The sequence below is a fragment of the Paenibacillus sp. J31TS4 genome, from assembly GCF_018403265.1.
Taxonomy (GTDB): domain Bacteria; phylum Bacillota; class Bacilli; order Paenibacillales; family NBRC-103111; genus J31TS4.
The window spans coordinates 1-56,973 of record NZ_BOSI01000008.1; the positions used below are offsets into that span (position 1 = coordinate 1).

The 56,973-nt window shown below is 58.9% G+C and carries 57 protein-coding genes, 1 rRNA gene and 1 pseudogene (1 of these 59 only partly in view); 8 read left to right on the forward strand and 51 right to left on the reverse strand.

Annotation, left to right across the window (positions count from 1 at the left end; all coding sequences use genetic code 11):
* Both KJS47_RS21565 and KJS47_RS21570 read right to left on the reverse strand, forming a co-directional pair.
* Nucleotides 1–203: ribosomal RNA gene (locus KJS47_RS21565) — 16S ribosomal RNA — on the reverse strand; the annotation flags it as partial.
* A gap of 334 nt (nt 204–537) precedes the next feature.
* Entirely contained in the window at nt 538–1,110 is a 573-nt protein-coding gene (locus KJS47_RS21570; RefSeq protein ID WP_213527623.1) for a hypothetical protein, read from the reverse strand.
* A gap of 178 nt (nt 1,111–1,288) precedes the next feature.
* Here KJS47_RS21570 and KJS47_RS21575 point away from each other — a divergent pair, with 178 nt between their 5' ends.
* Nucleotides 1,289–1,639: a DUF2614 family zinc ribbon-containing protein gene (locus KJS47_RS21575; RefSeq protein ID WP_213527775.1), complete on the forward strand. Its 351-nt coding sequence runs from the start codon at nt 1,289–1,291 to the stop codon at nt 1,637–1,639.
* A gap of 122 nt (nt 1,640–1,761) precedes the next feature.
* On the opposite strand, the gene KJS47_RS21580 is transcribed toward KJS47_RS21575, so the two are convergent.
* The 9 genes from KJS47_RS21580 to KJS47_RS21620 all read right to left on the reverse strand — a co-directional run bounded on the left by KJS47_RS21580 (nt 1,762) and on the right by KJS47_RS21620 (nt 12,900).
* The gene (locus KJS47_RS21580) at nt 1,762–3,510 is read right to left on the reverse strand and encodes a glycosyl hydrolase family 18 protein (protein WP_249716634.1); all 1,749 of its coding nucleotides are present in this window, start codon (nt 3,508–3,510) and stop codon (nt 1,762–1,764) included.
* A gap of 196 nt (nt 3,511–3,706) precedes the next feature.
* Nucleotides 3,707–4,141, reverse strand: coding sequence for a Fur family transcriptional regulator (locus tag KJS47_RS21585; RefSeq protein ID WP_213527625.1), 435 nt, complete (start codon nt 4,139–4,141; stop codon nt 3,707–3,709).
* Nucleotides 4,142–4,333: 192 nt separating this feature from the next.
* Nucleotides 4,334–4,804, reverse strand: a complete 471-nt coding sequence (locus KJS47_RS21590) for a GNAT family N-acetyltransferase (RefSeq protein WP_213527627.1) — start codon at nt 4,802–4,804, stop codon at nt 4,334–4,336.
* 5 nt (nt 4,805–4,809) lie between these two features.
* Entirely contained in the window at nt 4,810–6,255 is a 1,446-nt protein-coding gene (gene gatB, locus KJS47_RS21595; RefSeq protein WP_213527629.1) for an Asp-tRNA(Asn)/Glu-tRNA(Gln) amidotransferase subunit GatB, read from the reverse strand.
* Between the two features lie 17 nt (nt 6,256–6,272).
* Nucleotides 6,273–7,730: an Asp-tRNA(Asn)/Glu-tRNA(Gln) amidotransferase subunit GatA gene (gene gatA / locus KJS47_RS21600; protein ID WP_213527631.1), complete on the reverse strand. Its 1,458-nt coding sequence runs from the start codon at nt 7,728–7,730 to the stop codon at nt 6,273–6,275.
* A 27-nt stretch (nt 7,731–7,757) separates the two neighbouring features.
* Nucleotides 7,758–8,045, reverse strand: coding sequence for an Asp-tRNA(Asn)/Glu-tRNA(Gln) amidotransferase subunit GatC (gene gatC / locus KJS47_RS21605; RefSeq protein ID WP_213527633.1), 288 nt, complete (start codon nt 8,043–8,045; stop codon nt 7,758–7,760).
* A 202-nt stretch (nt 8,046–8,247) separates the two neighbouring features.
* Nucleotides 8,248–11,760 (reverse strand): CheR family methyltransferase, encoded by a 3,513-nt coding sequence (locus tag KJS47_RS21610; protein WP_249716636.1) that lies wholly within the window; start codon nt 11,758–11,760, stop codon nt 8,248–8,250.
* A gap of 181 nt (nt 11,761–11,941) precedes the next feature.
* Nucleotides 11,942–12,349, reverse strand: a complete 408-nt coding sequence (locus KJS47_RS21615; RefSeq protein ID WP_213527635.1) for a hypothetical protein — start codon at nt 12,347–12,349, stop codon at nt 11,942–11,944.
* 170 nt (nt 12,350–12,519) lie between these two features.
* Nucleotides 12,520–12,900, reverse strand: coding sequence for an ATPase (locus tag KJS47_RS21620; protein WP_213527637.1), 381 nt, complete (start codon nt 12,898–12,900; stop codon nt 12,520–12,522).
* Between the two features lie 265 nt (nt 12,901–13,165).
* Between KJS47_RS21620 and KJS47_RS21625 the strand changes: the two genes are divergently transcribed.
* On the forward strand, nt 13,166–14,125 hold the full coding sequence (locus KJS47_RS21625; RefSeq protein ID WP_213527639.1) for a HupE/UreJ family protein: 960 nt from the start codon (nt 13,166–13,168) through the stop codon (nt 14,123–14,125).
* A 108-nt stretch (nt 14,126–14,233) separates the two neighbouring features.
* Here KJS47_RS21625 and KJS47_RS21630 read toward each other — a convergent pair whose 3' ends face one another.
* The 19 genes and pseudogenes from KJS47_RS21630 to KJS47_RS21715 form a co-directional block, all read right to left on the reverse strand.
* On the reverse strand, nt 14,234–14,755 hold the full coding sequence (locus KJS47_RS21630; protein ID WP_213527640.1) for an ankyrin repeat domain-containing protein: 522 nt from the start codon (nt 14,753–14,755) through the stop codon (nt 14,234–14,236).
* A gap of 75 nt (nt 14,756–14,830) precedes the next feature.
* Nucleotides 14,831–15,715 (reverse strand): helix-turn-helix domain-containing protein, encoded by an 885-nt coding sequence (locus KJS47_RS21635; protein ID WP_213527642.1) that lies wholly within the window; start codon nt 15,713–15,715, stop codon nt 14,831–14,833.
* Nucleotides 15,716–15,742: 27 nt separating this feature from the next.
* Nucleotides 15,743–16,930: a M24 family metallopeptidase gene (locus KJS47_RS21640; RefSeq protein WP_213527644.1), complete on the reverse strand. Its 1,188-nt coding sequence runs from the start codon at nt 16,928–16,930 to the stop codon at nt 15,743–15,745.
* Between the two features lie 55 nt (nt 16,931–16,985).
* Complete coding sequence (locus KJS47_RS21645) at nt 16,986–17,468, reverse strand: hypothetical protein (RefSeq protein ID WP_213527647.1); 483 nt, start codon at nt 17,466–17,468, stop codon at nt 16,986–16,988.
* A gap of 17 nt (nt 17,469–17,485) precedes the next feature.
* A complete protein-coding gene (locus KJS47_RS21650; protein ID WP_213527649.1) occupies nt 17,486–17,911 on the reverse strand; it encodes a hypothetical protein in 426 nt (141 codons plus the stop codon).
* A 39-nt stretch (nt 17,912–17,950) separates the two neighbouring features.
* Nucleotides 17,951–18,082, reverse strand: coding sequence for a hypothetical protein (locus KJS47_RS24305; protein ID WP_283772101.1), 132 nt, complete (start codon nt 18,080–18,082; stop codon nt 17,951–17,953).
* A gap of 11 nt (nt 18,083–18,093) precedes the next feature.
* Nucleotides 18,094–18,255 carry a hypothetical protein gene (locus tag KJS47_RS21655; protein ID WP_213527651.1) on the reverse strand — a complete coding sequence of 54 codons (162 nt, stop codon included), beginning with the start codon at nt 18,253–18,255 and terminating at the stop codon, nt 18,094–18,096.
* Between the two features lie 45 nt (nt 18,256–18,300).
* Nucleotides 18,301–19,080, reverse strand: coding sequence for a hypothetical protein (locus KJS47_RS21660; protein WP_213527653.1), 780 nt, complete (start codon nt 19,078–19,080; stop codon nt 18,301–18,303).
* A gap of 280 nt (nt 19,081–19,360) precedes the next feature.
* Entirely contained in the window at nt 19,361–20,299 is a 939-nt protein-coding gene (locus KJS47_RS21665) for a type II secretion system F family protein (RefSeq protein WP_213527655.1), read from the reverse strand.
* Entirely contained in the window at nt 20,293–21,693 is a 1,401-nt protein-coding gene (locus KJS47_RS21670; protein ID WP_249716638.1) for an ATPase, T2SS/T4P/T4SS family, read from the reverse strand. Before KJS47_RS21670 ends, KJS47_RS21665 begins: the two co-directional genes overlap by 7 nt.
* Before the next feature lie 33 nt (nt 21,694–21,726).
* Complete coding sequence (locus KJS47_RS21675; protein WP_213527657.1) at nt 21,727–22,623, reverse strand: CpaE/TadZ family protein; 897 nt, start codon at nt 22,621–22,623, stop codon at nt 21,727–21,729.
* Nucleotides 22,624–22,660: 37 nt separating this feature from the next.
* The gene (locus KJS47_RS21680; RefSeq protein ID WP_213527659.1) at nt 22,661–23,362 is read right to left on the reverse strand and encodes an SAF domain-containing protein; all 702 of its coding nucleotides are present in this window, start codon (nt 23,360–23,362) and stop codon (nt 22,661–22,663) included.
* A 154-nt stretch (nt 23,363–23,516) separates the two neighbouring features.
* Nucleotides 23,517–24,254, reverse strand: coding sequence for an oxygen-insensitive NADPH nitroreductase (nfsA, locus tag KJS47_RS21685; RefSeq protein WP_213527661.1), 738 nt, complete (start codon nt 24,252–24,254; stop codon nt 23,517–23,519).
* A complete protein-coding gene (locus KJS47_RS21690) occupies nt 24,251–24,862 on the reverse strand; it encodes a TetR/AcrR family transcriptional regulator (protein ID WP_213527663.1) in 612 nt (203 codons plus the stop codon). The genes nfsA and KJS47_RS21690 overlap by 4 nt, the downstream gene beginning before the upstream one ends.
* 50 nt (nt 24,863–24,912) lie before the next feature.
* The gene (locus KJS47_RS21695) at nt 24,913–26,082 is read right to left on the reverse strand and encodes a YhgE/Pip domain-containing protein (RefSeq protein WP_213527665.1); all 1,170 of its coding nucleotides are present in this window, start codon (nt 26,080–26,082) and stop codon (nt 24,913–24,915) included.
* Nucleotides 26,083–26,250: 168 nt separating this feature from the next.
* Nucleotides 26,251–26,910, reverse strand: a complete 660-nt coding sequence (locus KJS47_RS21700; protein WP_213527667.1) for an MBL fold metallo-hydrolase — start codon at nt 26,908–26,910, stop codon at nt 26,251–26,253.
* Between the two features lie 37 nt (nt 26,911–26,947).
* Entirely contained in the window at nt 26,948–27,514 is a 567-nt protein-coding gene (locus KJS47_RS21705) for a thioredoxin family protein (protein ID WP_213527669.1), read from the reverse strand.
* 556 nt (nt 27,515–28,070) lie between these two features.
* Nucleotides 28,071–28,679 (reverse strand): annotated as a pseudogene (gene uptA, locus KJS47_RS24170) (undecaprenyl phosphate transporter UptA); the annotation flags it as partial.
* A gap of 350 nt (nt 28,680–29,029) precedes the next feature.
* Nucleotides 29,030–29,989 carry an aldolase catalytic domain-containing protein gene (locus KJS47_RS21715; RefSeq protein ID WP_213527671.1) on the reverse strand — a complete coding sequence of 320 codons (960 nt, stop codon included), beginning with the start codon at nt 29,987–29,989 and terminating at the stop codon, nt 29,030–29,032.
* Between the two features lie 262 nt (nt 29,990–30,251).
* On the opposite strand from KJS47_RS21715, the gene KJS47_RS21720 reads away from it, so the two are divergent.
* A complete protein-coding gene (locus KJS47_RS21720; RefSeq protein WP_213527673.1) occupies nt 30,252–30,701 on the forward strand; it encodes a cupredoxin domain-containing protein in 450 nt (149 codons plus the stop codon).
* A gap of 69 nt (nt 30,702–30,770) precedes the next feature.
* The gene (locus KJS47_RS21725; RefSeq protein ID WP_213527674.1) at nt 30,771–31,085 is read left to right on the forward strand and encodes a dehydrogenase; all 315 of its coding nucleotides are present in this window, start codon (nt 30,771–30,773) and stop codon (nt 31,083–31,085) included.
* A 300-nt stretch (nt 31,086–31,385) separates the two neighbouring features.
* On the opposite strand, the gene KJS47_RS21730 is transcribed toward KJS47_RS21725, so the two are convergent.
* Nucleotides 31,386–31,769, reverse strand: a complete 384-nt coding sequence (locus KJS47_RS21730; RefSeq protein WP_213527676.1) for a VOC family protein — start codon at nt 31,767–31,769, stop codon at nt 31,386–31,388.
* A 163-nt stretch (nt 31,770–31,932) separates the two neighbouring features.
* Nucleotides 31,933–32,694, reverse strand: a complete 762-nt coding sequence (gene map / locus KJS47_RS21735; RefSeq protein ID WP_213527679.1) for a type I methionyl aminopeptidase — start codon at nt 32,692–32,694, stop codon at nt 31,933–31,935.
* A 365-nt stretch (nt 32,695–33,059) separates the two neighbouring features.
* On the opposite strand from map, the gene KJS47_RS21740 reads away from it, so the two are divergent.
* Nucleotides 33,060–34,601, forward strand: a complete 1,542-nt coding sequence (locus KJS47_RS21740; RefSeq protein WP_213527680.1) for an NAD(P)H-hydrate dehydratase — start codon at nt 33,060–33,062, stop codon at nt 34,599–34,601.
* A gap of 353 nt (nt 34,602–34,954) precedes the next feature.
* Here KJS47_RS21740 and KJS47_RS21745 read toward each other — a convergent pair whose 3' ends face one another.
* Nucleotides 34,955–35,254: a hypothetical protein gene (locus tag KJS47_RS21745; RefSeq protein ID WP_213527682.1), complete on the reverse strand. Its 300-nt coding sequence runs from the start codon at nt 35,252–35,254 to the stop codon at nt 34,955–34,957.
* Between the two features lie 181 nt (nt 35,255–35,435).
* Here KJS47_RS21745 and KJS47_RS21750 point away from each other — a divergent pair, with 181 nt between their 5' ends.
* A complete protein-coding gene (locus KJS47_RS21750; RefSeq protein WP_213527684.1) occupies nt 35,436–36,107 on the forward strand; it encodes an SOS response-associated peptidase in 672 nt (223 codons plus the stop codon).
* Between the two features lie 130 nt (nt 36,108–36,237).
* Here KJS47_RS21750 and yyaC read toward each other — a convergent pair whose 3' ends face one another.
* The 10 genes from yyaC to KJS47_RS24340 form a co-directional block, all read right to left on the reverse strand.
* Nucleotides 36,238–36,903 (reverse strand): spore protease YyaC, encoded by a 666-nt coding sequence (yyaC, locus tag KJS47_RS21755; RefSeq protein ID WP_249716641.1) that lies wholly within the window; start codon nt 36,901–36,903, stop codon nt 36,238–36,240.
* Between the two features lie 56 nt (nt 36,904–36,959).
* Nucleotides 36,960–38,024, reverse strand: a complete 1,065-nt coding sequence (locus tag KJS47_RS21760; RefSeq protein WP_213527686.1) for an acyltransferase — start codon at nt 38,022–38,024, stop codon at nt 36,960–36,962.
* A gap of 280 nt (nt 38,025–38,304) precedes the next feature.
* Nucleotides 38,305–38,523 (reverse strand): DUF1540 domain-containing protein, encoded by a 219-nt coding sequence (locus KJS47_RS21765; protein WP_213527687.1) that lies wholly within the window; start codon nt 38,521–38,523, stop codon nt 38,305–38,307.
* A gap of 40 nt (nt 38,524–38,563) precedes the next feature.
* The gene (locus KJS47_RS21770) at nt 38,564–39,232 is read right to left on the reverse strand and encodes an HAD family hydrolase (RefSeq protein ID WP_213527689.1); all 669 of its coding nucleotides are present in this window, start codon (nt 39,230–39,232) and stop codon (nt 38,564–38,566) included.
* A 360-nt stretch (nt 39,233–39,592) separates the two neighbouring features.
* The gene (locus KJS47_RS21775; RefSeq protein ID WP_213527691.1) at nt 39,593–39,817 is read right to left on the reverse strand and encodes a DUF2188 domain-containing protein; all 225 of its coding nucleotides are present in this window, start codon (nt 39,815–39,817) and stop codon (nt 39,593–39,595) included.
* Nucleotides 39,818–39,838: 21 nt separating this feature from the next.
* Entirely contained in the window at nt 39,839–41,158 is a 1,320-nt protein-coding gene (locus KJS47_RS21780; RefSeq protein WP_213527693.1) for an AGE family epimerase/isomerase, read from the reverse strand.
* A gap of 274 nt (nt 41,159–41,432) precedes the next feature.
* Entirely contained in the window at nt 41,433–42,437 is a 1,005-nt protein-coding gene (locus KJS47_RS24310; RefSeq protein WP_213527695.1) for a globin-coupled sensor protein, read from the reverse strand.
* Between the two features lie 258 nt (nt 42,438–42,695).
* Entirely contained in the window at nt 42,696–43,745 is a 1,050-nt protein-coding gene (gene fni / locus KJS47_RS21790; RefSeq protein WP_213527697.1) for a type 2 isopentenyl-diphosphate Delta-isomerase, read from the reverse strand.
* 58 nt (nt 43,746–43,803) lie between these two features.
* The gene (locus tag KJS47_RS21795) at nt 43,804–44,217 is read right to left on the reverse strand and encodes a hypothetical protein (protein WP_213527698.1); all 414 of its coding nucleotides are present in this window, start codon (nt 44,215–44,217) and stop codon (nt 43,804–43,806) included.
* 109 nt (nt 44,218–44,326) lie between these two features.
* Nucleotides 44,327–46,060: an acetate/propionate family kinase gene (locus tag KJS47_RS24340; protein ID WP_213527700.1), complete on the reverse strand. Its 1,734-nt coding sequence runs from the start codon at nt 46,058–46,060 to the stop codon at nt 44,327–44,329.
* A gap of 587 nt (nt 46,061–46,647) precedes the next feature.
* On the opposite strand from KJS47_RS24340, the gene KJS47_RS21805 reads away from it, so the two are divergent.
* Nucleotides 46,648–47,085 carry a staygreen family protein gene (locus KJS47_RS21805; protein ID WP_213527701.1) on the forward strand — a complete coding sequence of 146 codons (438 nt, stop codon included), beginning with the start codon at nt 46,648–46,650 and terminating at the stop codon, nt 47,083–47,085.
* Between the two features lie 165 nt (nt 47,086–47,250).
* Here KJS47_RS21805 and KJS47_RS21810 read toward each other — a convergent pair whose 3' ends face one another.
* Nucleotides 47,251–48,165, reverse strand: a complete 915-nt coding sequence (locus KJS47_RS21810) for an NADP-dependent oxidoreductase (RefSeq protein ID WP_213527703.1) — start codon at nt 48,163–48,165, stop codon at nt 47,251–47,253.
* A gap of 24 nt (nt 48,166–48,189) precedes the next feature.
* Entirely contained in the window at nt 48,190–48,732 is a 543-nt protein-coding gene (locus KJS47_RS21815; protein WP_213527704.1) for an NADPH-dependent FMN reductase, read from the reverse strand.
* Nucleotides 48,733–49,242: 510 nt separating this feature from the next.
* Between KJS47_RS21815 and KJS47_RS21820 the strand changes: the two genes are divergently transcribed.
* Nucleotides 49,243–50,124: a LysR family transcriptional regulator gene (locus tag KJS47_RS21820; RefSeq protein WP_213527706.1), complete on the forward strand. Its 882-nt coding sequence runs from the start codon at nt 49,243–49,245 to the stop codon at nt 50,122–50,124.
* Between the two features lie 242 nt (nt 50,125–50,366).
* Here KJS47_RS21820 and opp4C read toward each other — a convergent pair whose 3' ends face one another.
* From opp4C to KJS47_RS21850, 6 genes are all read right to left on the reverse strand, one after another.
* Nucleotides 50,367–51,242 carry an oligopeptide ABC transporter permease gene (opp4C, locus tag KJS47_RS21825; protein WP_213527707.1) on the reverse strand — a complete coding sequence of 292 codons (876 nt, stop codon included), beginning with the start codon at nt 51,240–51,242 and terminating at the stop codon, nt 50,367–50,369.
* 3 nt (nt 51,243–51,245) lie between these two features.
* Nucleotides 51,246–52,217, reverse strand: coding sequence for an ABC transporter permease (locus KJS47_RS21830; RefSeq protein ID WP_213527709.1), 972 nt, complete (start codon nt 52,215–52,217; stop codon nt 51,246–51,248).
* 16 nt (nt 52,218–52,233) lie between these two features.
* The gene (locus KJS47_RS21835; RefSeq protein ID WP_213527711.1) at nt 52,234–53,895 is read right to left on the reverse strand and encodes a peptide-binding protein; all 1,662 of its coding nucleotides are present in this window, start codon (nt 53,893–53,895) and stop codon (nt 52,234–52,236) included.
* Between the two features lie 36 nt (nt 53,896–53,931).
* Nucleotides 53,932–54,891, reverse strand: coding sequence for an ABC transporter ATP-binding protein (locus KJS47_RS21840; RefSeq protein WP_213527713.1), 960 nt, complete (start codon nt 54,889–54,891; stop codon nt 53,932–53,934).
* A gap of 227 nt (nt 54,892–55,118) precedes the next feature.
* Nucleotides 55,119–56,081 (reverse strand): ABC transporter ATP-binding protein, encoded by a 963-nt coding sequence (locus KJS47_RS21845; RefSeq protein WP_213527715.1) that lies wholly within the window; start codon nt 56,079–56,081, stop codon nt 55,119–55,121.
* A gap of 300 nt (nt 56,082–56,381) precedes the next feature.
* Nucleotides 56,382–56,973 carry the 3' portion of an MsnO8 family LLM class oxidoreductase gene (locus tag KJS47_RS21850; protein WP_213527717.1) on the reverse strand. It continues 347 nt past the right edge of the window, so the window shows 592 of its 939 coding nt (coding positions 348–939); its start codon lies beyond the right edge, outside the window; it ends in the stop codon at nt 56,382–56,384.

The following is a 56,973-nucleotide window of genomic DNA, read 5'->3' on the forward strand; positions in this document are numbered from 1 at the left end:
ATGCCAGGCGACACTCTCAACTATCCGGTCTTAGCTCACGTTTCCGTGAGTTATCCCGATCTTATGGGCAGGTTGCCTACGTGTTACTCACCCGTCCGCCGCTAAGCATCAGAGAAGCAAGCTTCTCGTTAGCTCCGCTCGACTTGCATGTATTAGGCACGCCGCCAGCGTTCGTCCTGAGCCAGGATCAAACTCTCCATAAAAGTGCCCCAAGACCCGAAGATCTTGAAACGTTTTAAAGAAAGAGCGATTCGCTCATTTGTTCAAACAGTTGCAATGGGTTCGAAAACCGCACTGCGCTGGCTTAATTTACTCACTCGTTGTTCAGTTTTCAAAGGGCATTTGGTGTTTCGTTTGTTCATCGCCTCGTTATCAGCGACTCTTATATACTATCATATCCGTTCGTCGGTTGCAAGCTTTTTTTTTTAATTTCTTTTTGAGCTTGCTTGTCCGGCTCTCTGTATGCAACCGGCCGTCCGAAGCGGCGAAATCTAATTTACCATGGACCGTGGACTTGTGTCAAGCTTTGTTGAAAAATTATTTAACATAGCGAATTTCCGCTTCTTCTGTCAGCGAATCGGTACCAAGCGAAAGCCGGTGAATCAAAGACTTCTGCACCATCTTACCGAGCAGCTGTCCCCAATCGATCGGCAAGCCGCCAAGCGCAGGTTGACTCTGCAATTCCTCTATCGTCCATCCCTGCTGGCGGCTCCGAAGGAGCCTGAGCAGCGGCTCGCAGCACAGCTCCATTTTGGACATAACGGCAAATTCGCATGCAAGCAAAATCAGCTGGATCCTCTGCTCGATTGTTTCCGAGCTGAACATCAGCTCTTCATACATCTTATAGACGCCTGGATTGACTCGCTTGGCCTGCTCCCAAAGGGTAACCTCCGGCAGTTCTCCTTGTTCGAGAATGACAATCCTAGCCCAATGGTGCAGGGCAGACTCGATGGAGCTGTAAGCATCGAGCAATTGCTCGTGAAGGAAACATTCTTTGGCGAGCAAATACTTGCGGAGAAACTTGGAGAACTCGAGCAGAAGCGCCTGTTCTTTGTCCATCGTGACAAGATCTCCGTTGAACCCGCTGTCCGGGAATGCGAATGATTCCACTAGTCATCTCTCCCTACCTAACGTAAGAAGCCTGCACGCACGCGCAATCTTCCTTGTCACCCTCGTCCCACTTCTATATAATGAAAATGATTCGACGGCGGTTTATGAAGAGAATTCTACATTCCGTGACGGTTTCCTGCCTTGCGGATGATTTTGTACAGAAAGAAGTTGGACCATGATGCTATTGAAATCCAGCAAAGTGAATGAATTCCGGCTATGGGGGCTGCTGCTTACCATGTTCGGCCTCCTTCTGATGATTGTCGGCCTGGCCGGCATCGTCTTTCAATGGGGCGTCGCCGGGAAAATTATGGCCGCGATCTTTTTCGTCCTCGGCACCATTAGTATTGTTTGCAGCATGGGAGTTTATTTCTGGGCAGGGATGATGTCCACCAGCGCTTACCCGCTGGAGTGTCCGGAATGCGGCAAAATGACCAAAATGATCGGGAAGACGGATCGCTGCATGTTCTGCAAAACCATCCTTACCGTGGATCCCAAGCACAAGCCGGAGACCGCGGTCGAAGAAGCCTAGCTCCTTCGCAAAAACTCGAGAACGACCAAAAAGCCCATCGCAACCGATGGGCTTTTTGCTGTGAGCAGGTATTGCCAGTCCGTTAGCTAGCTGCAGGCTTGCCGTGGCGCCGCCGTAAGCCGTTACGGAAGCTTGGTCATCGTGTCGCGGATCACCGGCCAAATATCGGGCGTCTCGAATCCCCGGCTCCAACTGGCAATCCCGGCAAGGTCGAATTTCTTGACAAGCTCCGCCCTCCTCTTCATCGATGCGGCGTTCTCGATCCATATTTTGATCGTCTTGTCGTCCTCCGTATACTGGACGTAATCCTGACCCGTCTCGGACTGAAGCTCCGGCTTCAACTTCTTCTCCTCGATCAGCTTCTGTATCGTCTCCATGGAGACAGCCTTGGAAGTCACCTTGCGTTTGCCGTCCACCGTTTGTTCCGTCCAGATGCGGGTATAATAAGGAACGCCAAGAAGGAGCTTGGAGGCCGGAACGCCATCCTCCTTCATGATCTTGTCGATCCCCTTCTCCACCCAGGGAAGGGAAGCAACCGAGCCTGCCGTAGGGCTGGTAGCCCAATGCTCGTCGTACGTCATGACCATCATATAGTCGACTACCTGGCCGATGGCTTCTCGGTCCAAGAACAGCGAGTAAGTCTCGGAGCCGTCCTTGACCGTAACGTCGATCGAGACAACCAGTCCCTGCTCATGAAGCAGGGGAGCCAGTTCCCGCATGAACTGCACCATATTCTCCTTGTCCTTCAGATACACATTCTCAAAATCGACGTTAATGCCCTGGATGCCGTACATCTGAGCATAGCTCACCAGCTGCATGATCATCTTCATCCGCTTGTCATAGGTAGCTAACGCTTCGGATGTTTGTTTGGGCTCGAAGCCGTTGCTGAAGAGCGCCCATACCTGATATCCCCGGTCATGCGCCCATTTCACTACCCCTGCATCGGCCATATTTTTAAGCGTGCCTTCTCCGTCCTCAAGGTGAAACCATTGGGGACTAATCACATTCAGGCCCGGCATGTCGCCGATTTTGGTTACATCGGGATTGCGTGAGGCCACCTGCTGCCACGTCAAGTTGATCTTGCCGCCAATCGGCTTCCAGGGAACGAACGGCTTCTTCTTCTCCGGAAGCGGAATCGTCTCTACGCGGTCGAGCACGGCATCCTCTTTCTTCATATAACCGACGATCCCGCTGCTAAGCTGCACCCGGTACCAGCCTTCCTCCTCGCCCCAGATCATGAGAGACTCGCCCGACAAAACGTTGGCATAGACGGGCGACTTGACGGAGGGACCCTGGCGAAGCGCACGCGTCTTCTCCGGTTTATCTCCCGCTCTGCCGGCCTTGGCCCATTGGATCGTGTCTCCCGCCCTGCGGACGATCACCGCCCCCGTATCAGACGGTTCCTGAATATCCAGCGCATACAAATCCTTAAGAGGCTCGAGCGGGACCGTCACTACTCCCTGTACCTTCTCCACAGCCGTCCGGAGCTCGAACGGCTTCTCATTCACCATTGCCGTCAATTGGCTCGTTTTGAGCCTCACGACCTTATCGCTCGTCGTCATAATGATCGATTGCGTAGCTTCCTCATACCGCATCGTCGGATCGATCGATCCTTTCAGGAAGGTAAAAGGAAGTTTAAGAGATTCCCCCGTCCCGGTAGCGGATTGCTCAAACAGCTGTCCTTTATATAGTACGGGCCGCTCCAATCCTCCCCAATCGGGAAGGACAAGCGTCCGATTCGGCCAAGCATAATAGCCCCAAATGCCTAGGGCACTGACAAGCAGAATAAGGGCCAAACAAGTCCGGAGCAGTCTGCGCTTCCATCCGGAGGACGGAGGCCTGCCGGCTCTCGGGGTGTACATGGGCTCCATAGGTCACTTCCTTCTAGCTGAGATCAGGGATAGCTAAATCGGTTACTACTAGAATCCTCTCCTACTCTATCGAAAGACGAACCATCCTCCTCTACTCGAGAAGGCATAAAAAAAGACGCTGCCGCGGACAAGCCGCAGGCACGTCTATTATAGCAACAAAGCTATCGAACGGAAACCAAATAATGGGAGATTGCTGCTAGTGGGTCATCCGGCTCTGGCAATCCTTGCACACTCCATGCACGTCGAGCCTGTGGCCGCGGACTTGGAAGCCGGTCTCCACCGCCGCCGTATGTTCAATCTCCGTCAAGGTAGGGAAATGGAAGTCCACGATCTTGCCGCATTGGTCGCATTGCGCATGATAATGACTCGACATATCCGCATCAAATCGGCTGGAGTTGTCTCCGAATGTCAGTTCGCGGACCAGTCCGGTTTCGATAAAGACTTTCAGATTGTTATATACGGTAGCGACACTCATGTTTGGAAACTTGTCTTCCAGCGCTCTATAGATGTCGTCGGCCGTCGGGTGGGAAGTAGCGTTCAGCAGATGGGACAAAATCGCATATCGCTGAGGCGTCATTCGGACACCGGAATGCTTCAGCTTGCCCAATGCCTGTTCCAAACGGTTCGTCATATCGTCACCACCATTGCTTTTCAAAATTTCGTCTTCCTCGTTCTGGCGCACCGGCCCGCCGGATTGGCAGTTACCGGTTACAAGGTTACCCTTTATTCTAAGCCCTCCCGTTTTCCTTTGTCAACGGCGGGCCGGCGTCCGGTGCTTGACCGCAAGCTCTAATGCAACGAAAAAAAAGCCGGTTGCCCGGCTTTAATTTTGCCCCGTAAGGCGGATCTCTTTGCGAAAATAGGTCAGGGAAATACCGGGTGCGATCGGACGTTCCTCCGCTTTTCGGTAGCCGGCCTGCTCATAAAGCCGGACGGCCGGTTCATTCGCCGTGGCGGTCGATACCAAGAAGGCGGCAGCCCCCGTCTCTTTCTCCTCCACGAAACGAAGCAGCGCCCGGCCGATCCCCCGGCGGAAAAACCGGGGGCTGACCATAAGCCGGCAAATGGTGACGAGCCGTTCCTCCCGGGTGTAAGCGATCGCCCCCGCCAGCTCGCCATCCATCCGCACGCCAAAGAACTGCTCCTCCGAGCTCTGAAGCGCATCCAGCGTATCTGCAAGCGGCGGCAGGTCGGGGAAGCCGATCCGTTCGGCTTCCACCAAATAGGCCTGCATCTGAAGGGAGAGCAGCTCCAGCGCCGCATGACGGTCTTCGACCGGAATTGGGCTGATCATCGCGACTACCGGTTCAGCGTCTCGACGATCAGCTTATTGACCAAGCCCGGGTTGGCCTTGCCCTTCGTTTCCTTCATGACCTGGCCGACCAGGAAGCCGACGGCTTTTTCTTTGCCGGCCCTGTAATCCTCAACGGATTGCGGATTGTTCGCCACGATCTGCTCGACAATGCCGCGGATCGCTCCTTCGTCGCTGATCTGGACGAGGCCCTTCTCTTCGACGATCTGGGCCGGGGCTTTGCCAGTCTCGAGCATTTCCTTGAAGACGGTTTTCGCGATCTTGCCGCTAATCGTCCCTTTCTCGATCAGGCTGATCATCTCGCCCAACGCTTGTCCGGTCGTCTGGATGGCGCTCATCTCGAGATTGTTCTCGTTCAGATAGCGGAGCAGGTCGCCCATGATCCAGTTGGAGACGGCTTTGGCGTCGGATGTATGCTGAAGGCTGTCCTCGAAGAAGTCAGCCAGCTCTTTGGACGAGGTCAGCACCTCGGCGTCGTAGGATGGTAGGCCGAGCACGCTCACATACCGGGCTTTCCGGGCGTCCGGCAGCTCGGGAATCGAAGCGCGAACGCGATTCATCCAGTCCTCTTCGATCTGTACTCGAACGAGGTCCGGATCGGGGAAGTACCGGTAATCGTGGGCCTCTTCTTTGCTGCGCATGGAGAGCGTCCGACCCTGGGCATCGTCCCAGCGCCGGGTCTCCTGCACAACCTTCTCTCCGCTGTCGAGGACGTCGGCCTGGCGGATCTCCTCGTATTCCAGCCCCTTCTGCACGCCGCGGAAGGAGTTCATGTTCTTCAGCTCCGCTTTGGTCCCGAATTCCTGCTGCCCAAACGGGCGAAGGCTGATGTTCGCATCGCAGCGGAGCGAGCCTTCCTCCATCTTGACGTCCGAGACGTCGCAGTATTGCATGATCGCCCTCAGCTTCTCCAGATAGGCGCGTGCCTCCTCCGGCGAACGAAGATCAGGTTCCGAGACAATCTCGATAAGCGGCGTTCCTACACGGTTGAAATCGACGAGAGAGGCATATCCTCCGTCGACGTGCGTCAGCTTGCCCGCATCCTCCTCCAGATGGAGGCGGGTAATCCCGATCCGCTTGGTTTCGCCGTTCACCTCGATCTCGATCCAGCCATGCTCCCCGATCGGCTTGTCATACTGCGAAATCTGATAGGCCTTCGGCGAATCCGGATAAAAGTAGTTTTTACGGTCGAACTTGGTTTCGGTATTGATGGTGCAATTCAGCGCCATGGCGGCCTTCATCGCATATTCGACCGCCTGCCGGTTCAGCACCGGCAGAACGCCTGGATGCCCCAAGCAAATGGGGCAGGTGTTCGTATTGGGCGGCGCCCCGAAGGAGGTGGCGCAGCCGCAAAAAATTTTGGACTTCGTGTGCAGCTCGACATGCACTTCCAGCCCGATCACCGTTTCGTATCGTTGGGATGTCGTTGTCATCTGTACGCTCTCCTCTCCTACAGGCTCGGCCGCCGGGTGTGATGGTCGGTATGCTGTTCATAGGCGTGCGCTACCCGAAGCACGGTGGCTTCGTCCAGTGCTTTGCCGATAATTTGCAGCCCGATCGGCAGGCCGTCCGCCATGCCGCAGGGCACGCTGATGGCCGGGACGCCGGCAAGGCTGACCGGTATGGTCAAAATATCGTTCAAGTACATCGTGAGCGGATCCTCCACCTGCGAGCCGATCCGGAAGGCCGGCGTCGGAGCGGTCGGTCCAATGATGACGTCGTAGTTGTCGAAGACGCGATCGAAGTCCTGTTTGATCAAAGTGCGGACCTTCTGCGCTTTCAAATAATAAGCGTCGTAATAACCGGAGCTGAGGGCATACGTGCCCAGCATGATGCGGCGCTTCACCTCCGGGCCGAAGCCCTCGCTGCGCGAGCGGGTGTACATCTCGAGCAGATTGTCGGCATTGGCCGTACGGACGCCGTAGCGGACCCCATCATAGCGGGCGAGATTCGAGGACGCCTCGGAAGAGGCGAGCAGATAGTAGGCCGCCACTGCATATTCCGTGTGAGGCAGCGAGACCTCTTCCCATACCGCTCCCATGCCTTCGAGGACGCTCAGCGCTTCCCGAACCGCAGCCTTGACAGCCGGATCGACTCCTTCTCCAAGATATTCGCTTGGCACGGCGATCCGCAGTCCGGAGACATCACCGGTAAGGGAACTCAAATAATCCGGGATGTCCACCTGCGCGGAGGTCGAATCCATCGGATCGTGCCCGGCAATCGCCTGGAGCACATAAGCGGCATCTTCCACATTCTTCGTAATCGGTCCGATCTGATCGAGCGAGGAAGCGAAGGCGACCAGCCCGAACCGGGAGACGAGCCCGTAGGTCGGCTTAAGGCCGACGACGCCGCAGTAAGCGGCCGGCTGGCGGATGGAGCCACCGGTGTCGGAGCCGAGCGAAAAATAGACTTCTCCGGCTGCAACCGACGCCGCGGAGCCGCCGCTCGAGCCGCCCGGCACGAAGTCCAGGTTCCACGGATTAAAGGTAGGGTGGAAGCCCGAATTCTCGTTGGACCCGCCCATTGCAAACTCGTCCATGTTCAGCTTGCCGACCATGACCGCCTGCGCATCCTTCAGCTTGCGGACGACGGTGGCGTCATAGACGGCCGTGTAATTCTCCAGAAATTTGCTCGCGCATGTGGTAGGAAAGCCATCCGTGGCCATATTGTCCTTGATGCCGGCAGGCAGGCCGAACAGCAGGCCGCGCTCTCCTCCCTCGGCCAATACACCGTCGAGCTTGCGTGCCGCTGCGAGCGCTTCTTGTTCGTGTACCGACAGGAAAGCCCGCACTTTGCCGTCCACATCGCGGATGCGGTTGAGCGACTGCTCCACGAGCTCGGCGACGCTGTAATCTTTATTGACTAAACCGTTATGTACTTGTTGAAGTGACTGATTAAGCAGTGACAACGTCTTGTCCTCCCTTGTTCCGTCCTGTTATTCCAATACGGCCGGCACCTTGAACTGGCCGTCCTCTTCGTCGGGCGCGTTCAACATGACGCGGTCGATCGGCAAGGAAGGTCTCGCTTCGTCGTCCCGCATGACGTTGGCGACCGGAATGACGTGAGTGGTCGGCTCGACATTCTCCGTGTCAAGCGCATTCAATTGCTCCGCGTACCGCAGAATCGCATTCAACTGCTCCGTGAACGTTTCCTTCTCCGCGTCGGTTAGATCAAGCCGGGCCAGCTTGGCCACGTGCTCGACATCATGGATCGAAATCGACATAACTGGCATCCTTTCTTAACGAAAAATCATTCTTATCATTATAGCTTAGTTGGTTTTTCAACTCAATTGGCAGGAACCGACATTTTTCTGTCGAAATTCTACGTTCTTATCCTTGCTCCGCTATCTGGCGGATGGGTCCCGGCAACGGACAGAGGCCCGGTGCTGATCGCCCGGGCCTCTGTCCGTCCTAACTCCCGCTCGGTCAAGGGAGACCGGGGAGCGTAATTGCGACCGTCGTCCCTTTGCCTTCCTCACTGGTATAGCGGATCGTTCCTTTATGGGTTTCGATGATTTTGTAGCTGACCATCAGTCCGAGACCGGTCCCTTTGTCCTTGGTCGAATAAAACGGTTCGCCCAGCCTTGCCAGCTTGCCCGCCGGAATGCCGACGCCGCTGTCCCGGAAGTGAATACGGACCGCCCCGTCTCCCTCTACCTTCACACCGACGTCAACGGTCCCTCCCTCCGGAATCGCCTCCAAGGCGTTCTTCAGAATGTTAATGAAGACCTGCTTCAATTGATTTTCCACGCACAGCACCTGCGGCACTGCCTCTGCAAAGTCCGTCCGGATCTCCACGTTGCTTAAGATCGCCTGCGTGTCCAGCAGCATGATGACATCCTGCAGAATCGGCACGATGGGCTTCCTCTGAAAATCGAGCGCCTGCGGCTTTGCCAGCACCAGCAGCTCGCTGACGATATGCTCGATCCGGTTCAGCTCGCCGTCCATGATCGTCACGTAATTGCTGCTGTTCATGCCCGACGCGATCAGCTTGGTAAAGCCTTTGAGCGCCGTGAGCGGGTTGCGGATTTCATGTGCGATGCCGGCCGCCAGTTGGCCGACCGCAGACAGCATCTCGGATTTGCGCAGCAGCTCCTCGGTCGTCTTTTGAGCGGTGATGTCTTCCGAAACTTTGAGCACCTGCATGGGCTTCCCCTTCGGATCCTGGATCGGCAGGAGACGCACCTTTTCCCAAAATACCGTCTCGTCCTTGCGCCGGCTCTCCAGCTCGCCCTCCCAAGGCTGTCCGTGCAGGACGGATAGCCAGACCTCTCCCGGCGGACGCGTGCTCGTCCCCCATTCATTCAGCCCGCGCAGGCACCGGCCAATTGCTTCCTCGGAGGAATAGCCGGTCACCTTGGTGAACTGCGGGTTGACATATGCGATGCGTCCTTCCAGATCGGCAATCACCATCATGCCAGGACTCTGCTCTACCGCATAGGAGAGCTGAAGCAGCTCCTCGTTGGCCGATTTGAGCTCGGTGATGTCCACGAACGTAAGCACGATGCCGTCGACTGACTGGTCGGCCTTGCGGTAAGGCTGAATCCGCATGCTGTACCACTTGCCCGTGCGGCTCTGGATCTCCCTCTCGATCGGAACGAGAGTGCCGAGCACTTTTTTGGCGTCCCGCACCAGATGGGTGTACTTGAAATTATGGGACAGATGCGAGATGGGCCGGCCGCGATCCGTCTCCAGCATAGGAATCTCCGCCGTGATCGCGGGAGTGAACCGGCGAATGCAGAGCTGGCGATCGAGAAAGACGGTGCCGATTCGCGTGCTGACCAAGAAATTCGTCATGTCATTGTTCAGCTCGGTCAATTCCCGGATCTTCTGCTGGTGCTCGCTGTTCACGGCCAGCAGCTCCTCGTTCATGCTCTGCAGCTCCTCGTTCGCTGTCAGCAGCTCTTCGTTGGTCACCTGGAGCTCCTCATGGGACGCTTCCAGCTCCACGATCGCCTCCTGCAGCCGCTCCTCGGCCTCCATCAGCTCCCGCTCCAGCCCGGCTACTCTCCGGCTGTCCGCCCCGTCATGCGGCAGGGAAACAGCGGGGGCAAGCGCCGCATTCGCCGTCTCCTCGAACAGCACGAGCATCAGACCGGCAAGCGTCCGGTTCTTCGCCGAGAGAGGGCGAACCGTCAGTCGGATCATCTGCCCGGGAGGACGGCCGTTCAGACGGAGCGACCGGCTGATCGGCCGCGCGTCCCGGCGGGCGGCCTGCAACGCCGTTGCGACCGCGACCGCCAGCTGCGCATCCATCAGCTTGTAGAGGTTCCAGCTGGGTCTTCCCTTCGCCAGACTCAAGTAGGGTGTGACCTCGCCTGTGAGATGAACGACCTCATTATTCTCGTCCACGACAAGGGCGGGCGGAAACTGTTCCTCTACAAGCGCCGCGTACAGCTCGTCCGGCTGCCGGCGTTTCTGCAGTGACGCCAGGGAGGGCAGGCTTCCCAGGCGAAAGGGGAGGAGCGGCTCGTCCGCAGCGGAACCCGCTCCAGAGCCGGCAGTATGCAGCCCGCCCCCTCTCCTCCGGTAGACGCTCCAGCGCCGGTCGACCGGATCGAACATCCGGGTCACCACGCCCGGGCTCTCGCTCGGACCGAGAACTAGATAGCCGCCTTCGTTCAGCACGCCGGGAAAGAGCTGCAGCACCCGGTCTCGGGTCTCGGCCTGCAGGTAAATAAGCATGTTGCGGCAGGTGATCAGATCCATCTGACGGAAGGGAGGATCCTGGATGAGATTATGCGGAGCGAACAAGATGAGGCGCCGAATCTCCTTGGCAACCTGATAGCTTCCTGCCTCTCCCTGTATCAGATACTTGTGAAAAAAGGGCTCGGGCACATGCTGGACCGAAGATTCCGAATAACAGCCTCTACTCGCGAAGTCTATGGCCCCTTTATCGATGTCGGTTGCAAAAATCTTGATGGCGCAGTCGGGGCGATGCTCGTCTCTGTAATGCTTGAGCACCATGGCGACGGAATAGGCTTCTTCTCCGGTGGAACAGCAGGCGACCCAGACTCGCAGTTCCTTCCTGTCCCCCAGCCGGGCGAACAGCTCGGGGACCGACTCGTTCTGCAGAATATGGAATGCTTCGGGATCCCGAAAAAATTGAGTCACGCCGATCAGCAAGTCCCTGCCGAGGGCTTCGGTCTCTTCCCGGTTTCCCTCTATGTAGGCCAAATAGTCAGTCAGCTCTCGAAACTCGTTCATCGCCATCCGCCGTTCGAGACGGCGAAGCACCGTATTGCGTTTATAGGAAAAAAAGTCAATGCCGCTCTGTCTCTTGATTCGTTCAAACAGCTCGCGCAGACCTTGCTCTGTCGCCGCTAGAGATGGCGGCTCCTCGTCTGCGCCGTGAGCACGGCCCAACTGGCAGAGCGTTCCGGCGATCTCACGGGGAGGCAGCACGGCATCCACCTTGCCCGTCCACCCCGTATCCGCCGCTGCCCAGTTTCCCCAAGCGAAGACTAACCCGCCTCCCTCCCGCAGTGACCGGATTCCCAGCGCCCCATCCCCTTCTCCTGCAGACAGCACGACGCCGGCCGCCCGGCTGCCCCGCTCTGCCGCGAGCGACTGAAGAAGCGTATCCAGCGGCCGAGGGTGGAACCGGACATCCGTAGAAAACGTGCGAAGCAGACCTTTTTCGAAGCGCATCACCTTCCCGGCGGGGACCAAATAGACGGCATCCGGCAGCACTCTCGTGCCGCTGCGCACTTCGAACACGGGCAGACGGGAAAGACCCGATAGCATATCCACCGTCAGTCTGGCGGACGAGACGGAGGACTGAACGAGCACGAATGCCGTTCTGCTGGGGAGAGGAACCGCATCCAGCAAAAGATGAAGCGCTTCCAAATCATCCGCGGAAGCGCCGATGCCGACAACGAAATCATGGGGAGACAGACCGTCCCCTTCCATCGGAAACGCTTGCTCTTGCTTGCTCACACTGCTACACCTCTATTCCTAAATGGATGGATTGAGCCGCCTTCCTTGGGGTAAGAGCCGCAAAAAGTACTAGACAGAGAAATCCGGCCTGCCAGACCTGCGTCCGACAGAGAAGCCGTGGCTGGACCAACCACGGCTATTGGAAAAGCCGCCTCCGGCTCAAATCGCTTGTCTGCCGAAGCTATCGGGTGAAGGTGGATTGCCCGCTCTTCCTGCGGAACAATTGGACGATCGAGCCGACGATAGCCAGCAGCAGCAGCAGAATCGAACCAAGATCATAGAAGCCGTGCGCGAGGAACTGCAGGCTTTCGTCCAAGCCCAGCCAGTGATAGAACACCCCGTCCCATATCCAGCCGATGATGAGCGAGGCGGCGCATATCGCCATCAGATAAACGAAAATGGCCGGCATGGTGCCCCGGTTCCTTCTCATGCGCAGGGAAGCCCACAGAGAGAAAATGCCTCCTAACAGGATCACCCAGCTGAAGATCGACATGGTATCGGCATCGCCGTCCGCCTGACCGAAGAAGACGAACGCATCCCCGACAATCCCGGCCACCATGATCAGTACCCCAATCCATACATACTTCATCCAGTACTCTCCTTATACGGCAAAATGAATAGTAGCTTACTCTATTAGAATAGCGGAAATAGCGATGAAAATATACAAAAAAATCCATTTTGTCGTCTCTATCCTAATCGGAAGCGAAAACAAAAAAAGAATCTTCCGTTTCCGGAAGATTCCTAGTCTATGAGGGTCAACTAGATCCAAGCTTTCAAGTTGACTTGGCGGATGAATTCTTCTTGCGACATACTCTCCTGAACAGCCTCCTGCGCAGGCTCGAACTCTTCCTCGCCCTTCACAAGCCGGAAGAATAATTCTTCATTCTTGGTGGACAAGGCGAAATCGATCAGCGCTTCCTTCTCGATCCGGTCGGCCTCCTGCTGCAGCAGCACTTCTTCCAGCTCGATATCGCTGGCCGGAACGTAATAGTGCCTTGCCACCTTGGGGACGCGCACCACGTAATCAAAGATATTGTCAGCGTTCTTGTCATACGCGATAATGTAGCCGTACTCTCCGAATGGAAGATTCTGTTCCAAACTGTCGGCAATGAAACAAACCTTCTGACCTAGACGAAGCATTTCCATTCTCCCCTCTTGCTCTTGCAGGCTTGCAATAAATAAGTAGTTCGATCGTCCCGGTTCTAGGATCTACCAAGAAATCGACTATGGACTCTATGCTACTAAAAAACGATCGAGGTGTCCAATGAAACTTTGCAGTATTTCCAAACTTTTCGCAACTTTCTGTTTCGCCTGGATTCCTCTTGTTTTCGTGCTTTTTCTCCCACACGCCTCCGCGCATCCTCTCAACAACAGCTACTCCCATCTGACGATAGGCGAGAAAGAGGTGGACTATGAGCTCTTCATGCCCGAGATGGCGATGCTGGTGTTCGATATGAATCGGGACGGCGCCGTCACCTGGGACGAAGTCGACGCGCAGAGAGCGGAAGAGGAAGCCTACCTGCGCGAGCATCTGACACTGCTAAACGAAGAGACGCCCATGCGTATGGAGCTCGTGTCGGTGAAGCCCGAAAAAAAGGAATACGCCGGCTTCACCTTTTCCCTACGCTACGTGGCGGAGCAGCCGGTCAAGGAACTGATGCTCCATTATAATCTTCTGTTCGATGATTTAGACCCCACTCACCTCAGCCAGCTGCTGATCAGCGACAGCGGCAATCTGGAGCAAGGCATCTTATCGGCCAACAGCCGCACGTTCCACTATGCTTCGGACCGTCCCCACAGCTTTGGAGCTGCCTTCCGGGCGTATTTGCTGCTGGGCATCGAGCATATTTGGGGAGGAGCCGACCATCTGCTGTTCCTGTTCGCCCTGCTGCTCATCGTCACACGGGTCAAGGACGCGGTTGGGATCGTCACGGCCTTCACCGCTGCGCACAGCATCACCTTGTTTCTGGCAGCGACGGACCGCATCAGCTTCGAGCCCAGGTGGATCGAGGCGCTGATCGCCTTATCCATCGGGTACGTCGCCGTGGAAAATTTGCTCGGCCAGTCCGTGCGCGTGCGGTGGGCCATTACGTTCGGCTTCGGCTTGATTCACGGTCTCGGCTTTGCCGGAGCGCTCGGCGACATCGGCCTGCCTCCCGCCTACCTGCTCAGCTCTCTTCTGGCGTTCAATCTGGGCGTCGAGGCGGGACAGCTCGTTCTGGTCGCAGCCGCTCTCCCTCTTCTGCTCCTGCTGAGACGGCAGCGCTGGCACCGCTATTGGCTGCGCGGCGCCTCCTGCCTGGTGCTTGCCGTCAGCCTGTACTGGGTTCTGGACCGTCTCGGCTGGCTGCCGGGCCTGAGCTGATGTTGGTCTTTCGCTTTCTGTGCAAGGACAGACCGGCGGTTGGCCGGCAAACGAAACAGGCTGCCGGAGTATGCTCCAGGCAGCCTGTTCGCTGTGCCGTCCTATCCGTTACAGCTGGCCGCCGTGCCGGCGAAGCATCTCCGCGACGGAATCGTTCCCCCGCTGGACCGCCAGCGCCAGCGCCGTCTCCCCGCCTCCGCCTCTCGCATTGACCTCCGCTCCCTGCTCGAGCAGCAGCCGGACAATGTCTTCGTTGTCGTCGTGAAAGGCGGCGGTATGAAGCGGCGTATGGCCGTTGCTGTCCGCAATGCGGGGATCTGCTCCGCGTCGGAGGAGCAGCCGAATGACGTCCAGCTCCCGTTCTCCCGCAATGGCGGCATGAAGCGCCGTGTTGGAGGGAATATAGGAAATGACCGAATGCGAGAGCGCATTCACTTCAGCCCCCGCATCTAGCACAGCCTGCACGGCCACCGTCCTTCCGAAATGCGCCGCAAACCCGAGCAGGGTCAGCCCATCGGCGTTCTCTGCGTTCGCCAGAGCGGGATCGGCGGTCAGCATGTCCTTCAGCCGGTCCGCTTGCCCTTCGCGCGCAGCCTCAAACAATTCGCGCGTCCGTTCCATCGTTTCCATATCCCCATGTCTCCCTTCCAGTTAACCTGCATGCTTCTAAGTATAGCGCCTCCCGGGACGGGCGCTTCTCGAATCTCACTTTTTTGAGCGAAGCCGGGACGGACTCGTGCCGAACCGCCTGGCGAATAGACTGCTGAAGGAACCGGGGCTCTGTAAGCCGACCTCCAGACAGATGGCGGTCACGGTCTTGTCGGTCCGCAGAAGCAGCTTCCTGGCTTCCTGGAGCCGCTTCTCGGTCAGGTACTGGTGGGGAGACATTCCGAACAGCTCCCTGTAGCTGCGGAGGAAATGATTCGGGGACAGGCACGAAGCGCGCGCCGCATCCGCCAGACGGACGGGCTCGGCGAAGTATGCCGTCAAATACTCGTGCCCCGCCCGCACTCGCCGGTACAGCTCCTCGCGCGTCGACGCCTTGAGGGCGGATATCCCCTCCATTTCCGATTGCACCCGGGAATGGGCGAGGAGCAGTTCCTGCGCCAGCCCGTGCAACGCTTCCTCCAGTCCGAGCGGCTCGAGCCGCCCGCTCCCGTATTCCTGTCTCAGCCCATTCAAGACGGCTGCCATCCGGACCTCCTGATGATAGGTGCGCTCGACGAATTCCACTTCTCCGGCAGCTGAACGGTCGGGCCGGTCCAATAGCTGTCCGGCGCTGCAAATTAGGCCCGTGTAGACTTCATCCGCCAAACGGCGCGGAAAGAACAGGCAAAAGGATTCCACCAGCGTCTCCGACTCGATGGAAATAGAATAGTCCTGCCCGGCGTTCAGTAGCAAATACGACTCTTCTTCCACCGCATAATGGCCGCGTCCGGTCTCATAGAAGGCGCGTCCGTTCCGAAAGGTCTTGATGGAGAGGGCGCCATTTCCTTTCCAATAGTAGCTCCTGCTCCTAGCGTGAAGAATCGGAAAGGGGTCCCCGGAAACGGGCGCCTGCTCCGTCCTATCGTCCTGTTCCCGCCGCATCACCGCTTCCCCTCCCATCTCCAGCCGCTACGGCAGCCGGATCAGTCCTTCTCTCGTCAAAGTCAGCTTCTCGAAGCCGTCCTCCCGAATCGCATAGCTGTTCTCGATTCCCACGACTCCGAGACCGGGGAACGTGAACTTCGGCTCGACGGCAAGTACCATCCCCGGCTCGAGGGGCTGCCGAAACCCTTTGGCCAGCACGGGCCACTCGTCGATCTCGAGTCCGATGCCGTGCCCGATGAACCGCACCTGATCCGCTCCATAGCCCATAAAATGAGCGGAGAGTCCCTCGTTCACGGCAAGCTCCGTCGCTCTGGCATAGATATCCTCGCAAACGGTTCCCGGCCGCAGCATCGCCTCGCATGCCGCAAGAATTCGTTCAGATGCCTCGTAGGCGGCGAAGAGACGCTCGGGGAGCTCCCCGATCACAACGGTCCGTGTCTGGTCGATGACGTATCCGTCGATGCAGCAGCCGATATCGACCAGGATCGGCTCGTCGCGGGCGATCCGTTTGCGCCCGGCGCCTTGGGGGCTGGCCGCTGTCAGCCCACGGCCGCCTGCGGGCCCGTCAAAATAGGTCGGCACCGCCATCTCCGCGCCCGAGCCCACCATGCCCGTGATCAGCTCTTGGTTGTAGCTTCGCATTCGCATCAGTCCGATATGGCCGCGCCGGCGAATCTCCGCCTCGATCTCGGTCATCCACTCGACATCCGTCAGGCCGGGCTCCAGCCAGGTAAGTGCCTTCTCGAAGGCCTCCTCGGCAACCCGTGCCGCGGCGCGGATCCGGTCCAGCTCCTCCTCTCCCTTGACCATCCTCTGCTCCCGCAGGAGAGCGGAGCCGTCCTTCCAGACGGCGTCGCCGAACGCTTCCTCCAGCCGCCGGAACGTCTGCACCGGAAGTACGTCGAGGTCCGCCGCGAGCACCGGCCGGCCCCCTGGTCCGCTTCTCCCGCGCACAAGCGGAAGAGCCCGCTCTCCGAGCGTGCGCAAAGAGCCCTGTTCCTCCACACGGGAGCAGGACTCTTCCTTGGCGCGCGCGACGCTGCGGCGCACATAATAGACCGCTTCACCCTCAGCCGGAAGGACAAGCAGTCCGTTCTGCATGGAGCCGGTCAAATAATAGATGGATACGTTCTGCGTTACAACCATTCCGTCGATTCCCCGCTCCTTCAAACGTTCCTGGAGCTTATTCTGACGAATGCTGTATATGCTCACCGCTCGTTCCCTCCCATCTTCTGGTTAAGGTCCATTATACACAGAGGGCGCTGGGTCAGTACACAAGCTCGGCGGAACTCTTCACCGTCCACTCGATTGGGCCAAGGACGGAGAAGGTGCGGGGGAACTGGATCCGGGCGATCAGCACGACGCCCGGCCGGGTGAACTCGGCGGCAAACTCGTATTCCGGGCGGCTGTAGACGTACGGAAAGGAGACTGACTCCCCAATGACTTCGAAGACAAGCAGCTCGACCCGCTCCCGGAGAAAAGCATTCTCTTCGGGAGCCAGGGAGGCGTCGAGCCGCAGATTTGCCCGGAGGTAACGCTCCGCCGTCTGCCGCGCAGCGGCCGGATCGACAGCCGGGATGCCCTGCGCCAGCTTGTCCCGGTCCGCCTGCTGCGCCGCCGCATGGGCGGCCCGGTTCATCGCGTGCTTGGCCTCGAATAGCGCGTGCATGGCGATCTCCTCATCGGTCTGCAGCGCATGAAGCGAATAGAGGAAGCCCACCAGCAGGAGCATGAGCAGCAGCTTAGGCAAGTGGGCCCCTCCTTTCTTTACGGCACATACTCGCTCATCTTCATCCCGGCCGCCCCGAGGAAGCCTCCATCGGGTGCAGGCGAGATGCCGATCAGCCGGTCGATGTCGAACAGGCCGTCGTACGGATATCGCATCTCGAGCCGGATGCCGGTGCCGCGCGGCACCGGGCGGGTAGGGTCGGTGCCGGGCGCGCCGCTCGTGGTCGTCACCTCGTACGACACGTCGCTGCCACGGAAGCCCGCATCCTCGAGCCGCCTCCGCGACTCGGCCATCATGGCGGCGTCGATATACCCGTGGCGCCCGTTCGCCCCGATTTCAAGCAAGTAGTCGGTTTCCTTCTGCAGCACGGCCTGGCGCATAATGAGCACATGCTTGTAGATCGGGGCGAACATGAACCAACACAGCATGGCGGCGAACAGGAGAAACACCAGAATTTGCTTCATGCTTTTGGTCTCCTCCTTTCCGCGAAACAGCCGGCCGGCTTACGGATTGATCCGCTCGATCGTCCGGTTGACGCTCCGGCCGCCTTCCTTCACCAGATGGCCCGTGCCCTCGGGACCGCCTACCGTCCCGGTATACACAGCCATCACAACCAGCAGCAAGAGCATCGTCACAAGCAGTGTTCTCACTTGGCACCCGGCAGAATGAGCGTGCCGATCTCCGTATTGATCGATGTTCCTTTATCCTGGATCAGCTTCTTGGTGCCGGTCGAATCGTTGGTGATGATATTCGTGAACAGAACGACGACCACAATAAGCAGCATTACCGTCATCAAAATATTGCGCATGGATAGCTTCCTCTCTTCTCATATAAGGATTCGACTTGCAAGCCTCTAGTTCAAAGTTTGAAACAGCTTCTGGCCCTCCTGCACCCATGGATAGATGAACAGCCGGAACGTATTGAGAATCGGGATGCCCGCCAGCAGGAAGAGCAGATACGAGGCGGTTTCCTTGCGGCTCTCCTTGGCCAGCTCGATCCGGTCCTTGTAGTCGCCGATCCGCTGCCGCAGCAGATCGTAATAGGACTCATGCTCATGCCTGCGAATCGAGTCCAGCGTCTCCGCGAAACTGTACGCCTCATCGGTTCCCAGACGGAGCCGAAAGGCTCCGATCGCCGCCGCCGGATCGTAGTACCATTCGTTCAGCAGCTGGGCGAAATCCTTGCGGATGCCGCGCGAGAACGGGAGGCAGCGTTCGAGCTTCGCATGGAGATTCAGCCGAGAGCCGTTGTAATAAAGCAGCTGGCGGCTGATCGTATAAATTTCCTTCACGATGCGACCCGTCCGCTGCCTGCGGATCGCCTCGAGCACTGTCCGGTCCGCAAGCAGAAGCAGACCGGCGCCGCCCCCTGTGGCCATGAACGCGTAGGGAGACAGATACAGCGCCAGATAAGGCCTGCTAAGCGCGGCATAGCCGATCGCTACGGCCAGTAGGGCGGCGCCCAGCGTCAGCCGCTTCCAGAGCCAGTACCGCAGCGGGTGGATGCGGAGTCCGCAGCCGGCCAGCAGCTGGCGGCATGCCTCGATCTTCGCGGCATCCGGCCCAATAAGCAGCAGGCGCAATACGCCGGCGGCCGGCGGCGCGTCATGCGGGAGCCGACCAGGCTTTCGCAAGAGGCGGCTGGGGCGCCTGGCCGGCACCACCACCGCCCGAAGTAGAAACAGTGCCGCGGCAAACAGGAGAAGAAAAAGAAGCGTATGCTCCAGCATGGTCAGCAAGTGGAAGGATGCGGTTGAAATCAGCGAGCTTCACTCCTTTCGATCCATGGTCTCTACAGAAATTCCGATCCGCCTCCTTTCGGCTGCTTAAGCTGATTCATAAACAAACGGGTACCGAAACGATGGCGCTCTCTCGAGGCTGCCGTTCCCGAGCGTCTTCCGCTTAACAGCCTCCTCACATGCGTTTCATCGACAGATAGACGCCCATCCCAAAGGAAGCGAAGATGAGAAGGAACGCGTCCAGCAGCATGCTCCGGCCCTCCGGATCCAACAGATAATAATGGTAGGCGTTCTCCGGGTTGAGCTTGAAATTGACGATCAAGAAGAGGCCAAGAAAAAGGAGCGGAGAGAAGTTCGCAATCCGGATTTCGAGTAGCCGGTTGCGTTCCACCTCGTCCGCGAGCTGAGAACGTCTCATATCGCCGATGAGTTCCTTCAGATTCTCCGAGACGTCGTTGCCCTCGGTGAGAGCGATTCGGAGAATCCCCGTCAGATAGTCCGCCCAGACATGGCCAAGAGAGGAAGCGAACAAGCGCAGACTCTCCTCGACGCCCCGGTTCGCGGAGAGATTGCGGTGGAGCTGCTCGAACACCGGTTTGAGCGGATACCTCATCCGCTCCCCCTCGAGCGCACTCTTCAGCACGACCCGCATGTTGCGAGGAGAGGCAAGCACATATGACTGGTACAGCACCTCGACCGCCGGCAAAAAATCCATGCGGGTCCTCAGCTGCAGGGAGACTAGCGCCAGACGAAGCAAGAGATAGGGTGCAGCGACGGCCATGACGCTCAAGGTAAGCACTCCTTTGACGGTGCCGAACGCCAACGCCCCTGCCACGAAGCCGGCAAGAAAAAGAAGAAACGAACCGAGGACAAATGAGCCCGGACGCATGGAAGTGCCGTAAACTTCCAGCTGGTCGGATAGGTGGCGGAGCAGCCGGCTGTAAACCGGGAACGCCTGCCTCATCCGACTGCCCATGCCGCCCTGGCGGAAGTAGGTTAGCCGGACGCGGGCTCTTCTCCTGCGGACAAGCAGCTCGAGCAGGCCGCGCAGGCTGACGGTAACAAGACCGAACAACAGGAGCAGAAAGCTGTATTTGGCCGCTTCCATCAGCATGGAACCGTCTCCTCCGTCCGGGCCTCCGGACCGCCGTCCGTCTCCTGATAGCGGGCCACTCGCCTTCTTGCAGTGTCGGAGAACCGCAAGGGAAGTTCCCATCGTTCGGTCTTCCGGCAAAAGACCGCGAGGTCGCGGACCGTCACCTCTCCGTTCACGTAGCCGATCTCTCCGATCCGGAGAATGCGGCGCTTCCCGTTCACCATGCCGAGCTGAATGCCGATCTGCGTCACATAGGTCGCTATCCGCTTGGCGAGCCGCTCCGGATTCATCCCTCTCGCATCCAGCATGCACATATCGGTTACCGCCTCCGGCACATCCTCCAGCTCGTTGACGTGGACCGAGGTCATGCTGCCTTCGTGTCCCCGCGTGCATGCCCGGACATAGAGGTTGGCGTCCTCCTCCCGGATCTCGGCATGAATGATGCGCTGGGGCGACTGCCTCAGCGCAAGCTTGAACGCCTGCCTCCCGTTATGTTTCCGGTCGTCCTCATCCACCTCGTATTCGACCACGTTCTTGTCCGGGAAGTCCCGCTTGAGCATCAGCTCATACCGGGATTCAATCGTGATAAGCCGTTCGGGGTTCGGCAGCTCGGCGATCAGCGCCTTCATCAGATGCGTCTTCCCCGAGTTGGTCGGGCCGATGATCACCAGATTGAAGCAGGAGCGCAGCAGCAGGAGAAGCAGCTCCTTCACCCGCTCGTCCATTGTCCCGAGTTCCGGCTTGCACAGCTCTTGCAGTGAGAACGCGCGCACGCTGTAGAACCGGATGGTAAGCGTAGGCTGCGAGGTGTACCCGAAACCGGTCATCGTGACGCGGGATCCGTCCCTCAGCCGAACCTCCGCCCACCGCTTGCGAGGATTGAGACTATCGCTGTTGAACAGCACGAGATTTTGCTGGATCCGTTCGAGCTCCTGGAGCGACTGCAGCCGGTAAACGGACGGAAGGACACGCCCTCCCCGCACCTCATAAATCTTCCTTCCGATGACCTGAATTTCCTCCAGGTCTTCCCGGTCCTTCAGCAGCAGCTCCAGCTCGCCCATCCCGATCATCTCGGCGAACATAGCCTCCGCCATCGACCGGTACCGCTTGTTGGGCGGGAGCGTGTCCGGGATACGCCGCTTGGCCAGCTGGTCTTGAATTATGGCGAGCACGCGGGCACGATCCTCCTCGTAGCCAAGCACAGCCCGGTTCAGCATATCGCCGTATTCCTGCTGCTCCTCCTCGGTACGACCCCGAGCGGCCGTCAGCTCGCTGCGGATCTCCTCGGCCTGTCGGCGGAAATCGTCGGTCCGTCCGTCATCCGAATCGCCGGACACCCCCTCCTTCCGGCCGGGCCGAAGCCGTTCGGCGTAGCCGAGCAGGGAAAAACGCTCGCTCGCTGTCTCTTCCACATGGTCGCCTCCTCTCGCTAGACTTTCGCCGCCTTACGGGGTCGTTCTCGGCATGAAGCGGAACAGGCGGCGGCGTTCGGTTATCGCATGGCTGCAGTCGACGCCCCAGCCCTGCAAGCAGGTCCGTGCCAGCCCTTGAAAGACTTCCGCGAACACTGGCTGCCGGAGGAGCTCTAGCAGCTTGCCTTGGTTCAGATGCGCCAGCACCTCGTCGCGCTTGGCAATCTGAGCCCAGACGGGCAGCCCGGTCTCCTTCTCGATATCCCGCCAGCCGATGCCCCCCGTCAGGCTGGGCTTTTCCGCTTGACTGACGACGAGCCGGAACGGCTCCAGGTCAAGGCCGAACAGCGGAGAAAGGCTGCCGAGCCAGCGGCTGCGATCCTCCTGAAAATGGGTAATGTCCGGCGTCGTCACGAGCAGCCTCTCATCGGCCTCCAAAAGCGTTTGGACGGTAGCAGCATTGTCCCAATAGGCGTTCACCTCGACGAGGCATAGATCGAAGGTAGCCCTTGCCGTCTTCAGCAGGTGGCTGACGTCGTCCGGCTGGAGGAACTCGGCCTGCTCCCGCAGGGTGCTTCCGAACAGCACCGACAAATTGGTTAGCCCCGAAAACCGGTCACACGATTGCAGGAGACGTTGGCGGGTCAGGCTTCGCGACTTTAGATCGGCGCGGAGCTGGTTCAAACCGAAGGGCGTCTCGTTCCTGCCGAGGTATCGGTGCAGCTTGGAGCTCTTCAAATTGAGGCACAGATAGCCAACCGAACGGCCGGACAGCCGGGCCATCGCCGCCGCCGTGCCGAAGGAAGCGACCGTAGCGCCAATATTCGGCGTCGTTCCTAGGAATACCGCCAGCCTGCCTCCCTCGGACACTCCCACCGCCGGTCCCGGCGATGCCGACAGACCGTCTCTTTGTTGCAATAGCTTTCTCACACTCATGGACCTCCTTCATAGGACCGGGACATGTCCGCTATGGACTCGCTGCCAGGGAAGACGAAGCGAACGCGATGACGAGCTTGGCCTGCTTGGCGCGGCATGCCTCATCCAGCTCCAGCCATTCCCTCTCGGTCAAATTCAAATTGATCTGGTCGATACTGCCGTTCGCCTCCCTGCGAGAGGCATACATGCGCTCGGCGTCTCCGTCGAGCCGGGACAGCAAACTTGGGTTCTTCGGGTCATCTACCTCCACGTTCGCCGCGGATTTGACGGAAGCGACAATAACGTCATGGTCGAACAAGCGACGGGAGCCGTCCTTGCCCGAGAGGTACACCTTGACCGAATCCCCCGCCCGGATGCCGTTCGACACGGAGAGGATGTACTCCTTGGGCACCTGGAAGGTCGCCTGGTTTTGTCCGGGCAGCAGATGAAACTTGTCCAGCTTCCATGCCAGGACAGGTTCCTGGCTGCCAAGCGGGACGACGGTTTCCCGCCCGATCACGTCCTCCATGCGCTGCGCGGTACCCGGCAATACGGAGCCGTCGAAGACCGGCTTCCATTCGAGCATCTCCTCGGTAAGCAGCACACCTGCCCGGATGAACTGCTTGGGGACGACGACCTGGGTCGTCTCCTGCAGCCGGATTTGACGGACCTGTACCAAATACACGCCGTACACGAGCAGTCCGGCCAAGACCGCTGCCGCGATGCTAATCAGCAGATTTCTGCTTCGGCTCACGTGCCGAGCTCACCTCCTGGATACAAAAAAGAACGCAAACCGTCGGATTCATCCGATAGCTTGCGTTCTTCGCAAACGAAATTAGTATGCTGTTTGTCCTCTTCACTATAGCAAACCGACTTCCATTTATCAACAGGTATTTCCAAAATACTCCTTAATCCTGCAGGAAGCCTCTCTCCTGCAAAAAGCGTTTCATATGAGGACGCGTCGGGGAGCGGAACTTGTCCGCCATCTCTCGGGACCAGGTCGTATCTCTCCTGCCGCCGGTCCTCTCGATGTAATAGTCCCGCATCTGCTCGTCATAGCGGGCAATTTCCTCTTCCAGTACGTCCGCCTGGTAGCCGTTCTTATGGCAGACCGCGGTGCGGGCCAGACGAGGCCGAACGCCAGGCTGCTGATCGGGAACGCCGAGACACATGCCGAAGACCGGATAGACGAGCCGGGGCAGGCCCAGCAGCTCCGCCACCTCCTGCGGCCGGTTGCGGATGCCGCCGATGTAGGTAATTCCGTAGCCGAGCGATTCTGCCGCTACGGCGGCATTCTGTGCGGCGAGCGCGGCATCGATCGTGGCGATCAGCAGATTCTCGGTCGTTCCCGCCGTCATCTCGGTTTTCTGGATTCGGCAGGCTACCTCAAGACGGTACAAATCCGCGCACCAGACGAGAAAGACCGGGCATTGCTCGACATACGCCTGATTGCCGCACAGCGCGGCAAGCTCCTTTTTCTTGACCGGATCGGTCACCTGGATAACCGTGTACGCCTGCACGTTGCTGGACGTCGAGGCCATCTGGGCCGATCCTACAATAGCGGCCAGATGCTCGTCCTTGACCGGGTCGGCGGTGAATTTGCGGATGGATCGGTGGGCTTGCAGCAAAGCGATGATGTCATTCATTCGGATGTCTCCTCTGCCGGCTCCGGAATCCCAAGTGCCCGGAACACGAATTGATTGGTAGCGGCGGCCATTTCCCCGGGAGAGAGCGGCTCTTCCCCGAAGATGGGCGCAAAGTAGTCGGTCAACTGGTAGGACAGCACGACCCCGAGGAGGAACAGGAACGTGGTATCCACCGACTCGATCCGAAACACTCCTCTCTCCCGGCCCAGGGCAAGCAGATGATGCAGCCGACTCCAGAAAGGGGCCATCCGTTCCCGAATGTAGGGAACGCGGGGGGTGGCCTGCTGAATCTCTTGATGAAGAATAGTCAGCATGTCGGGATCTGCCGACCGAAACAGGACGAACTCACGAACAAAAAAACGCAGGCCTTCGACCGGATCGTCCATGCGGGTCTCCAGCTCCGCCAGCTTGTCCTTCGGGGGGAATCCGGTGAACAAGGATTGGAACAGCTGTTCCTTGCCACCAAAATGATAGGAAACGAGCGCCAGGTTGACGCCCGCCTCCTCACAGATGCGGCGAACCGTCGTTCCGTCATAGCCGTGACGGGCGAACAGCTTCTTGGCCGAGGAGAGGATTCGCTCCTTTACCGCCGGCTCAGACGTGCTCATCGGGCATCCCTCAAATGTTGGTTTTCTTTCTATTATGGCCCGTTGTTCCTCTATCTTGCAAGTTCGCTCTCCCTCGGCACCGCTGCAGGAGTCCCCGAGCGGACCGGCCTGCGCAGCGCCACGGCTCCCGCTCCGAGCAGCAAGTAGGCTGCCAGCAGTCCAGTCAGCCGCCAAACCGCGCTTGCCGCGTCTCCTCCTCCGAACAGAAGATCCATCGCGCCTTCCACGGCGTATGTGGCGGGCAGCCATTCGCTGAGCGCGCGGTACCCGTCCGCCAGAAGCTCCCGGGGTACCATCGCTCCCGACGTCACCAGTTGCAGCGACAGCCCCACAATGTTGAACAGCATGCCGCCGACGCCGAACAGAAGCAGGAACAGCTGGGCGAACATCATGAACGTCGCAAGGAAGAGCGACTGCAGCCCCCAGAGAGCCCAGAAGGAAGCGACATGCTGCCCTCCGAGCAGGAGGACGAGCGAGGATCCGATTCCCCCGGTCACGACAGCGGCCGCCAGATGGAGTACGACCCGCGCGCCGAACCCTTCCCAGCGTCCCGTCCGGTCCCCGATGGCAAGAGACGTCTGCTGCAGGTTCATCGCCATGATCATCGACCCGACGAAAGAAGCCAGGACGAGCATCATCGGAATCATCTGGTTGGCCATGCCGTCCACCGGATGAAGGGCATGCACCTCCGCCCCCACCTTGGCCGAGATGGTCTTGCCTGCCGTTTCCGCCTGCGCTGCGGGGACGCCGGCGCCCTCAAGTGCCGCCTTGACGGCTGCCGCCGACGCCTCTCCGCCCAGCTTCGCCGTCACCTGCGCGGCGGTCCCTTGCATGATGCTCTTGATCATGGCCGGGTTCGATTCGTTCACGTAATACGAGACGACAGCCTGCTCCTCCATGCTCCGGAGCTTGCCTGAGAAACCAGCCGGAAGCACAATAACCAGCTGCAGGTCTCGCTCCCCGAGCAGCCGGAGCGCCTCTTCTCGGCTGCCCGGCTCGCTCGTCTCGAACGGAAGCGAACCCGCCAGCATCCGCCCGACAGCGGCACCTTCCGCGCCGTCCTCGTTCACTACGGCCGCCCGGAGCCGATCCGTCCGCTCCGTCACCCCCTCGTACCCCGTCATCCAGACGAGGCTGAATACGACCTGGAACAGCACCGCCGTCAAGATGCCGGCAATGGTCGCTTTCTGTTTTAGATAAGCAGCTAAAGCGGTTTTCATGGTTTCCCCTCCGATTTAAACATTTGTTTTAAACATATGTTTAACTTATCGCACACCCCCTCCTTCTGTCAAGATATGTGAGGAAGGACAAAAAAGAGCCCTCCCATCCTCCGTTACCGGAAGAAGAAAGGGCTCTGTCTGTCCATAGCCACAAGGAGAGCTGGACGTTTATACGTAAGGATTGTTCGCCTTTTCGAAGCCGATCGTCGTCTTGCTCCCGTGTCCGGGATAGACGACCACATCGTCGGAGAGGGTGAACAGCTTGCCGTGGATCGATTCCATCAGCTCGTTCCAGCTTCCGCCTGGCAGATCGGTCCGCCCGACCGACAGCCGGAAGAGGGCGTCTCCGCCAAACAGCCGCTTGCCGAGGAGAAAGCCGACGCTTCCCGGGGAATGCCCCGGGATGTGCAACACCTGTATGTCCGTGCCGAGCAGTTGAAGCGTCATGCCGTCCGCCAGCTCATATTCGGCGGGAGACGCGACAATGTCTCCTCCCAGCTCCTGCCACCTGGCCGAGCCGTTCTTGCGTGGATTCTCCAGCCAGTCCGCCTCCGCTCCGTGCAGATAGACGGGGCAGCCGTGCGCACGGCGAATCTCCTCGACGCCGCCGATGTGGTCAAAATGAGCGTGCGTCAGCAGGATCGCCTCGACCTTCTTTCCTTCCAGCCGCTTCACCAACGCTTTCGGGTGCATCCCGGGATCAATGACGACAGCCTGTCCAGATGCCAGGTCGGTCAGCAGATAAGCATTCGTCTCGAGCGGACCGAGAGAGAACGATTCCAGCGTCAGCTCCTGTCCCTGCGTGTCTTCCTGTCTGTTCTCGTTCATTGCTAGCCGCGCTCCTTTCCTGTGAAGGGAAACCGAATCAGAAGTCCGACAGCAGGTCGCGCAATTCCTCCACGATCGTCTGCTGGTAGCCGGTTCCTTCGCCGTATTGCTTCAGCATTTCCTTGCGGGCTTCCTGGATATTCGTCTGGTAGTCCGCCGCATCCCGGTCGGGATTGTGCTTCTTGAATTCCAGCATGACCGCCTGCACATGCTTGGGCCGCGGGCCCCACTGCCCGAGAACGTAGCCGCTGCTGTCCGTGAACAGGACGATCGGGATCGAACGGCCTCCGAGCGTCAGAAACTGGTCCATCGTATCGAGATGCTGCTCCATGACGAGCACCTCGGTCGGGATCGCGCTCTCCTCCATCACCCGGAAGACCACCGGGACGTTGCGGACGACATCGCCGCACCAATCCGCCGCGAGGATCAGGCAGCGGAGATCGTCGCGGTTGCGCAGCGAGGCAAAAAACTCGCGGTCCTCTTCCTGCTTCCAGTCAAACTTGTCGTACCACCCCCGGAACGTCTCCCGGTTTTTCTCCATGGCATCCATGAAGGCTTGCGGGGTCAGTCCTTGCCCTAGCTTGCCGGACACCTCTTTTGCCATCGGTTTCTTCCTCCTTTTTTCTTATCAAACTCAATAGCCGGGCAGCCTTGCCGGCTTAACGCCCGCTGCGAATCGCCGCGTCGACGATCGCGGCCACGGCCTCCACGTCTTTGACGGCCAGCGGCTTCTTGGCGCGGCGGCCCTCCAGGTAGGGAACGAGCCTCTCCTCGCCCACTTCGAGACCCGTCTTGCCCCCTTCGGTGGAGGCAAGCTCCGGCCGCGTCCCTGATACGCACAGCACGCCCGAGACGTCCGCCGTTTTGCCGGCGCCGCGGAGAAGCTCCTTCAGCCAGTACTCGTCCCGGTACAGCAGATTCGCCGTCTCTTCCCGCCTCCCCTGCTCGCGGACCTCATCGGCTTCCGTTCCCCCCGGCAGGCCGGCCTTCAGGCAGCGGACGGCGAAGACGCCATTCGGGCCGATGACGACATAATCCGGACGGTTGCCGGGTGTCGCTCCTTCGGCAGCGCTGCCGCTGAGCACCCGGTAGGCCGGGCCGAGCGAAGCGAACCGGTCCGGACGCTGCGGCACGGCTGAGACAGCTGCCTGCTCCGTGCCGGCGGCCCCGGACCGGCGGCCCCGCCACAGCTTGAAGACGAGGTAGGCCACCGTCAAGAGGACAGCCGCGATCAGAATCGGCTTTGTATACGGTCCCGCAATCGAGCTGATGTTCTCGAAGCTCTGTCCCAGCTCGCCGAGCTTCGTGCCCAGATAAACAAACAGGATCGACCAGGGGATGACCGCCAGCGTCGTGAGCAGTGTGAATTTGCCGAGCGGCATGCGTGTGATGCCTGCCGGAATCGAGATCGCATGCCGGACGACCGGGATGAACCGCGCCGTGAAGATCACGCCCGTCCCGTACCGATTGAACCAGTGCTCCGCCACGTCGATGTGCTTTTTATGTATGAGAATATACTTGCCGAACTTCTCCAGAAACGGCCGCCCGCCATATCGTCCGACCCAGTAGACGAAGATCTGGGCGATCACGCCGCCGATTGTGCCGAAGATGACGGCCTCAATAAATGGGATGGTCCCGTTGTAAACAAGAATGCCGCCGTAGGCGAGTACGATTTCGCTTGGAATGACTTCGATCATAAGTCCGAGCATAATGCCCCAAGGCCCCAAGGAAGTGAGGTATTCCAAAATCTGGTGAATAAGCCCGCTCATCTTCACCCAACTTTCCGTGTATTTGTTGTCTCGCAACCTCCCCTATTCTAGCACAAAACAGTCTGGCGAGCCTACCGGACCCGGGACGAGGCTGGGGGCCGCGGAGCACCACTCCCGGAAAGCACGGCATCGGCCTGTTCAGGTCCTGCTCGGTCCGATTCCTTCCGATCGCGGACCTTCCAGGCGAGACGCCGGACGCCGCATCGGCCCCGTCCCGTTCGGTCCCGGCTTCCACCGAGGGAGGAACGATCTATTGCGTCGCCGCTCGCCATAAAGAAAAAAAGCCGCGCCAGCCTGAGAGCTGGCGCGGCAAGGGAGGCTCCCTCCCGGAAGCCGAATCGGACGGATGATCAGCTTTCGTTCTTGGCCACTACGGCCTCGACCGATGTCAGCGTATCGTAAAACTCGACGAATTCATCCTTCTTGGCGCTGCTGCGCAGAGCCATCGCCACACGCGGATGCTCGTTCAGCGTTCCCGAGATCATGTACGGAATGATATAGCCCCACTCCCACTTCTCGCGCATCGGGATCATATGCTTCTCCAGCATACCGAGGAGCGGACGGAGCTCATAGCGAGGGTTCTTCAAATGGCTTACCAGCAGCTCAGTCGCGCAGTTGCCGGCCGCCCGGCCCATGCCGTATACGGACGCATCGAGATAGACGACACCCTTGGCAGCCGCCGCGAGCGTGTTCGCAAACGCAAGCTGCATATTGTTGTGCGTATGCACACCCAGCTGCTTATTCGGCACGTACTGCTTGAACTTCTCGACCATATAATCGATGTCCTTGAAGTCCATGCTTCCGTACGAATCGACGACATACACGATGTCCACCACACTGTTATTGATCTCCTGAAGCACCTCAATCAGCTCGTGCTCCAGCACATGAGACAGCGCCATAATATTGAGGCTGGTCTCATAGCCGAGATCGTGGAATTTCTTGACCAGTTCGAGGCCTTTGTCCACGTCCTTAATGTAGCAGGCGACACGGATCAGATCGAGCATGCTCTCTTCCCGGGGAAGAATGTCGTTCTCGTCCACACGGCCAATGTCGACAAGTGCCGACAGCTTCGTAAAGCCCTTGTGCGGAATAACCTCTCTAAGGAAGCTCTCATCAAGAAACCGCCAAGGTCCGGAATCGGCGCCCTTCAGCAGCTTCGGCGAGTTTTTGTAGCCAATCTCCATATACTCAACGCCAGCCTCGTTCAGGCTGTTATACAAATCGCGAACAAATTCCACGCTGAATTCCCAGTTGTTGACCAGGCCGCCGTCGCGGATGGTGCAGTCCAATATTTTGCAGGTTTCCTTCATAGCCTCGTCCTCCAACTCTATCGCCGCATGCGGAGCATCCGACACGGTCTGCTTGTTTTTTCCTAGTTTGTCAGGAAACCGGACTTTTGGCAACCCCGGCTTCATTCCTTTTATGCTTTTAAGCAATAAAGTATCCCGATCTTTTATTTATACCATCGCCGGAGGTGTTTGTCAATCTTGCCGAGCCGGCAAGCATAAGCTGACAAGCTCACGCATAGGCTCAGGGTAAACAAGCAAACCTTGTACGAAAGGCGGAATTGCCATGTTCAAAGCCGTTGTGCTCAGCAAGAAAAAACTCGTTCTCGCCGCCGCTCTGCTCGTCTCCGCCGTAGTCGGGGGCGTCGTCTACCGCTATGCCGGAACCGATCCGGCTGTCCAGACGGCCTCCGCGCCTGTCCGCACGATTCATATGGTGACCGGGGAATTCAAGACGACCGGCACGGACGGCAAGGAGATAGAAGCGTACCGCTGGGATCCCGGCACGATCTACATGAAGAAGGGTGAAACCGTGCAGATCAGCATTTATGGGGTCAACGGAGCGAGCCATCCGTTCTACATCGAGGGAACTTCCATCAAGGGTGAGGTCAAGAAAGGAAAAGAAACGCTCATTCCGTTCAAGGCGGACAAGGAAGGCATCTATCGGCTCATCTGCATGACCCATCCGGATATCGCCCACAGCGGGCCCATGATCGCGTACATCGTTGTCGATTGATCGTCTCCCTGCAGTCGCCTCCTCCGCTTCCCGCGCATATGGTGAAGCAAAAAGGCAGGTGGGCGTCGCATGTTCGACAAAAACAAAGAAAAGCACGCACAGGAGCTGCCCACGCTTCGCAGCGTCCGCAGAGCCTGCAGCCGGGAGCTGTACCGGACCGCCAAACGGCTCAAGGTTTGGATCCCGCCCGACAAGATGGAGGAGGCCGAGAAGCTGTATCTCAAAAAGGTCGCGGGCCATCTGGTCTGGATCGCGGAAAATAACAGCAACCGGAAGCTTCTCTCCGACTGGTGGCGCGACAATGTGGCCGATGACATTGCGGCGTTGTGGAACGTTGAGAAGGAGCCGCTGGTAAAGGCATTTCGCGAGGCATTCGGCGGGTAGGACGCTATTGGTATCATCGCTCCCCCCGCTGCTCGGGACCAGAAAAGGCTTGAAGATCCGATGCCGTCCCGTCCTTGGGCCGGAAGGAGTATGAAAAACAGACAAGCGGCGCTCCGCGAGCGCCGCTTTGCTGTGCTGTACCGACCGTCATTCCCGGTTCCTACCTGGACAGGTACCGTCAGAAACCGCTCCCGCAGCAAGCGCCAAGAAGCGTGCTGCTTGCCGCGCAAGTTCCCCTCGCGGACTGTTGCTTCCTCCCGCTTCGCGCGTCCTTCATTTCCCGACGCGCACCCGGACTTCCTAGCGGGATTTCGGCTGAAACAGCTCCAGCCTCTCTCCGTCGGGACCGTAAAAGAAGGCGATCCGAACGCCGCCGAGAATCGTCTTAGGCTCCTCGTCGATCATCCGTACCCCGCTTTCCTTAAGCCTCCGCACTTCGGTATCGATGTCGTCGACCGTGAAGGCGATATGATTCACCTTGCCGTTCTCCTCGAAGCCGCCTCCCCGGCCGACCAGCTCCAGCTGAATATCCTCCTGACCCGGGAAGGACAGGAAGACGAGCTCCACTCCGTTGTCCAGCCGTTCTCTGCCAACCAGAGCGAGGCCGAGCGTCTCCGTATAGAACCGGATCGATGCCTCCATATCGCTCACCATCACGCCGATATGCTCCAATTTTTTGATCATTGCCATCCTCTCCTCTTCGCCTGTCATGTCCTTCTGCTCGAAGAATACCACTGGCCAGAGAACCGGGCAACCGCCGCGCACCCAGCCGACAAAAAAAGCCCGGAACCGGTCGTGCCGGTTCGGGCCGAGGCGAGGCGGCTGCCACGAAGCGAGCTTGCGCCGCTTAAGGCAGCTGGGTGCCAAGCTTGGTCAGAATGAGCGGGCCGTCCTTGGTGATGGCGACCGTATGCTCGTATTGGGCGGACAGGCTTCCGTCCACCGTCCGGGCGGTCCAGCCGTCGTCTTCGATGAAGGCTTCGTAGCGTCCGATGTTGAGCATCGGCTCGATCGTGATCACCATGCCCTCCTTGAGGCGCGGGCCTTTGCCGGCCGGGCCGTAATGCGGCACCTGCGGCTCTTCGTGCATCTTTTGGCCGATTCCATGCCCGATGAATTGGCGGACGACGGAGAACCCCCTCGGTTCGGCGTAGGTCTGGATCGCATTGGCGATGTCTCCGATGCGGTTGCCGACGATCGCCTTCTCGATGCCAACGTAGAGAGACTCCTCGGTCGCGGTCAGCAGCTTGCGCGCCTCCTCGCTGATCTCGCCGACGGCATACGACCAGGCGGAGTCGGCCATCCAGCCGTCAACGCTGAAGACCATGTCGATCGTAACGATGTCGCCTTCCTTGAGCGGCTCCTTGCTCGGAAAGCCGTGGCAAATCACATCGTTCACCGATGCGCAGGTTGCGTATGGGTAGCCGCTGTAGCCCTTCTGCTCGGGAATGGCGCCGTTGTCCTTGGTGAACTGCTCGACGAATTCTTCAATCTCCCAGGTTGCGACCCCTGGGCGGATGCGCTTCGCGATCTCCTGGTGGCACCGGGCGATCAGCTGTCCCGCTTTGTGCATGCGGGCGATTTGGTCCGGGGTTTTAATAACAATCACAGTCGGATCCCTCCTTGTTGGTAGCGTGCCGGATGGCTTCCTTCTATATGCATACGCAAGCGGGAGGCACGGTGAGCCTCTCTCCCGTTTCCCGCTCTTGCTTCCATGGCGGCAGGCGGACGGGCCGGCCCTGGATGGCCGCGCCCGGCTTTTTTCGACGATTCATTATACCAAACTTGAGTCCGCTTCGCCTCCTTCCGTTCCCGTCTCCGATTCCGCCCCCCATTCCGACGGGCGAAAATAGAAACGAAGGGCCGAATCCGCTATACTTGGGAGACAGAGATTGCTAGGAGACCGACATACAGGGACGCCGTCCGACGCAGCCAGAGCTCCCCTATCCCGCCAAACCAAAGGAGATACCCTCTATGTATATCGTCACATCCGAAGAAATGCGCAGGCTGGACCGGCAGGCGATCGAAACCGTCGGCCTGCCCGCCCTGCTCCTGATGGAGAACGCCGGCCGGGCTGTTGCCGACGAGGTGCAGCAGTTCATCCGGAACCAGCCGGAGCGCCGCCGGACGGAACGCTGGCTCGTCCTCGCCGGCAAAGGCAACAACGGCGGCGACGGTCTCGTCGCCGCGCGCCATCTGCAGGAAGCCGGCATCGCGGTCGACGTGGCATACGCCGACTCTCCGGCCCGTTTCGGCGCCGACCTCGCCTTCCAGCACAAGACCGCCAGCCGCCTTGGCATCCCCTCGTTCGTTTACCAGCCGGATACGCTCCCCTGGAACGCCTACACCGGGGTAATCGACGCGCTGCTCGGCACGGGCAGCAGCGGGGCGCCGCGCGGACGGTATGCCTCTCTCATCCGCGAGGCGAACGGGAGCGGCCTGCCCATCGTGGCCGTCGACATCCCGAGCGGCCTGAACGCCGATACGGGCGAGCTGCACGACCCGTGCATCCGGGCGCGCCTGACGGTCGCGCTCGCCTTCCTGAAGCGCGGCCTCGTGCAGTATCCGGGCGCCGAGACTGCCGGCGAGGTCGTGACGCGGCCGATCGGCATCCCTTCCCGCTTCGCGGAGGAGGCCGGCATCCGGACGCTGCTCGTCACCGAGCGGGTGCTGGAGAGCCACCTGGCGCTGACGCCCGGCGCCGAGCGCCCCGCCGACTCGCACAAGGGCACCTACGGCCACGTGCTGCTAGCAGCGGGCACGCACCGGATGAGCGGCGCCGGCCTCCTCTGCGCCCGTGCCTCGCTTAGGGCCGGCTGCGGCCTCGCCACGTGGGCGCTGCCGGCGAGCCTCGTGCCGCATCTGATCGGGCGGCTGCCCGAGGTGATGCTCGCAGGGCTGCCCGATGCGGGCAACGGCGACTGGGCGGAAGTGTCCGCCGACGAGGTGCTCGCGCTCGCGGAGGACCGCGACGCGCTGGCGCTCGGGCCGGGCATGGGGCGCTACGCCGACGACTCGCAGTGGCTGCGGGCGATCTGGGAAGGCGCCCGCTGCCCGCTGCTGCTCGACGCCGACGCGCTCAACATGCTCGCCGACGCGCCGGACTTCGCCTTGTGGCCGAGACGCGAAGCGCCGACCGTGCTGACGCCCCACCCGGGCGAGATGGCCCGGCTCGCCAAGCTGACCACCGCCGACGTGCAGCGCGACCGGATCGGCATCGCTCGTCGCTATGCGCAGGAGCACGGCGTGACGCTCGTGCTCAAGGGCGCCCGTACCGTCGTGGCAACGCCCAAGGGGGTCGTGTACGTGAACACGACCGGCAATCCGGGCATGGCCAAGGGCGGCACAGGCGACGTACTCTCCGGCGTCATCGCCAGCCTCCTCGCGCAAGGGATGTCCGCCGAGCAGGCGGCCGTCTACGGCGTGTGGCGACACGGAGCAGCCGGCGACCGGGCGGCAGAGGTGCGGTCCAGCCGAGATTCGCTCCTGGCGAGCGACCTCATCGAGAACCTCTAGAAGACCTCCTGCCCGCAGCCATAAAAAAAGACCGGGCGAGAGCGGGCTCTCCTCGGTCTATCAAGTCCTTTCCGCCTCTTTTTGCTCCCGGGCGGTCAGCGTATTAATGGTTTTGGGCCTTTTGGATCCGGATCACCAGCAGTTGCAGAAGGTTGGAGCGCTCATGCTGTCTTTTGGTGCGAGCCAGTTTGCTCATAATAAACCGTTCGATCGACACGTCTTCCAACTCCTTTCTTCCAATTGCTTCCGTATACGTAAATAAACAGGTGACCCGCCGTTGAAACAGCCCCCGCGGCATCAAAAAAAGAGCCTCTCGGCTCTTTCCTGTTCGGCATCCGTTCCAGTTGCCTTTCCTATTGACACGGTCCTGTCTGCAGGTACATCATGCCGTCCTCATGCAGATGCACGACCGATCTCTTCTGGTTGCTCGCCCATTCCGCATGAGGGTCGCTTACCCGGTACGGGTTGCTGACATCCCGCATATCCTCCCAGAGGCATTCCACTCCCTTGCCCCCGGCATTGCCGTTATACATCTTGCAGCCGAGGCAGTAGTTGGTCGTATGGGAAGCGTCCAGCCGGACGACGCGGTTGCGCAGACAGCAATAGACTTCTTGCCCCGATGCGGCATAATTGATATGGTTCGTTTTTTTCATGGCTGCTTGCACCTCTCTTTATCTCTCTCACCTGTTTAAACGGATTACAGCCAGTTTAATCGGTAGAAAGCAAAAAAGTGCACGAAATTTGTAGTGCGGCCCATTAATATTTTCCGCGCAAACGGTTCAATCGGCGGCCCGAGCCGCGCCGCTGGCCGCTGCCGAAAGGAGAGATTTCGCCATGTGCGGCAGATTCACATTGACCACCTGGCTCGAGGAAATCATGGAACGGTTTCTGCTAGAGCCGGCCGACTTCCCGTACGAGCCCCGCTATAACGCCGCCCCGGGCCAATGGATTCCGGCGATCGTCGAGCACGAAGGCAAGCGCCGGATCGGCCAGCTCCGCTGGGGCCTCGTCCCATCTTGGGCCCAAGACGAAAAGATCGGCTACAAGATGATCAACGCCAAGTCGGAGACCGCGGCGGACAAGCCTTCGTTCCGGACCGCCCTTCAGAGGCGGCGCTGCCTGATCCCCGCAGACGGGTTCTACGAGTGGCGCCGGAACGCCGACGGCACAAAGCAGCCGCTCCGGTTCGTCCGCAACGACCGCGCGCTGTTCGCGATGGCGGGGTTGTACGACACCTGGCAGGGGCCGGACGGCAAGCGGATCGGCACCTGTACCATTTTGACGACATCGCCCAATGCGCTTGTCGAGCCGGTTCACAACCGGATGCCGGTCATCCTCGACCCGACGAACGAGGCGGCCTGGCTCGACAAAGCTCTCCGCGATCCGGCGGTTCTGCAGCCGATGCTGGCCCCTTATCCCGCCGAGGAGATGACCGCCTATCCGGTCTCCCCCGACGTCGGAAACGTGAAGAACGATACAGCCGCCTGCACGCTGGAATGGCAGTAAGCGAAGCGCCGCTGCCTGTCGGGTCCCCACCCATAGGCACACACACCGTACAAAAAAGCCCTTGCTGCCCGTTAGACGGGACGCAAGGGCTTTTGGTTCGGAACCGCGGGGGACGCGAGCAAGCTGCCGGTCAGCTCGACTCCTCCCAGCTGCCCGAGATGGGCGGAAACTCTTCTTCCTCCTGGAGCGACGGGAGCGGCAGCGCTGTGATGCCCCAAGCCGCGGCTATCGCGCCGAGAGGAGCGGCAGCCGGAAAGCCGAACGCTTCAGCTGCCGCGCGGGTGAACCGGCGGGCCATCTGGAGCACGAGGTGCAGCGACGTATTCTGCAGCACCTTGTACGGATTACCCTCGTTGCGGTTCACCACACCAAGCACGGAGTAATGGCCGACGGCCGGCAGACGGCAGCCCATCGACTTGCCGGGCTCGATGCCGTCCGCGGCGACCTGAAAGCGGCCGACCGACTCGCCCATGCCGAGGCACGCATCGACTGCAATGACCAGCCGGCCGTCCGGCAGCTCCGCAAGCCTCTCCGCCAGATTCGCCGAATCGCACGGCCGCTCCAGCGTTCCGATCACATACGGGAACCCCGCCTCCTCCAGCAGCGTGCCGGTCAGCGGTCCGAAGGCATCGCCGGTGGACCGGTCGGTGCCGATGCACAAAAACACGATGCGATCGGCGGTGAAGCCTTCGCTTCGAATCTCCAGCAGCCACTCCGCCAGGCGGTCCCCGCCAATCGTTCGTCTGGCCGGATTCCGCCCGGCCGGCGGGATCATCGGCGCTTCCCCGTGCTCCATACTCGTCCTCCTCTACAGGCGGCATGCCGCAAGCGGCGTGCTTTACCTTTTGCGTTTTATTTGCCGAACAGAATCCAGGCTCCCTTCCACTTGCGCAGCAGGAAGACCAGCAGCCAAGGGACCGTGAAGATCATGACGCCCGCTCCGATTGTGGAGAGGTGGTAAGCCAGCGTATCGCTCGGATAGGTCCAGTTGCGACGCCAGAGTGAGAGCAGCGCCGGATGGGTGAAGTAGATGCCGAAGGCGGCCGTTCCCATCGACGTCAGCACCGCTGCAAGACGGGGAGTGCCGCGCAGCACCTTGGCCGAGATCCAAAGCAGGCTGAGTCCCATGGCAACCGCGTAGCCGTTGAACAAGATCTCCATCGGCAGCGAGCCGAAGTTGATGCGGTTCTGGCTCAGCACGAACAACAGCGCGAACGAATAGCCGATCAACAGGGCGAGTCCGAGCACCCACCATAGATGACGTTCACCCGCACGCTGGAACCGCTCGTAATTCATGCCGATCCAGCCGCCGATGGCGAAGATGCCCGCGTATGTACCGAGAATGGTGGCCGGATGCTGCACCGGGTGGAACCAGTGGTGATAAATATAAAAGCCGATTTGCGCCGCGAGTCCGATCCAGATCAGGTTCCTCGCAAACCAGCTCCACCGGTCAGCAAGCGCCATAATGAGCGGGAAGATCAGGTAGAACTGAAGAATAAGCACGATGAAGTACAGGTGATAGCTCGTGTCGGCCCACTTGAGCGCGTTCAGGAAGAACGGCCAATCGATCTTGATGTCGTGCCAGTTGAAATTGGGTGTCCACTGGTTGAACACATAGTAGAAGAACGACCAGATCAGATAAGGAACAAGGATATACTGAATCCGTTTCCGGTAGAAGCTCAACGCTTCCTTCCAACTCCAGGCCCCGCTGTACCGGTAGAACAGCACAAGGCCGCTCAGCAAAATAAAGATGGGAACCGCAAAGTTGCTCAGTTTGTTTACGATCAAATAGAGAATCTGGGAACGACTGCCGAGAGGAATCTCTACCGTCGTTTCCGAAGTGGCATGGATCATCAGGACAGCCATGATGGCGAACGCCCGCACGATGTCCAGTTCCAGAATTCTTGGTTTTCTCATGTTGGTGGGGAACTCCTCCTCCTGCTTGTCCGAACAATCGGGTCGGTACGGCCGCCGGCCGTATCCAGTACAAGAATACCGTATATTCCCGAATCATGCCACGGCTAATTGCCCGCGCAGCGGGGGTATAGCGGCGAACGCTTGGAACGGCGAATATTGCTGTCACCTGTTCGAACGGCCGGAGCGTGCCGGTTGACAGTAAAAACGGAGCCCCGCCGGAGCTCCGTTTTTACTGTCCCGCCTGCGGCGGGCTGCCGAGGGCCGCTGCCCGAGCCGGCCGCTAGTGGCCGCGCTCTTCAAAGGTGTGGCAGCAAGTGTCGCGCGTATCCTCTGCGTGGTCGGTATGCGACGTGTCGTACTGCTGGCCGCCTTTCTGCTGCGGCAGCGAAGCCCCTGCATGCCGGTCGATCTCGATCATGATCACTTCGGCACTGCAGTTGTTGCCTTCTTCCCAATACTCGCAATTGTCTACACTGCATTTGACCTGTGGATTTGTCATGTCGATCACCTCGGTATTGTTTACCCGCCCATCCGGGCGGCTAAACAAGCCCGCGGCCGAGCCGCTCCAGCAGCTCGGAGAGGGGAACGTCCGCCAGGGAAGACAGCCGGTGGTCGACGGCGTCAAACAACAGCGCTTCCGTGACCGTGTTGGGAACGATGACGCAGCACATGCCTGCCGCCTTGGCCGCCTTGGCGCCGTTCGGAGAGTCCTCGAAGGCGACCGCTTCCTCCGGCCGGACCCCGAGATCCTCAAGCGCTCTCTGGTACAGATACGGGGCCGGCTTCACCTTGGGGACGTCCTCCTTGGTGCGGATCGTCTCGAAATACGGAGTCAGCCCGAACCGGTCGAGATGGCTGACGACCCACTCCCGACCGGAGCTCGACGCAAGTCCGACCCGCAGTCCCTGCGCCCGGGCATCCCGCAGCACCTGCTCCACGCCCGGGCGTACCTGCTCTTCGCCCGCCCGGCGGTCGTAATACTGGCGGCGTAGCGCCCGCAGCTCCTGCCTGTCCAGCGTCCGTCCAACCTGCTGCTCCAGGTAGGCGTACGGATCAAACACGCTTGCGTCGGTGCCGATCAGCTTGCTCCATTCCGATAGCGGCATATCCGCGCCGTAGCTCTGGCAGAGCTCCCGGAACGCCTCGAATTCATGCGTCTCCGAATCGAAAATCAAGCCGTCGAAGTCAAACACGATCGCTTTTATCACAGGGACCCCTCCACTCGCTGGTTCTGTCTTCTCTGCTTCATCTTAGCAGATGGGCCCGCCGCTGTCTTGTCCCGGCGGGCCATAGACCCGGCGGCTCCCAGAGGCTGTCCCGCGTCTTTGCGGCCACGCCAACCAAGCCCCTGGCGCTGAGCGCGGGGCTGGTAGTATGCTGCAGTTTCCGCTGACGAGGGGGCCAGGCAGGTCCGCTGCACATTCCATGAGGCCGACGCAGGGCTGGATGCCATGAGCGTTCCTTTTGCACGCCGGAACGCGGCATCTGTCCCTGCCGCTCTCCGAGACGGATGGCTGGCAAAAAACGAGCGTAATCGACGGAAACGTCCGTCTCAAGCGGCGTTTCCGTCACCCTTTCGGCGGATAAGGGTCGTGGCCATGGCTGTCCTTCTCGCGGATCACGCCGTGCCGGTCATGAATGACGAGCTCCGACTTCTCCTCCTTGCTGCGTTCGCGGGCGGCGTCAACCGCTTCCTGCTTGGTCTTCGTCACCTGCTCGGGCTTGCTCTTGTTCTCGCTTTTGACGGCCCAATCCCCGTCGTGGGGCACAACATGCTGGTTGTTCGGTCTCATGCGGGCACCTCCCTTTTTCCCCTACTTACCCAATCCGGGACGGATTGAACGCGCGGGAGGAAGCAAGGGGCCCCCTCCTTCCAGCAGCTCCAACAGGAGCAGCACATTGCGGATGATGTGGTACGGGTCCTTCACCGGAAGCGCGACGACCTTTTCCTCCGGCCGCCCCTCTCGGTCCCGAATTTGGATCCACTCCCCCACCTCCGGATCGGGATTCGGGAAGGTGGCGAACGTGTACGCGTGAGTCTTTTCGTACCAGCCGAGCAGCTCCTCGTCGCCGGTCAGCCGGTACCCGAGGAGCGACGTGTATAGAGCTTCCGAGTGCACCCACCACAGCTTGCTTTCCCACGTGTCACGGACGTTGCGCTCAAAGGCGCCCTCGCCGACGGCCCCTCTCGGCGGCCCGCCCTCCAGATCAACATAGTGGAGAAGCCCGCCGTTCTCCTCATCCCAGCCCGCAGCGAAAGCTGCCTTGGCCACGCGGACAGCCTGGCTGATGCGTTCCCGGCTCCCGATCCGCAGCGCCTGGTGCATCACGAACCACATATCCTCGATCGTATGCCCCGGGTTCACGTGCCGAGTCAGCATCCGCGTCCGGTCCACCGTACCGTCCGCCAGCAGCACCTCGGCCAGCAGGCCGTCCGGCTGGACGAACGTATCCAGGATATCTTCCATGTACGCGGTCGCCCGGTCCGTCGTTCCGGCCGCTCGCGGATGACCCAACGCTTCTGCCGCCTCGGCCAGCACCTGTGCCGTATTGAGCATGATCATCGGCAGCGAGTGAGCTCTGCACCCGTCTGGAAGCAGATAGGGCTCCGTCCTCGCTTCCCCCGCCGCTATTCTCGCTTCCATGCGATCGAACAGCCGGAACGCCTTCTCCAGCACCTCCGTGTCCCGGGCTTCCTTGGCATATTCGGCGAACCCCATCAGGACGAAGGCGTCCACGAAGATGCTCGTGTCATAGCCTCTCCCCGGCAGCGACTCCTTCTTATCTCCTTCTTCCGTCAGCAGGAACGCGCAGTTGCCGTTCGCGAGGAAAGCATACCGGTTCAAAAACTCGATGGTCAGCCTGGCGTGCCCAAGCAGCTCTTCTCGACTGTACGGCAGCGCGTACCGTCCGGTCATCCCGGCCAGCTTGGCCAGCAGCCAGACGAACCTGCCCTGGGACCAGACATATTTGTCCGTGCTCACCCTCCGGCTGCCGTCGTTGGAATAGCAAGTATAGACGCCTCCGCGAATGCGATCCAGCGCCCCGTCCAGCCAGAACGGCAGCAGCTGTCCGGTCAGATGGTCCCGGTAAAAGGCCGCCTGCTCCTTCGTGTTCGTCCCTTTCATCTTCATGCTCCCCTTTCTTCTCCTGGATTCGTCCGCTCTACCTTCGGCAGCGCTTTCAAGAATTCCTGCCTTTGGCCCGTCTCCCGCCGGCCCGCCGAACGGAAACTCATAGAATAAGCCGGTGGCGGACATCTCCGACTCCGGCAAAAAAGGAAGCCGACCGGCGCGCCTCTCCGGTCGACGTATTGGTGGGAACCGTTCAACAGCCCGGCTTGAGACGGATGCCTCGCCGACCGTCTTGCCGTCCTGCCGAGGGCTTTGCCCACCGGTTCGCTTCAGCTTACCGGCGAAGCTTCTCGAGCTCGTGGGTCACCTTCTCGATCATCGTAACGAACGACGTCAGCTCCTGCGAGCGGGCCGCCTGCTCTCTAGCATACGAAGACGTCTGCTCTGACTCCTGCTCAATGTTGCGCAGGACGCCAGTGATCGAGGTAAGCTTGTCCTGAATGAGCGCAAGCGACTCCTGCGAACGATTGGCCAGCTTGCGGATCTCGTTGGCCACGACCTCGAAGCCGCGCCCGGTCTCTCCCGCATGAGCCGCCTCGATCGCTGCGTTGAGGCCGAGCAAATGCGTCTGGTCCGAGATCTCCTTCATCAGAGCGCCCATGCCGTGGATATTCTTGACCTCCTCGGTCAGTCCCTGCACCATGCCGTGCGCCTTGTCCTGCGATTCCGCCGTATGGACGGCCGTCTCGGCTACCGACTGGCTGCTCTCGGATAGCTGCACCATCATGGAGGCCAGCTCCTGAACGGCCGAGGTAATGCCCCTCAGCAGATTGTCCTGTTCGTCGACGAGCCGCTCGATCTTCGCTTTCTCATCCGTCTCGTACGCCTCAAGGACGGTCTGGGAGTCAATGTTGAACATCTTGGATAGGGCATGGATAACCCGGATCCAGCCGCCGTTCGGCAGCACCTTCTCCAGGTAGGCCGTCGTGATGTTGAGATAGACCATGTACGTGCCGAGATACCAGTCGCTGGTCAATCCGATCCGCGAATGGACGCGGCCGACCTGAACCCGGCGGTTCATATAGTCATCGTCCATGACGCCGTCCGCCAGCGACAGGAAGTACCACCGCTGGGTTCCTTTCAGCCGCTCGACCGTGCTGTATTTGTGAATGATCTCGGCTAGTCCCGGCTGCTCCATGATCTTCGCGTACAGATCCTCCACGACCTGGTCGGCGATCTGCTCGAAGTGAGGCTGATGCCGATGCAGCAGGGCGAGATCCTCCTCCGTAAGACCTATAAAATCGACTTGCTTCCGTCGCTCTTCAGAAAGATTAATCAAGTGAATTCCCCTTCTATTGCCTTATTGTCTAAAATTGCCATTGGTCAATACGGTACCATTCGACCTACAAGGTGCAAAATCCTGCATCGTTCGACAGGAATTTCCTTGGACTCGAAGGATGCCGAAGAAAGGCTCGATTCGCCCGGACGCGCGTCGACAAAACCGAGGGCAAGCGTGATGTATCGAGCGGCACCAAACTTGGCCAGCAGCATTGTCGATTCGTGCGCCATGCCGCGCCGGAGGCTGCGGCAGTGCGGCTCAGCGGACATCCGCCCGTTCCAGCCGGTCGGTCCGCTTCAGCTCCTCCAGCGTGCCAGCGCCGATGCCAAACATGGCGGCGCGCAGCTCGAGACCGATGCGGCGGAACAGCGCGTCCAGCTCCTCGGCCGAATGGACGGCTGAGGCGAGCACGGAGCGGCCAAAGCCGACCAGATCCGCGCCCAGCGCGATCGCCTTGGCCGCGTCGACTCCCGTCTGCATGCCGCCGCTCGCGATGACGGCCGCATCCGGCACCCGGCTGCGCACGTCGACGAGGCTCTCGGCCGTCGGAATGCCCCAGCCGGCGAACGCTTCTGCGGCACCGCTCAGGACGGGGTCGGCCGTCCGGTATTTCTCGACCTGGCTCCACGAGGTGCCCCCCGCCCCGGCCACGTCAAGAAACGAGATTCCCGCGTCCCGCAGCCGTGCCGCCGTCTCGCCGTCCAGACCCCAGCCGACTTCCTTGGCTCCGACGGGCACCTCCAGCGACCGGCAGACCTGTTCGATCCGGCGCAGCAGGCCGCTGAAGTTCGTGTCGCCCTCGGGCTGGAACACCTCCTGCAGGCTGTTCAGATGCAGCACGAGGCCGTCCGCTTCGACCAGCTCTACGGCCCGCCTGCATTCGTCAGGGCCGTAGCCGTAATTCAGCTGGACCGCGCCAAGATTCGCGAACAGCGGGATCGTCGGGGCGGCGTCGCGTATGCGGAAGCTGGCGGCCGCCTGCGGATGCTCCAGCGCCGCGCGGACGGAGCCCACGCCCATCGACCAGCCGTGGGCCTCGGCCGCCTCGGCGAGCCGCCGGTTGATCTCCCCGGCATGGCGCGGGCCACCGGTCATGGAGCTGACGACGAACGGCGTCCGGACCGCCTTGCCCAGGAAGGCGGTGTCCGTCCGCACGGCCGCCAGATCCAGCTCAGGCAGGGCGTTATGCCGGAATCGGTAACGCTCCAGGCCGGTCGTGATCGCCTCCCCGCTCACCTCCCGGGTCAGGCAGATGTCGATATGCTCACTCTTCCGGCGTTCGATCCGGGTCTCTCTCTGTTCGTCCATCCGTATGTCCCTCCATCCGCAGCCCGCCTGACGGCGGGCCTGGTTCTTGGTAAGCCCATCATACCGGGTTCGGAGCAGCGCGTCCAACTTCCGCCAAAATCGCTTCCCGGACCAGCCGCCTTAGAGGGTGATGATTGGCCTCCCTCCGCCCGGATACGTCGTGCCGACGATGAATCGGAGTCACTGGAATCCCTGATGTGGTTGCCGCGCCGGCCAAAAGGTCAGTCTGCCGAATGAACGAGATGCCGTAGATCGCTTCGTGGTAAGCGCCGGTGCCCCGCCGCAGCTGCTCCGGTGTGTAGACTTCTAGCATATCCGCCGCGCGCAGGACCGAAACGCCCTCATCTTCTAATCGGCTAATAACCCGCTCGACATAAGAGTCCGTCCAATCCTGCCGGCCGTCCTGGCACGCAAAAAAAAGAGCCGGACGCTTCGCCGTCCGACTCTTTTCTTGCTCTTTCTTGTCCAGCATGCCGGGAGGGCGATCCTGCCTCCGTCACAGGATGCGGCATAGTCTATTCTTGTTGTACCCGCAGCACCGTCCGGCCCGGCCGGAAAGACTGCCTCCATCTCTCTGGGCGTTACGCGACGATGTGGGCTTTGGCGTACAGCTGGTAAGCATCCGACGCCATGATCATCTCTTCATTGGTCGGAATGACCATGACCTTGATCGGCGAGTACGGATTGCTGATGAAGCCTTCCTTCTTGATCGCCCGGTTCGCCTCGGGATCGAGGATAACGCCTGCAAACTCAAGCCCAGAGCAAATCATCTGGCGGATCTCCGCATTGTTCTCTCCTACGCCGGCCGTGAAGATAATGCCATCGACACCGTTCATCGTCGCCAGATAAAGCCCGATGTAAGCATGCAGGCGGCTTGTGAAGAGCTTGAGCGCCAGCTCGCAGCGGATATTTCCCTCTTTGGCACCCGCCATAACGTCCCGCAGATCGCTCGAGACGCCCGAGATGCCGAGAAGCCCGCTCTTGTAGTTAAGGATGTCGACCGCCCCCTTGGAGTCGGTCTGTTCGATCTCTTCGAGATAAGGCAGAATCGCCGGGTCGATGTTGCCGCTCCGTGTGCCCATCGTAACGCCTGCCAGAGGCGTCATGCCCATCGACGTATCAAGCGACATGCCGTTCTTGATCGCCGTCACGCTGACGCCGCTGCCGATATGGCAGCTGATGAGGCGCAGCCGCTCCTTCGGCGTCTCCATCATCTGCTCGGCCCGGTGCATGACATACCTGTGCGAGCTGCCGTGGAAGCCGTACTTGCGGATACCGTACTTTTCGTAATACTCGTACGGCAGGGCGTACAGATACGAGGATGGCGGCATCGTCTGATGGAACGACGTATCGAATACCGCCACATGCATCGCCTGCGGACGGAATTTCTGGGCGAGCTCGATGCCGAGCAGATTGATCGGGTTGTGCAGCGGGGCGAACCGGCTGTAGCCTTCAATCTGCTTCTTCACTTCGTCGTTGATGACGGCCGACCGGTGGAACGCTTCGCCGCCGTGCACAACACGGTGCGAGACGATCGAGATCGGCTGATCCGCAAACTTGTCAAAGATGCTTTGCAGAGCCGCGCCATACTCGTCCCGCTTGATGTTTTGCAGGATATCAGCGGCAACTAGCTTCACGGACGGCATGTCGTACAGCTTGTATTTGACGGACGAGCTGCCGCAGTTCAGGACGAGAACAAGCTGGCGCTCCTGTCCGCGAAGAGCGTCGTAGGCGGGTCCAGCCTGGTTGGGGACGATAACCTCCAGCTCCATCCCGTTGCGCAGCCCCGCTGCGTTTGCTTCATCCGTATCAATATGAAATTCCAGCCGGTAGTCCCGGTGAACCCGGCACAGAACGTTCTCCAGCACAAGCGATCGGGGGCCTTCCACCTCGACCGCGACGAACTGCTTGTCTACGATGCCGAAACGCTCCGCATCCTCCTCCGAGAAGTGAATATGCCGGAAGGCGAGAATGACCCCTTCCTCCAGCTTTACCTCACCCTGAGGTCCGACAATCGTCAGAGCTTCGCTGCCTGCCAGATCTCCCGAATCACGGATTGGCGGATCCACGCCCAGCAGATAGCTGTCCGTCCGTGAAATTTCGACCTGCGTCTGCTTCCGGACCGGTCCGAGTACGCGGACATGGCCGATCTTGCCTTTGGGCCCGACCAGCGTAACGGTCTCCTCGGCGGCATATTGGCCTACCTGTTTGAGATCCTTCAGCTTCGTCAGCTGATAATGCGGTCCGAACAGCTGCTCCAGATGCTCTTGAGAAAGATGTATGTGACGATTAGAAATGCCTACAGGTACTTTCATGAGGGCTCACATCCTAGATTGAGTAATAGGAGTTTGTCTTTTCATACCCCATCAGGAGGCCTCTGCCAACGCTTCCCGGAAAATATGCTCCCGATCGAGTAAGTAACTGGTTCTTTCTTCCTCCAGTGTACAATGAAAGCGAAGCTCCCGGAACCGGAAAAGCAGGAAAACTATGTCGGATTGCGGGCAAATTTGCAACAAAATCGGGACATTTGGGGCGTAAGCGGTTACCTTGGGTGCCATGTCTTAGTCGTGACGTGAGTTCTCTACTTGTGCGCTCTACTTGTGGGCTCATGGGCGGCATGCCGCGGGTTCTCTACTAGGGCGCACTTCTTTGTGCGGTGTGCCTCGGGTTCTCTCTCGGGCGCACTACCTCTGCGGCTATACCTTTGACGCTCACCCCAGGGGTTGTACTTTGGACGATGTCCACACGTACGCTCTGCTACGTACGCTCTGCCACGTACGCTCTGCCACGTACGTTCTGTCTCAGGCGGTGTGCCTCAGTCCGTGTAACTCAGCCGCCGCTTCTTAGTCTTCGTATCGCCGAATAAACTAGAACATCGGCAGCCAATGAAGGGGGGATCCGCATGTTAACCAATCCGCCGGGTTCGGTCGAAATCGAGGTGCGGGACGGGGCCACTCCCGCCGATCCGCTAGGAGGACGCCGGTACACCCTCACCCATTCCGACGAGACAGGCGAACTGTTCCTCGTCATCGGCCGCCGGTTTGCCGCGGACCGGCTGACCGAGAAACGCGACGAGGTTCTAGGGGAATGGACGCTCTACGGCCAGCAGCCCGTCCTGCTGATACAATTGTACATCGGGGACGGCCCCGAACCGGAGAAGCAGCGGCGCCTGCAAGCGTTTCGGCGGGAGCTCCCGCTTGCCCTGCGCGTCATTCGGCAGGGAGACGCTCCGTTTTACGCCCACTACCCCTCCCTCTGTCTAGCTCCCTTATGGGTGCATTACGAATCGGCCGATCCGGTGTACAACCGGGTGGAGACGTGGCCTCCGCTCGACTCGTAATGCTGAAAAAGAAAAGAGAGTCCCGTCAACGGACTCCCTTTTTTTGCTTCCTACGCTTCAGCTTGCTCTCCGGCACAGGACCATTGATAAGGTCGCATTGCACACTATTATTTCCCTAGTTCCTGCCCTTGCTTAGACTTAGGAGACTTGATCTCCCGAATCCGTTTAGTCGAGGGTGAGGACGATCTTCCCGCGTCCGCGTCTCGTTTCGATGGCTCTGTGCGCGTCGTCGGCCCGATCTAGCGGAAAAGTCCCCTTGATATGGATCTGCAGCTTGCCGTTTGAATATAGTTCGACCAGTTCTGCAAGGCGGGCTGCCGAGCGCTCACCGCGAATGACGCGGAGGCCGAGTTCCTCAATAAGGTCATAAGCGACGAACGTGCAAATACGGTTCCTATCCTTCACCAATTCAACCGAGGCCAACACTGCTTCCGCTCCGGCCGTATCGAACGCAGCGTCGACGCCGTTCGGCGCGAGCGCCCGCACTCGCTCGACAAGCCCCTCCCCGTAAGTGACCGGGATAGCCCCAAGCGAGCGCAAGTAGTCGTGGTTACTCTCGCTGGCAGTCCCGATAATCGTCTCGGCCCCCCACTCCTTAGCCAACTGCACGGCAAAAGCGCCGAGTGATCCGGCTGCGCCATGGATCAGTACTGTATCACCGGGTCCAACGCCGATGGCTTTCATAGCGATATACGCGCCTTGACCGTTGCCGGTCAGCCCCCCTGCCTCTTCCCAGGGCATGCTATCAGGCTTGCTTACAATTTGGTCTACATGGACGACCACATATTCCGCATAACAATTCAATTGTGCAAAGCCGAGAACCTCGCTGCCTACATGAAAGCCGGTAACGTCTTCACCGACTTGATCGATGATGCCCGCGAACTCGTTGCCCAGAATTTGCGGGAGTTGAATCGCGACGCCCTGCGGAGTCCAGCCTCTACGCACGTAACAATCGTAATGCTGTACCCCCGCCGTTTTTACCTGGACCCTGACTTGCCCTGGACCGGCTTGCGGATCGGGAAACGACAGGACCTCCATAACCTCTGGACCGCCGACCGAACGAAATGCTGCTGCCTTCATCGTGATTTCCTCCCTATTCCACGTTCACCGTAAAGGTTTTAATGCGCCGCTCCATGCGATTAGCTGATCTAGCATTGCGTTTACTTTTTCTACGTGCAGTTCCGCAGGTTTAAATAATCTGAAGTTTTCAAAATCTGTAAATAACGAAAATGTTGGATGTGCGCGAACGTCCGCTACGAGTAATTCTCCTAAGATACCGCGTAAATGTTCGGCTGCGCGGGCTCCGCCTGTTGAACCATAGCTAACAATGCCGGCCGCCTTATGATTCCATTCGTTGCGCGCTGAATCCAGCGCATTTTTTAATGCGCCCGTAATGCTGTGATTGTATTCTTGGACAATAAAGACGAACCCGTCTAAGCTGGCAAGCTTTTTCGCCCAAGCTATTAATCCAGGCTCGTTATCCGTCCCTTCGCCGAAAAAAGGCAATTGAAAATCCGTGATATCTACGACTTCATAATTCGCATCCCCACGCCGATTGGCAATTTCCTTCACCCAACTTCCAACTTGTGGACTTACACGTCCTTGGCGTGTGCTTCCTAAAATAATGCCGATGCTTAATTGTTTCATTGGGGCTCCTCCTATCATTCCTATTTGCCCTTACAAATCTTTCTCTTTAGTACGGCATGCCTAGCCCTGCCGAGCTGCATAAAAATTCTCTCTAGAAGCACCTGCCGTATGTCTTGCGAACAAACCAATGATTGAACCAAGCGAGAAGAAGTCAAATCCGAAGTAATCAAGTTTCTGAGCACGAATCAACAAAAAAAACGAATGGCATCCAGCTGACCCGATTAAAGAGGGGTTGAAAATGATGGGAATATAGGGCAATACACTATGGAATATCATTACGCTCATGACAGAACGACCGGCGAAAAGGCCAGAATCCGAATCATTTTTCTCCTGTAAGCCGCTGAAGTGTGGCTTCCATGGCGATGAGCCCTCCTCTCTGCCACTACGATACTTTCGGACAAAGCATGTTGCTTTCTCTATATGCTTATTTTACAATCGCTACCATATAAACAAAAATATATCTTAAGCCATGAGGGCATATACTTGAGTGTATGGGAAGGGGAATCCATTATGGAACTGCTGCAGTTGCGATATTTTGTAACGGTAGCCCGGCTGGAGCACATGACGAAAGCAGCGCAGGAGCTAGTAATCGCGCAGCCTGCGCTAAGCAAGACGATTTCAAGGCTGGAGGAAGACGTAGGGATTCCGTTGTTTGATCGGCGCGGTGGGCGGTTTCGACTGAATACGTTCGGCAAGGCGTTTTTGGACAAAGTCGAGAAGGCGCTCTCTCTGTTGGAAGAAGGAAGGAAAGAAGTGTCCGAGCTTGCGGGACTCGATCAAGGGAGCATCCACCTCGCGACTTCGACGCTTGACCGATTAACGGATCCACTGGGTGAATTTCTGGCGCTTCATCCCGAAGTTAACTTCCGGATTACGCAGGCTTCGATGGAAGAAATGACGCATTTGGTGGAGGCTGGCGAGGTCGACATGTGCTTTACGCCGATGCCGATCGATCGGCCCGACATTAGCGGAGTTTCCGTCTTGAAGGAAGCTATCTATTTAGCTGTTCCCCAAGGACATCGATTTGCCGGGAGAAAGAGCATCCGCTTGAACGAGCTGGCGGGGGACCCGTTTATCGGGTATAAGGAGGGATTTCCTTTTCAGAAAATGAACGACTTGTTATTTCAAGAAGCCGGGATAACTCCAAACTTCGTCTGCCGGGTCGACGAGCCTGCCAGCATTGCAAGTCTTGTCCGTGCCGGCCTGGGCGTTGCCCTTGTAGGAAATTGCGGCGGCCCGAACTCCCCGCTTAGCTTGCTGCATATCGAATTCCCCGTATGCCAGCGCAATTTCCAAATCGTATGGCACGAGAAACGGTACCTATCCCTTGCTGCACGCAAGTTTCGCGACTTTCTCATCGGATACTTTGCTGAAGCAGCGGAAGCGGGTTGAAATGAGATGCGGGGGTGCCAGCTAGGAGTACGGCAGTGTCCAGACATGCAACCGTTTCGGGTGAGAGGCTTAACAATGGTATAAGTCACAAACACCACTCCTCGCATTGTTATTCCTTTGATGTCTTTTTCTCGCCATAAAAATGCACCCCCTAGAATCCATTGGTTAAACCGAGTGGTTTTTCCAATATCCATTCTAAGGGGTGCATTTCATTTCCGCCGAGTATCAGGCGTTTCTTGGTTTTACTTGGAGTCGAAAGCGTTGCGCAGGCCGTCCCCAATGAAGTTGAAGCACATGATCGTCAGGAAGATCATGAAACCAGGGATGAACGGTACCCACGGAGCCTTGGTCATAATCGTCAAGCTTTGGGCGCTTTGCAGCAGGTTGCCCCAGCTCGCCTGCGGCGGCTGAATGCCGAGACCGAGGAAGCTGAGCGAGGATTCGGTTAGAATCATCGAACCCATCTGCAGCGTAGCCGAGATGATGACCGGCGCGATCGCGTTCGGCAGAATATGCCGGAAGATGATCCGGAAGTCGGACATGCCGATCGTCCGTGCCGCGTCTACGAACTCCCTGTTTTTGAGGGAGAGAATCTGGCCGCGGAGCAGCCTTGATTTGCCCATCCAGCCGAACAAGACGAACACCACGATGATGTTGAACAAATTCGGCCTGAGCAGTGTAACGACAGTGATCAGCAGGAAGAACTGCGGGAACGCAAGCATGATGTCGACGAACCGCATCAGGATGCTGTCGGTCTTACCGCCGTAATACCCCGCCAGAGAACCAACCGTGATCCCGATCAACAGGTTAAAGATAACCGAGAAAATCGCAACCGCCAGCGATACGCGGGCCCCGTACATGACGCGGGTCAGAAGATCCCGGCCAAGGTCGTCTGTGCCGAACCAGTGGTCCGCGCTCGGCGGCTTCAGCTTGTTCAGCAGATCCTGCTCGGCCGGATCGTGCGGAGCGATCCACGGAGCCAGGACAGCTACGAGGACCAGACCGATCAGGATAAACATGCTGATGAAGGCCATGCGATTCGCCTTGAACCGTTCCCATGCCCGGTTCTTCGGCTTGCGAGCAACGGTGTTGTTATTTGGAGAAACTGCTACATTCATCGGTTAGCCCCTCACTTCTTGTTTACTGAGGTTAACCCGCGGATCAAGTGCGGCATATGCCACATCCGCCAGGATGCTGCCGAGAACGGTCAGAAAGGCACCTACCGTAACAATCGCGAACAGTACAGGATAATCCCGCTGGAACGCTCCTTCGATGAACAAACGCCCCATACCCGGGATACTGTATACCTGTTCCAGAATGGCCGCCCCAGCGAAAAATCCGGGAAGCGCCAGACCGAACAGAGTAGCCAGTGGAATGAGAGCGTTGCGGAAGCCGTGGCGGAACAGAATACTGTTCCCCGGAAGACCTTTGGCTTTCGCCGTTCTCATGTAATCCTGGTTAATGACCTCAAGCATACTTGATCTAACATACCGGATCCAGATCGCCACTTCGCCGGCTGCCATCGTCAAGACGGGAAGCGTCAAGTGCTTAATCCGATCGATGAGGCTGAAATCGGCGTTCACGGTCTGGAGACCGCCCGAGGGCAGCCATCCGAGTTTCACCGCGAACAGGATGATCAGCATGAGACCGAGCCAGAAGCCCGGAATCGAGATGCCGACGAACGTAAATCCGGATACGATCTGATCCAGCCGGGAATGCGCCCGGACGGCGCAAAGGATGCCCAGCGGAATCGCAATCAATAGCGATAGCAAAAAGCTAGTCACTGTGAGAAGCAGCGTGTTGGGCAGCCGCTCCAGGATCAGGTCGGCAACCGGTTGATTCTTCAGAAGCGATACCCCGAGGTCTCCCCGCACCAGGCCGCTGACCCAGTCCCAATATTGCACATAAAGCGGTTTATCCAGCCCGTAAGCCTTGATCATGTTGTCTTTGTCTACCTGTTTGATCGTAGGATCTTCGGTAAACTGCGAAAGCGGGCTTCCCGGGGCCATATGGATGATCGCAAAGGAGATAATCGTGATGCCGATCAATATCGGGATGGCGTTCAGCAAACGCCTAAGTGTATAGAGAGCCACCCGCCGTCACCTCTTTCTATTTCGTGAAGTACCATTTTTGAACTTCCTTCAGGCTGTCCCGCTGCGGGTTGAAGCCTTCCAGGTTGCTCGGATATGCCATAACGACAGTCGGCGAGTAGAGGAACGTGTACGGCTGGTCTTCGGCGATCAGCGCGTCAACTTTGTTCAAAATCTCTTTCCGCTTTGCCTTGTCGAACGTCGACAGGTCCTCGTCGATCAGCTTGTCTACTTCCGGGTTCTTATAGGAAACGGTGTTCAGACCAGACTCGATTTCAGACGAGTGCCAGATGCCGTGCGGGTTCGGGTCGCCCGAGATCGACCAAGCATAGTAGATCGATACGAAGTCTTTCTTCTGGAAGTTCTTCGTGAAGGCAGAGCTTTCTACAACGCGCGGAATTACGTTGATGCCGACTTTCTTCAGCTGCTGTTGGATAACAGTAACGGCCTTTTCACGAACCTTGTTGCCTTGGTTAACCTGCATTTCGAATTCGAATTTCTTGCCGTCCTTGTCGAGGACGCCGTCTCCGTCGGTATCTTTCCAACCGGCTTCGGCCAGCATTTGCTTCGCCTTCGCTTCGTTGTAATCGAACTTCGGCACGTTGTCCGTGAACGTCCAGTAGGAAGGAGCGGTTTGGCTGTTTACGACCTTACCCATACCTTCGGCTACGCCGTCTACGAGACCTTTGCGGTCGATAGCGGTCGTCAGCGCTTGGCGAACCTTCTTGTCCTGGAACAGCGGGTTGGTCAGGTTCCAGCCTACGAACGAGTAGGAAGTGGACGGAATGTCCTTCTGGAGCTTGATCTTGCCGGAAGTCTTCGCGAACTGCTCGATTGCGGCCAGGTTGTCGGCCGGAACGGAGACCACGTTGATTTCCCCGGTTTGCAGCTGAGCCATCATGGCGTTGGCATCCGGAACGATCTTCGCGGTTACTTTCTCAATCGCCGGCTTGCCGCCGTAGTAGTTATCGTTGCGCGTGAACGTCAGGTACTGGCTGGCTTTCCACTCAGTCAGCTTGTACGGGCCGGAACCGATCGGCTTCTTGAAGAATTCCGACTTGTCCATATCCTTGATCGCTACATCTTTGAGGATGTGCTGCGGCAGGATGTTGTAGATCATCATATCGATATAGCCGGCATGCGGCTCCTTGAACGTGATTTTGACGGTCGAAGCGTCCACTTTCTCGATTTTTTCCATACGAGAGAAGGTACTCTTCCGCGGTCCAGTGTAGTCGTTATTGATCGGAATGCTGTAAGTGAAGACTACATCGTCAGCGGTAACCGGCTGGCCGTCGCTCCACTTGGCGTCGGTGCGGAGCTTAATGGTCATCGTCTTCTTGTCTTCGGAGAACGTCGGCTGGTCAACGGCCAGATCCGGAACGATCTCTTGCTTCTCGTTGAACTTGTACAGCGTGCTGAACACGAGGTCGATCACTTCAGTGGAAGTTGTCGTTGTCGCCCAGAAGCGGATGAAGCCTTGCGGATCGCCCAGGTAGGCGGTGGTGATTTCGCCGCCGTCTACTTTCTCCTTCTTCGGTGCTGCGGAAGCGGAAGCTCCCGGAGAAGCGGACGAACCGGCTGCGCCGTTGTTGTCGGACGAACAAGCGGACAGAACGACAGCCGAACTCATCATCGTGACGAGCGCAACAGATGCAAACTTACCAAACGGCTTACTCAACATATTACTGTTTTCCCCTCTCATTTCTAATTCGGTGGTCTATATGAAATGGCACGAGGCGGAATGCCCCGGCTCCACTTCCCGGAAAGCAGGCCGTTCGGTGCGGCACCGGTCGACGGCGTGAGGACAACGAGGATGAAACGGACAGCCGGACGGCGGATTGGCAGCGTTCGGCACTTCCCCGCGCAGCATGATCCGCTCCCGCTTGCCGTCTACGTCCGGTTCCGGAACGGAGGACAGCAGCGCTTGCGTGTAAGGATGCAGCGGGTTGTTGAACAGCTGGTCCTTGGTGCCGGTCTCGACGACGCGGCCGAGGTACATGACGGCCACGCGGTCCGAAATATGCCGGACGACGCTCAGGTTGTGAGAGATAAAGAGATACGAGACGTTCGTCTTCTGCTGGAGATCACCAAGCAGGTTGACGATCTGAGCCTGGATCGAAACGTCCAGAGCCGATACCGGCTCGTCCGCGACAATGAGCTTCGGATCGAGCGAGATGGCGCGGGCGATGGCGATCCGCTGACGCTGGCCGCCCGAAAATTCATGCGGATACAGCGCAGTGGCCGATGCCCGGAGCCCGACGACTTCAAGGAGCTCTTCGGCTCTCTTCATCGCTTGGGCGGCACCCATCTTTTGCTGAACGATAAGCGGCTCGGCCAGCGCCTTGCCGACCGTCATCCGCGGGTTGAGAGAGGCGTACGGATCCTGAAAAACACATTGCATGTCCTTTCGGATCGGTTTCATCTGGCGCTGGCTATAGCCGGCGATATTGGTGCCCTCGAACAGAATTTCGCCTTCCGTCGAGTCCATCAGGCGGAGAGCCAGCCGGCCGACAGTAGACTTGCCGCATCCGGATTCTCCGACGATGCTGAGCGTCTCCCCCGGATACACGGCCAGGTCTACGCCGTCCACCGCTTTAACGGCGCCTTTCTTGTTGAAGCGCCCGCCAATGGGAAAATGTTTTTTGAGTCCTTTGATTTCAAGAAGCGGAGCGGTCAAGGTTTGGTTCCTCCTAAGAGTTTTTGCGCTAGCAAAAACTAGCTTCGTAAGCTTAGTCCTGAGTTTTTGCGCTAGCAAAAACTAGCTTCGTAAGCTGTTCGCGTGCCGGGCAAAAACCGACTTCGTAAGCGTTGATTGTGGGTATAAGCCGGGGATCATGGAACGAACCGGCTTGTCACGGTCTAGGTTGTCTGAAGCGACAAAGGCGGCTTGACCGCCTCCGTCCGTCAGGCCAGATGGCAGCGGACGCGGTGGCCGGGGACGACTTCGCGGAGCTGCGGAGCCTCGGCGCGGCATACGGCTTCGGCCAGCGGACAGCGGTCGGCGAACCGGCAGCCCGGCGGATACATGCCAGCGGGAGGAACGGAGCCAGCGATCGGAATCAGCTTCTCGATATCCCCTTTCATGCGGGGAGTCGAGTTGAGCAGGCCTTTCGTGTACGGGTGCATTGGCTTTTGGAACAACGAACGTACATCGGTTGTCTCCACGATTTGTCCCGCGTACATGACGATAACGCGTGTAGCCATTTCGGCGACAACGCCCAGGTCATGGGTAATGAACAAGACAGACATGTCCGATTCCTTCAGCAGCTCGCGGATCAGGTCAAGCACCTGAGCCTGGATCGTCACGTCGAGAGCCGTCGTCGGCTCGTCCGCGATCAGGAGATCCGGACGGCAGGACATCGCCATAGCGAGCATAACCCGCTGCCGCATTCCACCGGATAGCCGGTGTGGGAATTCTCTGCGGATCCGGGCCGGTTCCGGGAAGCCGACGCGTTTCAGCCATTCATCGGCTCTTGTATCCGCTTCCACCTTAGATACCCCAAGATGCCGAATAATCGACTCGGTTAACTGCATGCCTATCGTAAGAACGGGATTGAGCGATGTCATCGGCTCTTGGAAGATCATCGAGATATGCCGGCCGCGAAGCTTGGCCATCTCTTTATTCTTCATCCCTACCAAGTTGCGGCCACGATAACGGACTTCGCCTTCCGCGATCTCCGCGGATCTCGGCAGCAGCTGCATGATCGACAGAGACGTCATGCTTTTGCCGCATCCGGACTCGCCTACCAGCGCCACTACTTCATTAGGGCCGATTTCAAAATCAATGCCGTCTACGACGGTCAGCTCTTTATGTTTGTCCTTGAACACGGTTCGGAGTGACTTAACTTCTAGGATTGCTTCGGGCAAACGGCTCACCTTCGCTTCATTACTGTTAAAATTTTTGAAGAATAGCGTTATTTTACGGGTAAATAATGATAATGTCAGCAAAAATATTACAAAATTTTAATAAATTATTTTTATCAGTTTACTGGTTTAAAAGATTGCATCATCCGCGCGGGAAAGCCTTAATAGAGAAAACCTAACATGGAATGATAATCCTGTGATAGAAAAAAAGTGAGAATTATCAAAGAAAAACGAAAATAAGAACGATGAGTAACCGTTCCTATCTCCGTAGAATATTGTGGATTTTGTTGACGGTTTCTTCTATTAAAGAATGGCCTCTCCCAGAAGCTCGTAGGAGCGCAGCCGTTTGGCATAGTCCTGGATCGCTGTCACGACCATCCATTCGTCCGTGCCATACTCCTCCCCGAGTCGCAGCAGGCGCTCCCGGATCTGCGCCGCGGTGCCGGCCAGCAGCCGGTCCCGCAAGGGCGGCTCCTCTGCCGCGGAAGGCTGCCGATCCGCGTCCGGCGGCCCCGTCCGCCCCGCCACGCCGGCCGCTAGCCGCAGCGCCTCCTCCTCCGTCTCCGCGCAGACGACGCCGACAGCTACGATCGTCTCCGGCTCTCTCCGGCGCCCGGAGGGCACGAACGCCGAGCGGTAAGCCGCCAGCACCTCCGTGCCGTCACGATCGCTCATGAACTGCCCGAACGCATAGCCGGTGCCGGTCCGGGCCGCCAGGACGGCACTTTTGTCGTTCGTGCCGAGCAGCCATAGCTCTGGCGGCTCCGGAGGAAGCGGACGGGCCGTCACCCGGACCCCGTCCAGCCGGTATTCGTTCTCCAGCAGCGCCTGCACGTCCGCCACCAGCTCCGGCATCTTCCTTACGTTCGCAAGGAAATTGCCGCTGAGCGCCATG

What these genes read in the sequence shown, in the direction of transcription:
- KJS47_RS21575 (WP_213527775.1), top strand. Translation starts at nt 1,289, where the DNA reads ATGCTATTGAAATCCAGCAAAGTGAATGAATTCCGGCTATGGGGGCTG.
- KJS47_RS21580 (WP_249716634.1), bottom strand. Translation starts at nt 3,510, where the DNA reads ATGGAGCCCATGTACACCCCGAGAGCCGGCAGGCCTCCGTCCTCCGGA.
- KJS47_RS21585 (WP_213527625.1), bottom strand. Translation starts at nt 4,141, where the DNA reads ATGACGAACCGTTTGGAACAGGCATTGGGCAAGCTGAAGCATTCCGGT.
- KJS47_RS21590 (WP_213527627.1), bottom strand. Translation starts at nt 4,804, where the DNA reads ATGATCAGCCCAATTCCGGTCGAAGACCGTCATGCGGCGCTGGAGCTG.
- gatB (WP_213527629.1), bottom strand. Translation starts at nt 6,255, where the DNA reads ATGACAACGACATCCCAACGATACGAAACGGTGATCGGGCTGGAAGTG.
- gatC (WP_213527633.1), bottom strand. Translation starts at nt 8,045, where the DNA reads ATGTCGATTTCGATCCATGATGTCGAGCACGTGGCCAAGCTGGCCCGG.
- KJS47_RS21615 (WP_213527635.1), bottom strand. Translation starts at nt 12,349, where the DNA reads ATGAAGTATGTATGGATTGGGGTACTGATCATGGTGGCCGGGATTGTC.
- KJS47_RS21620 (WP_213527637.1), bottom strand. Translation starts at nt 12,900, where the DNA reads ATGCTTCGTCTAGGTCAGAAGGTTTGTTTCATTGCCGACAGTTTGGAA.
- KJS47_RS21630 (WP_213527640.1), bottom strand. Translation starts at nt 14,755, where the DNA reads ATGGAAACGATGGAACGGACGCGCGAATTGTTTGAGGCTGCGCGCGAA.
- KJS47_RS21635 (WP_213527642.1), bottom strand. Translation starts at nt 15,715, where the DNA reads ATGCGGCGGGAACAGGACGATAGGACGGAGCAGGCGCCCGTTTCCGGG.
- KJS47_RS21650 (WP_213527649.1), bottom strand. Translation starts at nt 17,911, where the DNA reads ATGAAGCAAATTCTGGTGTTTCTCCTGTTCGCCGCCATGCTGTGTTGG.
- KJS47_RS21655 (WP_213527651.1), bottom strand. Translation starts at nt 18,255, where the DNA reads ATGCGCAATATTTTGATGACGGTAATGCTGCTTATTGTGGTCGTCGTT.
- KJS47_RS21665 (WP_213527655.1), bottom strand. Translation starts at nt 20,299, where the DNA reads ATGCTGATGGAAGCGGCCAAATACAGCTTTCTGCTCCTGTTGTTCGGT.
- nfsA (WP_213527661.1), bottom strand. Translation starts at nt 24,254, where the DNA reads ATGAATGACATCATCGCTTTGCTGCAAGCCCACCGATCCATCCGCAAA.
- KJS47_RS21690 (WP_213527663.1), bottom strand. Translation starts at nt 24,862, where the DNA reads ATGAGCACGTCTGAGCCGGCGGTAAAGGAGCGAATCCTCTCCTCGGCC.
- KJS47_RS21695 (WP_213527665.1), bottom strand. Translation starts at nt 26,082, where the DNA reads ATGAAAACCGCTTTAGCTGCTTATCTAAAACAGAAAGCGACCATTGCC.
- KJS47_RS21700 (WP_213527667.1), bottom strand. Translation starts at nt 26,910, where the DNA reads ATGAACGAGAACAGACAGGAAGACACGCAGGGACAGGAGCTGACGCTG.
- KJS47_RS21705 (WP_213527669.1), bottom strand. Translation starts at nt 27,514, where the DNA reads ATGGCAAAAGAGGTGTCCGGCAAGCTAGGGCAAGGACTGACCCCGCAA.
- KJS47_RS21715 (WP_213527671.1), bottom strand. Translation starts at nt 29,989, where the DNA reads ATGAAGGAAACCTGCAAAATATTGGACTGCACCATCCGCGACGGCGGC.
- KJS47_RS21720 (WP_213527673.1), top strand. Translation starts at nt 30,252, where the DNA reads ATGTTCAAAGCCGTTGTGCTCAGCAAGAAAAAACTCGTTCTCGCCGCC.
- KJS47_RS21725 (WP_213527674.1), top strand. Translation starts at nt 30,771, where the DNA reads ATGTTCGACAAAAACAAAGAAAAGCACGCACAGGAGCTGCCCACGCTT.
- KJS47_RS21730 (WP_213527676.1), bottom strand. Translation starts at nt 31,769, where the DNA reads ATGATCAAAAAATTGGAGCATATCGGCGTGATGGTGAGCGATATGGAG.
- KJS47_RS21740 (WP_213527680.1), top strand. Translation starts at nt 33,060, where the DNA reads ATGTATATCGTCACATCCGAAGAAATGCGCAGGCTGGACCGGCAGGCG.
- KJS47_RS21745 (WP_213527682.1), bottom strand. Translation starts at nt 35,254, where the DNA reads ATGAAAAAAACGAACCATATCAATTATGCCGCATCGGGGCAAGAAGTC.
- KJS47_RS21750 (WP_213527684.1), top strand. Translation starts at nt 35,436, where the DNA reads ATGTGCGGCAGATTCACATTGACCACCTGGCTCGAGGAAATCATGGAA.
- yyaC (WP_249716641.1), bottom strand. Translation starts at nt 36,903, where the DNA reads ATGGAGCACGGGGAAGCGCCGATGATCCCGCCGGCCGGGCGGAATCCG.
- KJS47_RS21760 (WP_213527686.1), bottom strand. Translation starts at nt 38,024, where the DNA reads ATGAGAAAACCAAGAATTCTGGAACTGGACATCGTGCGGGCGTTCGCC.
- KJS47_RS21765 (WP_213527687.1), bottom strand. Translation starts at nt 38,523, where the DNA reads ATGACAAATCCACAGGTCAAATGCAGTGTAGACAATTGCGAGTATTGG.
- KJS47_RS21775 (WP_213527691.1), bottom strand. Translation starts at nt 39,817, where the DNA reads ATGAGACCGAACAACCAGCATGTTGTGCCCCACGACGGGGATTGGGCC.
- KJS47_RS21780 (WP_213527693.1), bottom strand. Translation starts at nt 41,158, where the DNA reads ATGAAGATGAAAGGGACGAACACGAAGGAGCAGGCGGCCTTTTACCGG.
- fni (WP_213527697.1), bottom strand. Translation starts at nt 43,745, where the DNA reads ATGGACGAACAGAGAGAGACCCGGATCGAACGCCGGAAGAGTGAGCAT.
- KJS47_RS21795 (WP_213527698.1), bottom strand. Translation starts at nt 44,217, where the DNA reads ATGCTGGACAAGAAAGAGCAAGAAAAGAGTCGGACGGCGAAGCGTCCG.
- KJS47_RS24340 (WP_213527700.1), bottom strand. Translation starts at nt 46,060, where the DNA reads ATGAAAGTACCTGTAGGCATTTCTAATCGTCACATACATCTTTCTCAA.
- KJS47_RS21805 (WP_213527701.1), top strand. Translation starts at nt 46,648, where the DNA reads ATGTTAACCAATCCGCCGGGTTCGGTCGAAATCGAGGTGCGGGACGGG.
- KJS47_RS21810 (WP_213527703.1), bottom strand. Translation starts at nt 48,165, where the DNA reads ATGAAGGCAGCAGCATTTCGTTCGGTCGGCGGTCCAGAGGTTATGGAG.
- KJS47_RS21815 (WP_213527704.1), bottom strand. Translation starts at nt 48,732, where the DNA reads ATGAAACAATTAAGCATCGGCATTATTTTAGGAAGCACACGCCAAGGA.
- KJS47_RS21820 (WP_213527706.1), top strand. Translation starts at nt 49,243, where the DNA reads ATGGAACTGCTGCAGTTGCGATATTTTGTAACGGTAGCCCGGCTGGAG.
- opp4C (WP_213527707.1), bottom strand. Translation starts at nt 51,242, where the DNA reads ATGAATGTAGCAGTTTCTCCAAATAACAACACCGTTGCTCGCAAGCCG.
- KJS47_RS21835 (WP_213527711.1), bottom strand. Translation starts at nt 53,895, where the DNA reads ATGTTGAGTAAGCCGTTTGGTAAGTTTGCATCTGTTGCGCTCGTCACG.